This window comes from Paenibacillus sp. N119s (assembly GCF_059447605.1).
Window position 1 is genome coordinate 1 of the sequence record NZ_JCAJRU010000010.1, and the last position, 46,794, is coordinate 46,794.

General features: G+C 41.7%; 42 protein-coding genes and 1 pseudogene. 38 read left to right on the top strand and 5 right to left on the bottom strand.

The genetic code is table 11. The features are described 5' to 3' along the window. A pseudogene (locus AC5V8P_RS02610) lies at positions 1-202 on the top strand (condensation domain-containing protein); the annotation flags it as partial. A 370-nt stretch (positions 203-572) separates the two neighbouring features. Here AC5V8P_RS02610 and AC5V8P_RS02615 read toward each other — a convergent pair. Continuing rightward, a complete protein-coding gene (locus AC5V8P_RS02615; RefSeq protein WP_196771874.1) occupies positions 573-1,787 on the bottom strand; it encodes a helix-turn-helix domain-containing protein in 1,215 nt (404 codons plus the stop codon). 139 nt (positions 1,788-1,926) lie between these two features. Here AC5V8P_RS02615 and AC5V8P_RS02620 point away from each other — a divergent pair, with 139 nt between their 5' ends. From AC5V8P_RS02620 to AC5V8P_RS02720, 21 genes are all read left to right on the top strand, one after another. Further along, a complete protein-coding gene (locus AC5V8P_RS02620) occupies positions 1,927-2,631 on the top strand; it encodes a 3-oxoacyl-[acyl-carrier-protein] synthase III C-terminal domain-containing protein (protein WP_269203264.1) in 705 nt (234 codons plus the stop codon). A 37-nt stretch (positions 2,632-2,668) separates the two neighbouring features. Further along, positions 2,669-3,688 carry an alpha/beta hydrolase gene (locus tag AC5V8P_RS02625; RefSeq protein WP_064797184.1) on the top strand — a complete coding sequence of 340 codons (1,020 nt, stop codon included), beginning with the start codon at positions 2,669-2,671 and terminating at the stop codon, positions 3,686-3,688. Between the two features lie 13 nt (positions 3,689-3,701). Next, positions 3,702-5,588 (top strand): HAD-IIIC family phosphatase, encoded by a 1,887-nt coding sequence (locus AC5V8P_RS02630; RefSeq protein WP_064797183.1) that lies wholly within the window; start codon positions 3,702-3,704, stop codon positions 5,586-5,588. Next, complete coding sequence (locus AC5V8P_RS02635) at positions 5,581-5,835, top strand: acyl carrier protein (protein WP_063212019.1); 255 nt, start codon at positions 5,581-5,583, stop codon at positions 5,833-5,835. Before AC5V8P_RS02630 ends, AC5V8P_RS02635 begins: the two co-directional genes overlap by 8 nt. After that, entirely contained in the window at positions 5,836-7,185 is a 1,350-nt protein-coding gene (locus AC5V8P_RS02640) for an MATE family efflux transporter (protein WP_064797182.1), read from the top strand. A 32-nt stretch (positions 7,186-7,217) separates the two neighbouring features. Then, positions 7,218-8,465 carry an ATP-grasp domain-containing protein gene (locus tag AC5V8P_RS02645; RefSeq protein ID WP_064797181.1) on the top strand — a complete coding sequence of 416 codons (1,248 nt, stop codon included), beginning with the start codon at positions 7,218-7,220 and terminating at the stop codon, positions 8,463-8,465. Positions 8,466-8,525: 60 nt separating this feature from the next. Beyond that, positions 8,526-9,992 carry a chorismate-binding protein gene (locus AC5V8P_RS02650; RefSeq protein ID WP_064797180.1) on the top strand — a complete coding sequence of 489 codons (1,467 nt, stop codon included), beginning with the start codon at positions 8,526-8,528 and terminating at the stop codon, positions 9,990-9,992. Further along, a complete protein-coding gene (locus tag AC5V8P_RS02655) occupies positions 9,976-11,067 on the top strand; it encodes a hypothetical protein (RefSeq protein ID WP_064797179.1) in 1,092 nt (363 codons plus the stop codon). Before AC5V8P_RS02650 ends, AC5V8P_RS02655 begins: the two co-directional genes overlap by 17 nt. 3 nt (positions 11,068-11,070) lie before the next feature. Next, positions 11,071-12,453, top strand: a complete 1,383-nt coding sequence (locus tag AC5V8P_RS02660) for an aldehyde dehydrogenase family protein (protein ID WP_064797178.1) — start codon at positions 11,071-11,073, stop codon at positions 12,451-12,453. Positions 12,454-12,463: 10 nt separating this feature from the next. Continuing rightward, positions 12,464-13,159, top strand: a complete 696-nt coding sequence (locus AC5V8P_RS02665) for a cyclase family protein (protein WP_063212013.1) — start codon at positions 12,464-12,466, stop codon at positions 13,157-13,159. 9 nt (positions 13,160-13,168) lie between these two features. After that, positions 13,169-13,933 carry an SDR family NAD(P)-dependent oxidoreductase gene (locus tag AC5V8P_RS02670; protein ID WP_063212012.1) on the top strand — a complete coding sequence of 255 codons (765 nt, stop codon included), beginning with the start codon at positions 13,169-13,171 and terminating at the stop codon, positions 13,931-13,933. A 25-nt stretch (positions 13,934-13,958) separates the two neighbouring features. Beyond that, positions 13,959-14,705 (top strand): 3-oxoacyl-ACP reductase family protein, encoded by a 747-nt coding sequence (locus tag AC5V8P_RS02675; RefSeq protein WP_064797177.1) that lies wholly within the window; start codon positions 13,959-13,961, stop codon positions 14,703-14,705. Positions 14,706-14,928: 223 nt separating this feature from the next. Then, positions 14,929-16,641 (top strand): sensor histidine kinase, encoded by a 1,713-nt coding sequence (locus AC5V8P_RS02680; RefSeq protein WP_064797176.1) that lies wholly within the window; start codon positions 14,929-14,931, stop codon positions 16,639-16,641. Beyond that, positions 16,638-18,059: a response regulator transcription factor gene (locus tag AC5V8P_RS02685; RefSeq protein ID WP_064797175.1), complete on the top strand. Its 1,422-nt coding sequence runs from the start codon at positions 16,638-16,640 to the stop codon at positions 18,057-18,059. Before AC5V8P_RS02680 ends, AC5V8P_RS02685 begins: the two co-directional genes overlap by 4 nt. A gap of 269 nt (positions 18,060-18,328) precedes the next feature. Then, positions 18,329-20,065, top strand: a complete 1,737-nt coding sequence (locus tag AC5V8P_RS02690; RefSeq protein ID WP_064797174.1) for a type 2 periplasmic-binding domain-containing protein — start codon at positions 18,329-18,331, stop codon at positions 20,063-20,065. 63 nt (positions 20,066-20,128) lie between these two features. Beyond that, positions 20,129-21,043, top strand: a complete 915-nt coding sequence (locus AC5V8P_RS02695) for an ABC transporter permease (protein ID WP_064797173.1) — start codon at positions 20,129-20,131, stop codon at positions 21,041-21,043. Between the two features lie 13 nt (positions 21,044-21,056). Further along, positions 21,057-21,950 carry a carbohydrate ABC transporter permease gene (locus tag AC5V8P_RS02700; RefSeq protein WP_064797172.1) on the top strand — a complete coding sequence of 298 codons (894 nt, stop codon included), beginning with the start codon at positions 21,057-21,059 and terminating at the stop codon, positions 21,948-21,950. A 166-nt stretch (positions 21,951-22,116) separates the two neighbouring features. Beyond that, positions 22,117-22,776, top strand: a complete 660-nt coding sequence (locus AC5V8P_RS02705) for a histidine phosphatase family protein (RefSeq protein ID WP_231116884.1) — start codon at positions 22,117-22,119, stop codon at positions 22,774-22,776. 233 nt (positions 22,777-23,009) lie between these two features. Then, positions 23,010-23,993, top strand: a complete 984-nt coding sequence (locus AC5V8P_RS02710; RefSeq protein WP_064797171.1) for a LacI family DNA-binding transcriptional regulator — start codon at positions 23,010-23,012, stop codon at positions 23,991-23,993. Positions 23,994-24,190: 197 nt separating this feature from the next. Next, the gene (locus AC5V8P_RS02715; protein WP_063212004.1) at positions 24,191-25,426 is read left to right on the top strand and encodes an MFS transporter; all 1,236 of its coding nucleotides are present in this window, start codon (positions 24,191-24,193) and stop codon (positions 25,424-25,426) included. Positions 25,427-25,452: 26 nt separating this feature from the next. Then, positions 25,453-26,922, top strand: a complete 1,470-nt coding sequence (locus AC5V8P_RS02720) for a glycoside hydrolase family 32 protein (RefSeq protein WP_063212027.1) — start codon at positions 25,453-25,455, stop codon at positions 26,920-26,922. Positions 26,923-27,026: 104 nt separating this feature from the next. Here the strand turns inward: AC5V8P_RS02720 and AC5V8P_RS02725 are convergent, their stop codons facing one another. Further along, positions 27,027-29,873, bottom strand: coding sequence for an alpha-amylase family glycosyl hydrolase (locus tag AC5V8P_RS02725; RefSeq protein ID WP_064797170.1), 2,847 nt, complete (start codon positions 29,871-29,873; stop codon positions 27,027-27,029). Positions 29,874-30,572: 699 nt separating this feature from the next. On the opposite strand from AC5V8P_RS02725, the gene AC5V8P_RS02730 reads away from it, so the two are divergent. The 3 genes from AC5V8P_RS02730 (at position 30,573) to AC5V8P_RS02740 (ending at position 31,544) form a co-directional block, all read left to right on the top strand. Then, positions 30,573-30,962: an alpha-amylase family glycosyl hydrolase gene (locus AC5V8P_RS02730; protein WP_231116883.1), complete on the top strand. Its 390-nt coding sequence runs from the start codon at positions 30,573-30,575 to the stop codon at positions 30,960-30,962. Positions 30,963-30,998: 36 nt separating this feature from the next. Next, positions 30,999-31,322: an alpha-amylase family protein gene (locus AC5V8P_RS02735; RefSeq protein ID WP_231116882.1), complete on the top strand. Its 324-nt coding sequence runs from the start codon at positions 30,999-31,001 to the stop codon at positions 31,320-31,322. 78 nt (positions 31,323-31,400) lie between these two features. Next, complete coding sequence (locus AC5V8P_RS02740; protein WP_196771872.1) at positions 31,401-31,544, top strand: hypothetical protein; 144 nt, start codon at positions 31,401-31,403, stop codon at positions 31,542-31,544. 337 nt (positions 31,545-31,881) lie between these two features. On the opposite strand, the gene AC5V8P_RS02745 is transcribed toward AC5V8P_RS02740, so the two are convergent. After that, on the bottom strand, positions 31,882-32,895 hold the full coding sequence (locus AC5V8P_RS02745) for a LacI family DNA-binding transcriptional regulator (protein ID WP_081276828.1): 1,014 nt from the start codon (positions 32,893-32,895) through the stop codon (positions 31,882-31,884). A 305-nt stretch (positions 32,896-33,200) separates the two neighbouring features. Here AC5V8P_RS02745 and AC5V8P_RS02750 point away from each other — a divergent pair, with 305 nt between their 5' ends. Next, positions 33,201-34,589 (top strand): MFS transporter, encoded by a 1,389-nt coding sequence (locus AC5V8P_RS02750; protein WP_064797169.1) that lies wholly within the window; start codon positions 33,201-33,203, stop codon positions 34,587-34,589. A 135-nt stretch (positions 34,590-34,724) separates the two neighbouring features. Here AC5V8P_RS02750 and AC5V8P_RS02755 read toward each other — a convergent pair whose 3' ends face one another. Further along, a complete protein-coding gene (locus AC5V8P_RS02755; RefSeq protein ID WP_063212000.1) occupies positions 34,725-35,180 on the bottom strand; it encodes a hypothetical protein in 456 nt (151 codons plus the stop codon). A 180-nt stretch (positions 35,181-35,360) separates the two neighbouring features. Between AC5V8P_RS02755 and AC5V8P_RS02760 the strand changes: the two genes are divergently transcribed. Then, a complete protein-coding gene (locus tag AC5V8P_RS02760) occupies positions 35,361-35,522 on the top strand; it encodes a hypothetical protein (RefSeq protein ID WP_187360629.1) in 162 nt (53 codons plus the stop codon). A 118-nt stretch (positions 35,523-35,640) separates the two neighbouring features. On the opposite strand, the gene AC5V8P_RS02765 is transcribed toward AC5V8P_RS02760, so the two are convergent. After that, a complete protein-coding gene (locus AC5V8P_RS02765; protein WP_063211999.1) occupies positions 35,641-36,369 on the bottom strand; it encodes an SDR family oxidoreductase in 729 nt (242 codons plus the stop codon). Between the two features lie 191 nt (positions 36,370-36,560). Here AC5V8P_RS02765 and AC5V8P_RS02770 point away from each other — a divergent pair, with 191 nt between their 5' ends. From AC5V8P_RS02770 to AC5V8P_RS02820, 11 genes are all read left to right on the top strand, one after another. Further along, positions 36,561-36,905: a winged helix-turn-helix transcriptional regulator gene (locus AC5V8P_RS02770; protein WP_044785920.1), complete on the top strand. Its 345-nt coding sequence runs from the start codon at positions 36,561-36,563 to the stop codon at positions 36,903-36,905. 189 nt (positions 36,906-37,094) lie between these two features. Beyond that, entirely contained in the window at positions 37,095-37,676 is a 582-nt protein-coding gene (locus AC5V8P_RS02775) for a TetR/AcrR family transcriptional regulator (protein ID WP_063211998.1), read from the top strand. A gap of 119 nt (positions 37,677-37,795) precedes the next feature. Beyond that, entirely contained in the window at positions 37,796-38,209 is a 414-nt protein-coding gene (locus tag AC5V8P_RS02780; protein WP_162305694.1) for a nuclear transport factor 2 family protein, read from the top strand. A 36-nt stretch (positions 38,210-38,245) separates the two neighbouring features. Further along, a complete protein-coding gene (locus AC5V8P_RS02785; protein WP_064797167.1) occupies positions 38,246-39,127 on the top strand; it encodes an ergot alkaloid biosynthesis protein in 882 nt (293 codons plus the stop codon). A 487-nt stretch (positions 39,128-39,614) separates the two neighbouring features. Beyond that, the gene (locus AC5V8P_RS02790) at positions 39,615-40,352 is read left to right on the top strand and encodes an MBL fold metallo-hydrolase (protein WP_196771877.1); all 738 of its coding nucleotides are present in this window, start codon (positions 39,615-39,617) and stop codon (positions 40,350-40,352) included. 299 nt (positions 40,353-40,651) lie between these two features. Next, the gene (locus AC5V8P_RS02795) at positions 40,652-40,792 is read left to right on the top strand and encodes a hypothetical protein (protein WP_155762554.1); all 141 of its coding nucleotides are present in this window, start codon (positions 40,652-40,654) and stop codon (positions 40,790-40,792) included. Positions 40,793-40,886: 94 nt separating this feature from the next. Further along, complete coding sequence (locus AC5V8P_RS02800; RefSeq protein ID WP_063211994.1) at positions 40,887-41,651, top strand: DeoR/GlpR family DNA-binding transcription regulator; 765 nt, start codon at positions 40,887-40,889, stop codon at positions 41,649-41,651. 29 nt (positions 41,652-41,680) lie between these two features. Further along, a complete protein-coding gene (locus AC5V8P_RS02805) occupies positions 41,681-42,484 on the top strand; it encodes a Cof-type HAD-IIB family hydrolase (RefSeq protein ID WP_063212026.1) in 804 nt (267 codons plus the stop codon). Between the two features lie 634 nt (positions 42,485-43,118). Then, positions 43,119-43,814 (top strand): response regulator transcription factor, encoded by a 696-nt coding sequence (locus AC5V8P_RS02810; RefSeq protein WP_064797166.1) that lies wholly within the window; start codon positions 43,119-43,121, stop codon positions 43,812-43,814. A 1-nt stretch (position 43,815) separates the two neighbouring features. Next, positions 43,816-44,871 (top strand): HAMP domain-containing sensor histidine kinase, encoded by a 1,056-nt coding sequence (locus tag AC5V8P_RS02815; protein ID WP_063211992.1) that lies wholly within the window; start codon positions 43,816-43,818, stop codon positions 44,869-44,871. Positions 44,872-45,090: 219 nt separating this feature from the next. Beyond that, complete coding sequence (locus AC5V8P_RS02820; protein WP_064797165.1) at positions 45,091-46,251, top strand: alpha/beta hydrolase family protein; 1,161 nt, start codon at positions 45,091-45,093, stop codon at positions 46,249-46,251. The last annotated feature ends 543 nt before the right edge of the window (positions 46,252-46,794 follow it).

Here is a 46,794-nt window from a genome sequence, read left to right on the forward strand (position 1 = left end):
TGAAGACGGGCAGATCAAGGGTTCCTTTGAATATTGCACGAAGCTGTTTGGCGCCGATGCGATTGAACGATTAACCGGAGATTTGATAGCGATCCTGTCACAGGTTGGAGCCAATCCGGATTTGCTATTAAGCGATATTCAGGTGAACTCGGACGAGCAGCCAGAAGGCTTCTCGCCAGATTCCATCGACTTTATGTTCTAGACCAGTTTTCAGTTTTCTAAAAATGATTTCACTGTGCAGGCAAGGGCAACGGCTCGTCCGATGGCCCTTGCCTGCACAATATTTTCCTGACATAACAACGATTCGTTCTTATTTCGTCGCTCTCTCAAATTGCTTTGCTCGGCACAATAACTGTGATCGTATTCTCCTATACTTAGGAGATGAACCCCACAGCTCGAATAGCAACACTATATTGTCTGAGACAATCAAGAGATTGACGATATGCGTTTTGGTAAATACACACTTCAGTAGAGAGGTAGCGCATGCTCAATCTGATTTGGTCTGGACTATGTATAAATGAATAAACCTCAGGGACCTATCCATCTAAAAAAAGGAGCCCTGAGGTTTTTTATTATTGAGTAGGAAGGACTTGCCTGTAGTAATACGAAGCGGTCTCAAAATCTTTTTGGTGATAGTAAGCTTCAGCTATAAGGACATACAATTCGCTTATTTTTTTGTGAGCTTGCTTTTGTTGATATATGGTGCGAGCTAAGAAGAAGTGATCCAGAGCTTGCGCTAGATTTCCATTACAGGAGTTGATTCGTCCTATTAAAATATTGAGCTGGGCTTTTAAATCCAGATTCATATTTACATGCAAAAAATCATTACAGATTTTTTCTGCTTCTTTAATGTTTTGAATGTCAATATAGAGCTCAGCAAGCTCCAATTTGGAATTGATCAGTCCTTCTTCATCGGATAACAAGGAGTATGACTCAATAGATTTCTCGATATAGACTAAAGATTCATCATAATTCTTGATCTTTTTATACAGAATACCCAAATTTAAGAGTGAACCCGCTTTCAACTTCTTATTGTTGGTTTGTTCAAAAAACAGGAGGGATTGCTCGTACTGCAGCTTCGCTTCCTCCCAATTCCCCGTTTTTTTATAGCATACGCCCATGGTCATTGAAATTTCGCCAGCCTTATAAAATGCACTGTTTTGTAGATTAATCTGCTGAGCCTCCAATAAATGAGTTAGCGCAGAAGTAATCTCATCCAAATGGCAGTGAAAGATGCCAAGGTTGAGAAGAACATCAACATAAAGCAGTTTGTCGACTGTAAATTGCTTGGTCAGCAGCAAAGCATTGTTGAAGCTTTTTAAAGCCTCTGTTAGCTGATTGGTGCGATACAAAATTTGACCCTGCAAATTATATGATTTGGCTCTAATATCGTAATCAAAAGGAGGAGCATGCTGAATGACATCTTCAATATATTCATGGGCTTTTTCCATATCGTTAGATAACCAGTAATACCTTGCATACAGTAATTGTTGCTTGGCTTTTAGATCCGCTTCTTCCTCTGTGATTTCTATACTCTTTATTATGTTTAGAAACTCATTTAACAAATTGTTTTCAAGATACTGTTCCGCCCTTACTAATTGAGCAGGAATGGAGGGAGGAAGGGAAACGGTTTCCGGAACCTCTTCTTCTAACAGAAAAGTAATAGAGCAATTTAATCGCTCCGCAAGCTTGCTGATGATCTCAAAAGAGGGCATCGCATTTCCTTTCTCAATTTGACTAATGTAACCTCTGGTTACAACATCTCTGGCTAGATCCTCCTGACGCATTGAAGCTCTGAACCATGCGGGGATCACAGCGGAAGAACTTGATTTTATTATACTGGCCATTAGCGAAATTCCCGAGTATCTCTATTGGGACCCTGCCTGTGAGCTTCAACATCGTCTTGGTGCACATTCCTCGGAAGCCATTTTATTTAACCAAGCCTGTAGTGGCGGGCTCATGGCCTTTGACACAGCAGCTGGCAAGTTTGCTATTCACCCCGACTATCAATATGGCTTAGTGGTTACCTCCAATCGTAATAGCGAAGAATACCGCAATCGTGTCACATACAATTCTTGTTTTCACTCCGACGGTGCTTCCGCTGCTGTTGTCCAAAGAGAACATCCACATTGCCGCTGGGTCAGCACGAAAATATGGAGTGATGGTACATATGCTCCTCTTTTCCGGTATGATTGGGGCGGGAGTACAGAGCCATTTAATCCTGTTAATTTGCAGCACATTCATTCCTTTTCACCGCTGGCAAAAGTGCAGGATTTTTTTGACGCTGATCCTGTAAAATTGATGGAATTTATTGAATTGCTAAACAAGCGCATTCGTCTGGTTACAGAGCAGGCGTGCGAGCAAGAGGGAATTCAATTAACTGAAATCCGTCGAATCATTTATCTCCACGATAATGTTAAATCTATGCAGGAGATTGCTGAAATTTTTGAAGTAGATATAGACCGAACCAATGCTAAATTGGCGACCCAATATGGTCATATGGGAGTCACCGATCAACTTTTTGATTTTAAACAATATATAGAATCCGGCGAGCTGAACAGAAACGACTATGTGGCACTGATTGGGATTGGAAACGGAATGCACTGGGTTTGCAGCTTATTCCAGGTCTAATTTAGCTTGAAATAAAGTCTGTTTTTGGAGGAATATAGTGAAAGAAGATATGATACAAATTCATAGTCAAGATGGTGTGCTGGAAGGTCGATTGGCATGGCCTGCTTGTACTGAACAGGAAGTCCCGTGTGTCATTTTGTTACACCCTTGGGGAGCATGGGACATGGATGGAAGCCATCCTGCGGATATGAGTGTGGATGATCAGCCTGTTCGGATGTTTTTACAACTACGCGATGCCATCGCAGATAAGGGAATGTCCGTACTTCGATATAACAGCCGTTTTGTACCTGCGTCCAATGATTCAGCCGTGGATTATCAGCGCCGTACGTTTTCAGGACTAGTTGAAGATGCATGTGCAGCCGTTGATCTTGTAAGAAACACCGATGGAGTACAAGCTGAAGCCATATGGTTGCTTGGAATTTCTTTAGGTACTGAAGTAGCTATTGCAGCATCTGAGAAAGCCCCTATCTTAAAAGGGTTAGTCCTTATGTCTACCATCGGCGAAAATTATCTTTATCGACGTTACTATATGGATGTAGAGCGCAAGCTGCAATGGTTGTGGGAGCAACAACTAGTTGAAAAGGACGGTACGGTGAAAGTAGAGGCATTACGGGAACTCGATTTACCACGATGGGGATGGTGGGACCATCTGGAGGAAGAGTTACAGACCTTGGAATCTGCTTCATATGAACAGATCGCTTCTATTTTAAAATTACATTACGATAAAAATTTAGCAAGGGATTTGCAATTAGGGAATGAAGAAGCACCATCCCAATTTTGGCAGGAATGGATAAGCAATGAACCTGCCTATAAGCGTATTACACAATTTACTGGACCAATATGTATTATACAGGCAAGCGATGATAATGCGACTCCTATTCGGGAAGCGTATTTGCTCAAAAATGCACTGAAGGATCGTTCTAATGTGAGCTTCACTGTATTCGATCAATTAGGTCATATTTTTTCCCCACGCAGAGGTGACGCTCGAAGAACATATGGACCTATAGCTAGTGAGGTGCTGAGTTTTTTAACGCATTATCTTGAAGAAAATAACTGAGCAGGAGGAGACTATGGAAATCCATGAGCTTGCCAGGAAAATTCGTCGCTTGAGCCGGGCAGATGATACAAGCAATACCGATATTCTTCCAGCATTGCGACAATTAAAGACCTATGAAGAGCTTGATGTAGTAGGCCACGCTTTGGAAAAGGTGAGTCCTGCTATGATCGGGATTCAGCCCAGAAAGCTCAAAACTTTAAAAATTGCAATCGTCAGCAACTTTATAGCTCAACCTATCATATCCTCTCTACGTACTCTTCTACTCATACAGGAAATCTCACCCGAATTTTATCTCGCTGAATATAACCAGATTGCATTCGAATTATCCAATCCACACTCAAGATTAGCAAATTTTAAGCCTCAAATGATTCTCTGCCTGCTGGATGAGCAATTTTTGCTTCCACAGGATTGGGATACATTGAATTTTGACTATATTCGTTCACACGGTAGGGAACAGCTTGATATGCTATACAAAATGCTGGACCAATACAATACTTGGCAGCCCAGCACGTTTGTTTTAAATACAATTCCGATTAATTCAATTGATTTAAGTAGTATTATTTCCTTTAAGCATAAGGCTTTATGGGGACGTTTGTGGAGAGAGCTAAACGGCCGATTACTTGAATTCTCGGAGCTGCTTCCTTCGGCTTATGTGCTGGACCTTGAAATGCTATTAATGAACCACCCCGGATTATTAAGAGATGAGCGTATGCACTATTATGCCAGTATCGCTTGGCATAACGATGTGTTTTTACTCGTTGCTCAAGAAGTTGCCAGTTTGAGCCGTGCCTACCTGGGCCTCTCGAAAAAGTGTCTGGTGCTAGATTTGGATAACACATTATGGGGAGGTGTTATTGGAGACGATGGTCCTGCAAATATACAGCTTGGAAGCCTGTATCCTGGCAATTGCTTTGTAAACCTGCAACGGATTGCTAAAAGATTAAAGCAGCAGGGAGTTATTCTTGCAGTATGCAGCAAAAATGAATTTTCCATTGTGGAGGAGGCATTAGAGAAGCATCCTGAGATGTTACTTCGACAGACGGATTTTTCAATCATGCAGGTCAATTGGGAACCCAAAAACGAAAATATTCGCTACCTTGCCAATCAACTGAATATCGGTTTAGATTCTCTTGTCTTTATAGATGATAGCCCGTTTGAGCGGCAACTGGTCGCTTCAACGATACCTGAAGTAACAGTTATTGATATAGGTACGGAACCTGCCTTATATCTAAACAGCCTATTGGAGACAGGTTACTTTAATGTATTGCAGACAACGGAAACCGATCAAAATCGCACAGAAATGTATCGTACGCAGGTTGAAAGAAAAGCGTTTTCCAAATCCTTTTCTTCTCCGGAAGAATACTTAAAGCAGCTGGAGATTTGCGTAAATATATTTGAGGCTGATGAGTATTCTATGCCGCGTTTGATGCAGCTGAATCTGCGGACGAACCAGTTTAACATGACCAAAAATCAATATACCGAAGCCTACAATCTACAAAATCAAAAAGAAGGACTGGTAAGCTTGCTTGGTTTTACTTGCAAGGACCGTTTCGGACAGGAAGGAATTATTGGGGGAGTCTGGATTAACAAGCAGCCGAATCATTGGGTGATCCAGAATTTTATGATGAGCTGTCGTGTATTCTCACGTAAAATTGAATACGCGGTTCTTCAGTATATAGTAGATGAAGCCACGCGTTGCCGCATTCAATACATTGAAGCGGAGTATCGTCATACCTCTAAAAATCATATCGTATCTGATTTCTATACAAATGCTGGCTTCCATATGATCCGCCAAGAAGATGAACATACTCAGTACAGAATAAATTTGCCGATTTCAGGTTCGCTACAGCCAGCCTGGATACAAGTTCGCAGTGAGAAAGGAGAAATGCACAATGTCTGATTTTGATCGGCAACTTCAGGAACTGGTGACAGATGTATTAAATACGGATACGGAAGTTCAAGAAAATACTCGACTGGATACTCTTGAAAATTGGGATAGCTTCAATTCCCTCCGTCTCCTTGTTCAGATTGAACAAAACTTTCAGGTCCGAATTAAACTGGAGGATTTTCACAAGTCGCTTACAGTAAGAGAGTTAGGGAATATTATTTTATCGCAACAAAGCGGTAAGACAGTAGAGGTGGAGTAAGTGGAACTTTCTAAAAAACGGAAGAGCCTAGGTTTGCTGGCTTATCCCATTTACTTTGAGCTGTTAGCCGGGGTTATAGCGGGAATTATTGATATTTTTTGGGTCGCACAGTTGGGTAGTGCATCAGTCGCAGCCGTGACGGTCGCAACCAGTCTGGAAAATGTACTTCTTGCCATTATACTCATTGCCAGTGCAGGAACTACGGTTCTGATTTCACGCTACTTGGGAAATAAAGATCTATCCTCTATCAAAAGTGCAGTCAGAGATAGCTGGATTTTGTGGGCGGTAATAAGTCTGCTGGTTGGTGGATTGGGGTATGTATTCAGAGCTGAAATTGCGAGTCTCTTCACTAGCTCTGAAGAAAAAGACACGCTGATTTTAACTACAGCATTTTTGGCAATTTCATTTCCGGGAATCATCATTTTCTATGCGCAAAATATGGTGGATTCTATATTCAAAGGTTATAGCAATACAAAGTTTCCGATGCAAATGGCGTTATTGTCTAATTTGCTAATTCTCGTGCTGGATCCGCTTTTTATATACGGTTGGCTGGGATTTCCCCAATTAGGTGTACAAGGAGCAGCTTTAGCTACTGTGTTAGGGCGAACAATCACTTTGATGATTGCTTTATACACATTCTACCGATCCGGTATTATCAAGACATTAAAACAGGTCGAATATGGTGCAAAAACACGGAAAAATGTAAAAGATATTCTTAATATCGGTCTTCCCATGTCAGGTGACTTTATAGCTCGTATGGGGAGCAACATGATTCTCATCGGCTTGATTGGAACCTTTGGAGTCTATAGCATGGCGGCCTATGGAATCGGGACGAAAATCATTGTATTTATAACGATGTTTTTCTACGCGGTTCGACAAGCAGCGAGTATTCAAATCTCTTACCAATTGGGTGCAGGAGAAGGCAAAAGTTTTCATAAAATCGGTAAGAAGGTACTTTGGCTAGGCGGAACCGTTGGATTATTAGCCGGCATACTATTATTAGTATTGGCTCCATTTTTACTTCGAATCTTTACGAATAGTGAAGAAGTCATTCAGGAGGGGATGATCTATCTTTATTACATGAGTCTCTATTTGTTGCCTCTTTCGCTTGCAGTAAGTATCGGAGGTGTGTTTTTAGGCTCAGGTCAAAGTCGAACGATGTTTTATGTGACATTAATAGGGACTGCCGTTACTCTTTTAGGGGCATTCACACTCCCTTCTTTTAACAACCTGTATGTGCATGGTATTTGGATATCTCAAATTCTAGGAGTCGTGGTACAAGCAGTGGTGCTGTTGTTTTTATTCCAGAGAGGAAATGCATCTATTAAATCAATTGCTCTGGAAGGCTAACTATTCAATGAACTGAAATGGGAGTGAGAGAATTGAAGGATAGACAGGTCATTGTCGTGATTCATCGTTTTGGAGGTTTAATCTTTGGTAATTATATGAACTACAACACAGTTATTGATCATTCACAAAACGATGTCATCTACTTTGTGAATGAAAATGGATATAAAGATATTGCCGCTTATAAAGAACAAGCAGCTAAAATAGTTCGATTTGAACGTCTGGAGCAGCAAGATGAACTGGATCAAGCTATGTTTGAAGTGGTCAGTACCTATGGCCCAATTGATCACCTCATTAGCTTATCCGAATTTGATATGGACGTTGCCGCATTTTTAAGAACAAAGTACGCTATTCCGGGTGTAGATGAGCAACAGGTTCAGTTGTACCGGAATAAGGTTGAAATGAAGAAGAGATTGAAGGAACACTCTATACGTACCCCTTATTTTATTGATTTTACAACCTCCGATGAAGTCCTTGCTTTCGCTAAAAAAGTGAATTATCCGCTTATCCTAAAACCTAAAGTTTCAGCAGCCAGCATAGGGGTCAAATTAGTGCATACCGAAGCAGAGCTGGAAGAATTTCTAACCACCATTTCCTTGGCTGATTATGAGGCTGAAGAATTCATTGAGGGTACCATTTTTCATATCGACGGCATTGTGAATAAAGGGAAAATCGAGTTTATATCTGTGTCGCGCTATGTAGGTAGCTGCCTGGATTTTTCCAAAGGAAAGCCGTGTGGTTCCATTCTGATTACTAAAGATAAGAACCTTCGGCAGCGTATTGTTGATTTTACAGACTGTTCGTTAAAAGCCCTGGAATTAAGTGAGGGTTCCTTTCATATGGAGCTGATTCATAAACAAGAAAAAGAATTGGTGTTTTTGGAAATTGGCGCACGTTTTGGCGGGGCGGAAATTCCATTCTTTTTACTTGATCGCTTCGGTATCCATCTCGGTGAAGAAACGGTCAAAATCCTGTTGGGCACATTTACGGGAGTTCCTGAAGCGGATTTAAATATACATGGTGGTTTTCTACAAATACCTGAGCCACAGAATACTCCGCTAGAAGTCATCCATGTAACAAGCCTCAAGGAGCAAATTCCGGAAATCTTTTCAGAAGTTATTCCTAATGCTGGAGATATCATGGATGGAAGCGGTTCTTACTACCATATCAGCGGTCGATTTATGTTCGACGGACAAAGTGAAGACCAGGTAGAGCAGGCTATTCTTAAAAGCATTCAACTTTTCCACTTGGAGGGTAAACCTTTAGAAAAAATAAAGATATGAAAAACATCTCTTCCATTAAACGGTCACTATAAATATAAAATCTCAAGGAGGTAGTGGAAAATGGTTGTGGACATCAAAAAAATTTTTCCGATTCCTGGTGTAGAATATTTGACAGCCAAAAGAAATATCGTGATCGAGGATTTAAATGTGAATAACTCTTTATATTGGATGCAGGCGCTCTCGTCTTTGTATCCGGAGTTCGCAGAAGAATTTAAAACGGTCTTTATCTCTCAAACCGAGTCAGGAAAACCTCATATCATTTTAGGTTTGGGTAATTATGTATCTATCAAAGTCTCCGCAAGTAAAACGCTGTTAAAAACGAATATTTATATTCAAAATAAAATGCTCTCTGAAATCAATGAATATGTGAATGTAACGCATATGCCTTATAAGGATATTTTTAATAAACTTTCAGAAATGATGAAGACAGTTCAGATGCAAATCCCAGAAGAGTTTGCGGATATGTCATTTTTAGGTGGCTGGATGTGCGAAACCATTCATGATGAATTGCAGGAAGTTGCCGTGTTTACCCTCCCCAAAATCCTTATTCAAGGAACGGAAAATCAATTTGATGTCCTTAGCTGGTCTAATGACGTAATCTTGCCTACCTCAGAAACCATTAGCTATTTAGAGAAGGCAATTCAGGAAGAATACAAAGGGACGATTTCTTATATACCCGATCAAGATACCTATATGGATAACCTGAATCAGATTTTAGAACAGCTGGGTAACAAGGAATTTGCCAAGGTGGTAGTGACCAGAAAGGCAGTCATTCAATTAGAAGAAATGAAAAGTATAATCCCCTTATTCTCGAAAATCAATCAAAAAAATTATCAGGAATACAGTTACTTTTTTAAGTGGAATGATGAAAAAGAGTGGTTTGGTGTATCGCCTGAGGTGCTGCTTATTAAAAAGGGACAGAAGGCGATTAGTAAACCGCTTGCAGGTACACGCAAAATTGCATACTGGCACAAAACAGAGGAGGAAATTATAGCTGAATTGCTTCATGACAGTAAAGAGAATAAGGAGCATCAATATGCTGTCAGTCTCATGGTTAACGATCTGAAGGAATTGGCGGTCAACAAGGATGTAGTCATCAGTGAGGATAAACATATTCTCAAAACTCCGTATGCCTTCCATTTGAAAACTCATATGTATGCTTCCTTAAAAAAAGAAGTTTCTACATTTGATGTACTCGGCAGCATTTATCCGCCTGCTACGATATGGGGGGTTCCGCGTTTGGAAGTAGAGCCTGTGCTGTCCGAGGTGGAAGCATTCAAACGGGAGTTTTTTGCAGGCGGTTTTGGTTATTGCAGAGCCAATGACGATTCCAATTTTGCGCTAACGATACGAACTGCCTATCTGGAAAATGGAAAGTTACACGTTTTTGCCGGAGGCGGGATTGTTGAACATTCAAATCCTGAAAATGAATGGAAGGAAACAAGAACGAAAATGACTCCGTTTATCGGGAATATTGAAATTACGAATGAAACTAAAGGGGGAAGTTTGCATGTTGGACATCTATAAATATAATAAATCGGCTCCGCCTTCAATTCATGATGTTATCCAAGCGACCTTAAAGTGGCATTTTTCAGAAGAGACAGGCTCCCCCTTTTGGCTGGAAAAGCGCACCTCCTTGCCTTTCAACCCGCTGCATGACATTCAAACATTGCAGGATCTGGATGAGTTTCCCGACTATACGGAAGAGATGAAAAGGATTCCCGTGGAAAAATTGATTCCTAAAGGGATGCATACACTGGATTGGAGCTTTGAAGTGTTTGAAAGTGGGGGAACGACAGGCTCTCCTCAAAAGATCGTCGACATGCTTTCCAGAAAGAAAGCTCTTGAATGGGTATTTCAAGAACTGAATGATCAATCTGTATTCGAAAATTGCACAGGGCACTGGCTGCATGTAGGCCCTACGGGACCCCATATCGTAGGCCGTTCGATTGGACGGATGGCAACCTACCTTTCCAAGCTGTGCTACTATATTGATTTTGATCCGCGCTGGGTAAAAAAGTGCTCCAAAAATGGAGAATTCGATGTTGTTAAAGCCTACATACAACATCTTTTGGAACAGGTTTCTACGGTGCTGGAAACGCAAAATATAGAAGTTTTATTTGCAACTCCGGCGCTCCTGGAGGCGATGAGTAACAATGAAAAGCTGTCCTCCTTAATACAGAAGAAAATTAAAGTTATTATTTGGGCAGGCACCTCTATTGATGAAGGCACACTGGATGCGCTGGAAACTTTCATTTTTCCAGAAGCCCGCTTCATCGGGTTGTACGGAAATACGTTAATGGGGATCGCACCTCAGCGCCAAAAATTCAAAGACGATCCTAAAGCCTGCGTTTTTCAAACATTACATCCCTTTTCTATTGTTCAATTAGTGGATAAAGAGAATCACAGAGTATTAACACCATATAACACCTATGGACAAGTCAAGTTGACATTATTCTCTCCTGAGTTATTTATCCCTTCACGCCTCGAGCGGGATCAGGCCCTGCGCGTTGCTCCTGTAGGTAGTTATACATGGGATGGCGTAGCCGATGTGAGGCCGATGGAAAATGTGAAAGAGAAAATCTTCGAAGGGGTTTATTAACCTATGCATATTCCATTTATATGGTCTGGAGCGAGATACGAGTCGAAGCATAGAAGAGATTTAACATCTCTGCAAGGTTTATCTCTAGGTGAAATAGATGAGCTCCCGTCCATCCTCATATCAAGAGTCGCTCATGAGCTAAAAGCAACTCCGAAGCAAGCGTTGGCTGATATCCATAAAGCTTTCAAAAAAGCTGCCGATTTATTTGGTTCAGCTACGCTGGATGGAGAGAGTCCACAAGATTATGTACGTCATGTGCATTTGATATCAGGCGTTCCGCTGAAGGCGATAGAATCCTCGGTAAAAGAATTAAGTCATGCCTTGGCTACAGCAGAACAGTATATTACCGGAAGTGCTCCAAATTTGGCTCCTATATATACGGAAAATGCTCTACGGAAAAATAAAACAGCCTATTGGGTACCGAAAGGCCAAATTTTATCTGTTATCGCGCCTGGTAATAATCCAGCCGTGCACAAAGCCTGGATTGAAGCGCTGGCAGCAGGTTATAAAATTTTATTGCGGCCCAGCGCGAAGGACCCTTTTACACCTTACCGCCTGATCCGTTGCCTATTAGCTGCCGGGATATCTCCCTTTATGATTGCTCTAGTTCCTGGAGATCATTCTATTGTCCAAGCCATTGTAGACGCAGGCGATCTTGCACTCGTATTTGGAGATCGTAATACAGTCGAGCAATACAAAGGCAATCCAAAAGTGATTACCCGAGGACCGGGCTATTCAAAAGTATACTGGCACTTTGAAGCAAGCAATCACGACCTAATTGCACATGATCAAGCGAGGGATGTGATTGTTCGCTCCATCGTAGATGGTGGAGGAATGAAGTGTACCAATGCAAGCGGGGTTGTCGTAAATAAAGCTCATCTTCATGAGCTGGATGAAATCGCGCAGCAGCTAAACGGGTATGGCTCGAATGGTTTGCTAGATTATACAAGTGATCTTCCCGTATTTACGTCAGATAAAGCCTATGCGATTAGAGACTATGTTCATCAAATATTTCATTCCACCGACATCCTTTGGAAAAATGTGAAGGATGAAGAATGGATTATAGACTATGGAGACGGTACAGCCGCACTTTCTCCCTTATTGGTCCATATTAATCATCTACCCGATCATATTCGATATATGGAGCTGCCCTTTGCCTGTAGCTGGGTATACACACCTGAACCAGATGAGGTCCACCAAACTCTGAAATCCACCTTGGCACTAAGCCTGCTAACGGAGGATCAGGATTTGATCCATTGGGCTATTACCGAACCGACGATTAAAAAATTAGTAATCAATAATGCACCGACATGGACTACTCACGATATGGTTCCTCACGACGGCTTTATTACAGAACATCTTTTTATTTCAAAAGGTGTAATTTAGGAGGGGAAATATGAGTATTCAAACATCTAAAAAACTTGAGTTGATTGATTTATCTATTGCTTTTTCCAAAGGGATGCCTAAATATAGTGCGGACTGGTTTCCAGAGTTTACGTTTGATGAAGTAGCTCCGGAAACGATGACGGCCGCAGACTGGAAACGACGCTTTACCATTGTATCTTTGTTCGCACATAATGGCACTCATGTAGAGTCTTCCGACCATGTGTTTCGTGATGGAAAAACAATCGACCAGGTTCCTCTACAACACTTTGTCGGGTATCCCGTTTTGATTGACCTGACCGATATTCCAGATCAAACCGAAATTTCAGCAGATCTCCTCAAGCATAGAATGGCTCCTCTCGCTATAGAAGAAGGCGAAATTCTGTTATTCCATACAGGCTACGATGATAGAGAATGGGGAAAGGAAGGCTTTTGGGATCGCTCCCCTTGGCTCAGTGCAGAGGCTGCGGCTTATATTGCCTCCTTAAATCCTGTTTTCATAGGGCTGGATTTTCAAACTGAGAAACCCGCTGAGAAAAACTTTGTAGTGCATAAAAATATAGTTTCATGGGGCGCGGTTCTATGCGAGTATTTATTTAATTTAGATCAGCTCAACTCTGACACTTTATTCGTAGCCCTGCCTATCAAAATTTCCGATGTAGAAGCTTCACCGGTTCGAGCGATTGGCATCAAGGGATTAAGGGGCTAGATCATTACCATGGCGAAAAAAATATGCATAATTAGCGGTGCAGCCAGAGGGATCGGGAAAGCTACGCTCGATAAATATGTCGCAGAAGGATATACATGTATAGCAGTTGATAGGGATCTTAACGCTTTAGAGCAATTAAAAGCAGAGGTTTCCACAGAAAAAGCTGCTTCGATAACAACATGGTGTGTGGATCTTCTGCATGACCAAAAAGAGTTGAAGGATCAGCTTGCTGATTATGTACCCGACACAGAAACGCATCTGACCTTAGTCAATAATGTAGGCGGTTCTCAAGAGAAACGGACGCCTTTTCATGATATTTCATGGGAAAGCTTTAACTCATCTTTTGTTTTTAACTTAAAGCCTGTTCTTCAGCTGACACAAGCTTGCTTTCCCGTAATGAACAGAAATCAGAGTGGAAAAATTGTGAATATATCTTCAATATCTGCCCGTAAAACGCTAAAAAATGTAGGTGCGGATTATTCGGCGTCCAAAGCGGCTGTCATTGCTGTTTCCCGGCATTTGTCCAATGAATTTGCCGAGCATGGAATTCTGGTGAATACAGTATGCCCTGGAATTATCGGAACCGATCGCATCCTTCATAGATGGCAAAATCGTGAAGAGAAGATTAATCACGAGGTGCTGAGCGGTATACCATTACTTCGTTTGGGGACGCCGGAAGAGGTAGCCGAGGCTGTTTATTTTCTGGGTTCAGAAGCAAATCAATATATTACAGGAGCAGTTCTGGACGTGAACGGTGGAATGTATACGCCTTAAACCAAACCTGCTTGAAAGGGTGAACATGTTGCAAAATAACAGAGTGGCATTAGTTACAGGCAGCTCTAGAGGTATCGGTGAGGAAATCATTCAAAAGTTATCTGAGTCCGATATGGATGTAGTGATTACGTATCATAGTAATAAGCAGCAAGCAACTCATCTGTTGGATACCATCAAAAAAAACAATCGAAACGGGTTATTGGTACGGCTTGACCTGAGAGACGAGTCCAGCATTCTTCGGGCTTTTGAGGAGATTGAAAAGTATTATGGGAAACTGGACATTTTAGTTAACAATGCAGGGATTGGAGTTCCCCAACCCATTGAACAGCTGACGCTAGAAGAATGGAATCATACCTTAACGATTAACCTTACCGGAGCATTTTTGTGTACCAAATATGCTATTCCGCTGCTTAAAAAAAGCGAAGAAGGCAGAATTATTAATATTTCCTCTGTTGCGGCTTTAACAGGAGGAAGCTTCGGCCCTCATTACGGCGCTTCCAAGGCTGGATTGATTGGATTAACTAAATCCTCAGCCCGCGAGCTGGCAAAATACAATATTAGTGTGAATGTGATCGCGCCAGGCCCGATTGCTTCGGAAATGACAGATTCGTTAAATGACGCTGTGATGGAAGGGATAATTGGGAATACGCCGCTGGGTCGCTTGGGTAAAAAATCCGAGGTAGCGGAGCTTGTGCTCCAGCTGGCCAATCCGCAAATTGGTTATCTCACTGGACAAACCATTGTCATGGATGGCGGACGCTATATGCAATAATTGCATACATTTAGGGTGATCCAATGTGTAGGCATATGGCTCCTTTAAAAGTCGCTAATTTAGCGGCTTTTTTTATCGCTACAAGTTGTATCAAGTCGAAAATAGAACTTGCTTCGATTGCCGTAAATTCCATGTAAGCGTTTGACATATTGGAATATCAATCTATAATTATGAACAGAATTGGACACGCCGAGATGGGAGAGTCCTTAGGAGAATGGGTCGGATGACACTAAAAAAAAGAATCTTTCTATTGTTTTTTCTTAGCGCGTTTATTCCCTTTATCAGTATATTTGCAATTTCTTATTATACCATTGACTCTATTTTTGCGAATAAAATCAATGATGGAATTAGGAGCAATCTACAACAGGTAACTTCATCACTGGAAAATTCAATTACCAATCTGAATCACGTTACTCAGCAATTATCATATAGCGGTACTTTAGGCAAAAAACTGGATGAAGTCTTGAAACCTTCCTCCAATATAATTGAATTGATTGAGGCTAGAGATGAATTAAAGAATGAGTTAAATGTTGTAACGTTTACTAATCCGAATATAGGCTTGACCCTATATTATTTCCAGAAAGAAGGCGCTACACAGTTCGCAAACTTTCCCATCAAAGATCGTTTTGCCCCTGAGTCTTTGCCTGTACTTTTCAAATCTTATGGAATCGCGTACTATGGTCCCCATATCAGTATGAACCGATTTAATGATCAGCTCGTTTTATCTGCTATGCGAAAGGTGCAACTGCCTCAAAGGGACGATGTATATGTTTACGTAGAATCCGGCTTTCGCCTTACGCAGGATATACTGGGTTACAACCAATACCAAGGAGCTTTATCGCATTTGATCCTGAATGGTGAGGGGCAAATTGTTTACAGTGAAATTCCGGAAACGATGAAAGTGGGGGAGAATTTCTTCAGCTTATCAAAAAGTGCTGCAAAAGATGGAATATCCCGTGACTATCATTGGTTTAAGGAGGACTCCGCTCAGAATTGGAGCGTCATATCGGTAATTTCGCAGGCTAAGTATCAACAGGAGAAAAACCAGTGGTTGCTTCAAATAGTACTGGTCGCTTTATTTTTTCTTGGCTTTACTGTATTTCTTGCTTGGCTTCTGTGGAAGATGGTATACAAGCCACTCGGTCTGTTCCATTCGGAAATTAACGGAATGTCTCAGAATCCACAAGAGACAGGCAGCCAGACCCGCACTCATATTCCCGAGTTCGATTTTCTACTGGGCGAATTCTCAAATATGCAGCATCAAATCGGTGACCTGTTCAAGGAAGTACAGCAGAAAGAGAAGATCCGTGCAGATTTGGAAGTAGAAAAATTGTTGTATCAGATCAATCCTCACTTTCTGATGAATACGCTAGATACCGTACACTGGCTGGCCGTCATGAATGGACAAGGAGAGATTGACAAGTTGGTACAATCTTTAAACAAGCTGTTGTATTACAATTTGGGTAAATTAGGGCAAGTATCGACGATGGAAGAGGAAATTGATGCGCTAAGACAGTATCTAGTCCTGCAGCAAATTCGATATGATTTTGAATTTGACGTGCGTATTTCAGCGGATGACCATGTGCTTCAAATACCTGTGCCTCGTTTTATTCTGCAACCGTTGGTTGAAAATTCTCTCTATCATGGACTGAGTGACGAAGGTTTTATTCAAATTGAAGTTACACTCACCAAAACGCTGAATATTCTGATACAGGATAATGGAGCCGGCATGACCGAGGAAGCGATTCAAAGACTCTTGAACAATCGTATAGCAGAACATAAAAAAGTAGGGATGGGCATCGGACTCAATTATGTTCACCGCATGTTGAGGGCACAGTATGGAGATCAAGCACAACTGGTGATCGAAAGTGAATTGGGTACAGGGACAAGTATTCTGCTCATACTTCCTATCAAAGGAGAAGATGTTCGGGGATGATTAAAGTATTGATTGTGGATGACGACAAATTGGTACGAAAAGGTATAAGCTCTGCGATGCCGTGGAATGAGTTCAATATGGAAGTTGTAGGAGAAGCAAGTAACGGGTTGAAAGCATTGGATTTTCTAAAATTTCAACCAGTCGATCTGATGTTGACGGATCTCGCGATGCCGGTGATGTCAGGTATTGAACTGATGCGAGCTGTAAGGCAACTCTATCCAGAGCTTCATATTGTCGTATTAACACTGCATCAAGATTTCGATTATATCCAGGAAGCGCTCAGGCTGGGAGCCATTGACTATATAGCCAAGGTACAGCTTGAGAAGGAGCAATTCGAACATGTGCTGCATCGAATACATACCCGAATTGACGAGCTGGCGAATAGAAAACGAAAGCAGCCGCTGCTGAGCGAGACCAATGTCCATTATCGCCATGTGTATGCCCTTGTTTCACTGGATCGCAAGTTAGGACAGAACTGGCCGATTGAACCGACATCCAATGGAGAAGAGCTCCGATGGGAGATTGAACGGAACAGTTGGATGTGGGCGGCACCCATGGACGTAGAGGATCAGCTGTTCCATAGACTGAAGGAATCCCTGAACCAAGTCCACCAAAGCGCCTTGCTGATTATATCCGATGTACAAGAGCGAACGTGGTCGCAAATCCAAAACTGGATTATGAATTATACAGAAACTTCCTTATTCTATGCATACGACCCTGATGATCCTGTCATTGCCGTTTCGATGAATGTGGATGACTCACTTCCAATTGAACCGCAGGATGAAGATATGGATCGAATTAAGCAAAGTTGGTTTCTATCACCATGGCCCCATAATGACAGTTACTACAACCAACTGATTGAACAGTTCAAATCACTAAGACTGCATAAAAGCCAGCTGATAGGATTGCTATACTCGATCGTTATGGAATGGAATCACCTTTTTGCCCAGACTAAGCTGGGTAGAATCTCAATGAGCCATTCTTTTCTATCCTGGTACGAGGTAGAAGCTTGGATCAAGCAGACTTCTGTGGGCATTCGTAAGGCAGATGAACAGACTTCGTATTCACAGGAAATTGTAGACGCCGTCAAAAAATCGATCATAATCATGCAAAATGATTTGGACCAAGCCTTTACTGCTTCAAGTTTGTCCCGACAACTGAACATCAGCCGAAGCTATTTCAGTCAATGCTTCAAGGATCTGATGGGGAAGACCTTTAATGAGTACTCCCGTTTTATACGCATAGAGAAGTCTAAAGAGTATTTATTGAATACAAATAACACGATTTTCTGGATTGCGGAGCGAGTGGGTTATACGGATGAAAAATATTTCAGCCGAATTTTTCGCGAATTGACAGGCCTGCTGCCAAGCGAATATCGCCAGCTCGGCAGAGGAGATAAAAAGCGTACTCTTTTATAATTCAGTCAAGCCGACAGATTTCTGATAGGAGCTGCCGGTTTTTTGTTCTTCACTTTGATTAGTAAGTTTGGATAGACAGATGTATGTCGATAGGTAGGATAAATGATTACAAGCTAACTATGACCTCATGGTCTAAAATGAAACCGCATACATTTTTCTATCCAAACAGACGTTAAATCCCTATCTCGTTTTGTCTTCATCGAGTTTTATAATGAAAGCGTAACCAACAATGATAGAGAAATATTCACAACGAAGGGGAATCGAATGAGATGACAACTAATTGGTCCGTAAAAAGCAAATTGTTGACGAGACGTCTAGCCGTGCTGTCGTTATCTGCCCTGATGATTTCAACCCTTGCAGCCTGTGGGGCATCATCCAACCCTCCCACTGCGAAGGAAGCGGGCAAATATGAGGTAACACCCGGGGACCCATTCAGTGCCTATAAAGACGAAATAACCGTCACGATGGGTCGTGTGACTACAGCCAACCCGAAGCTGCCGGCTGGAGATTCGTATGAGAACAATGCGTATACTCGACTGGTCAAAAAAGCGTTTAACGCTCAAATTAAAGACCAATTTGAAGCGAACGGAGAAGATTACAGCCGTCAGGTTTCGCTCGCCATCGCCTCTGGAGAACTGCCTGACATGATGCGTGTCGATTCCAAAGATGAACTCAAAGAGCTGGTTGATAATGATCTGATTGAAGATATGACGGAAATTTACAAACAGTATGCCACAGATAATATCAAGAATATTTACGACTCTTATGAGGGCCGAGCGTTAGACAATGCGACGATAGATGGACGTTTAATGGCGCTTCCAGCTACTTCCCTAGATTCGGCACCAACCATGGTCTGGGTTCGTCAGGATTGGCTGGATCTACTGGGAATCCAGCTTGACGCAGACGGAGATGGTGCCATCAAGCTGGATGATGTGGAAAAAACGGCCGAGGAATTCTTGAAAAGAGATCCGGGTCAAACCGGGAAACCGGTAGGTATACCCTTTGTGAACACCCTGAATACAACTGACTATAATGGTTCTGCCTATACCATGCTTGGAGTTGCCTCAACAAAGGGTTCATTCCCTCAGTACTGGATGAAGGGTAAAGATGGCAGCATTGTTTATGGCTCAACAACAGAGGAAACCAAGCAGATGCTAGGCGTTATGGCAGATTGGTTCAAGAAAGGCATCATCGATCCGCAATTTGGAACACGCACATTTGATGATATTACTGCACTGTACACCAACGGCCAATGCGGTATTGCTTTTGGACCATGGCATATTCCCGACTGGGGTCTGGGTAACGTGAAGCAGAAGGATAAGAATGCGAAATTCACGGCTTACACTTTGGAGGATGCGGATGGAAAGGTAAACGTGGCACACGCCAATCCAGCTAATCAGTTTATCGTTGTAAGAAAAGGATACGAACACCCGGAACTCGCCGTTAAAATAGTGAACCTTTTCTACGATAAACTGGCAAATGATAAAAATGTGGGAACATCTATGCCAGAAGCTGCCAAGTATCAAGAGAACGGCGTAGACGGTTCTACCAGACCGTTTAATATTGAAGTCAACTCGGCGACCTCGTTACTGGATGACTACTCTGACATCGTTCGCGGGATTAAAGGAGAGATTAGTCTGGATCAGGTCCGGACAACAGAATCAAAGAACAATATTAAAAGTATCCAAACTTACTTGAGCAATATGGATACGGATAACGTAACAGCTTGGTCAAAATATCACTCGCGCATCAACGGAGTGGGACTGATTGACAAACTGACACGGGAAAACAAATTTGTATGGATGACACCTGCTTACTCTGGAACTACACCAAGCATGAAACAGACCTGGGCTAATCTGACCAAGATGGAGCAAGAATCTTTCATCAAAATCGTGACAGGTGCAGAACCCCTGAATTACTTCGATACATTCGTTAGCAATTGGAAGAAGCAAGGCGGTAATCAGGTAATTCAGGAAATTAAAGACGAGGTCGCATCCAAAAAATAAACAATCATGAACGGTTAGCAGGGCTGCGCATTCGCAGCCCTGCTTTAGGAAAGGGGTCCATCCATGAAACAGGGGAATGATAATGCAAAAAGCCGATTGGGCACGGGTGCCATGTATCATCTGATGATGCTTCCAGGTATTTTGTTTTTGCTTATATTCAGCTATGTTCCGATGGTCGGTGTCATCACGGCGTTTCAGGATTATATACCAGCCAAGGGGATGTTTGGCTCTAAATTTGTAGGACTGAAGCACTTTATTTATATGTTTAAGCTGCCGGACATCGCACAGGTTTTTAGTAATACGTTGGTGATTGCCATTGCCAAGATTCTATTGGGAACACTGATGGCTATCATTTTTTCCATTTTGTTAAATGAGATCCGCATTAGATTCGTAAAAAAAACCGTACAGACAATCGTTTATCTGCCACACTTTCTATCCTGGGTAGTTTTAGCGTCTGTGGTTGTTAACATGTTCAGTTTGGATGGAATTGTGAACCAAATTTTGGTTATTTTCGGTCTGGAGAATATTAATTTTCTCGGCAGCAACACCTGGTTCCAGCCGCTGATCATTGGAACAGACGTGTGGAAGGAGTTTGGTTACAGTTCCATCGTCTATTTGGCTGCAATTACTTCAATTGATCCGGGTCTGTATGAAGCAGCAGGAATGGATGGAGCCAGCTGGTGGAGAAAAGTATGGCATATTACGTTGCCAGGCATGCTACCTATTATCCTGCTCATGGGAGTGATGAGTCTAACCAATATTTTGAGCGCTGGCTTCGATCAAATTTATAATCTGTATAATCCAGTTGTCTATGAGTCGGGAGATATTCTGGATACTTATGTATATCGGATTGGACTCGTTGGGCGACAGTATAGCTTTGGTACGGCTGTTGGCCTGTTCAAGTCAGTGATCGGTATTGTTTTGCTATTGTCCGCCAACCAATTGGCCAAAAAATACACTGACCGTAAAATATTTTAAGGAGGCAACCCCTGTGTCATATTCTAAGAGCCAAAAAGGTCGAATTGGCGGGTTAGTCATCTATGCCATTGTCATATTGCTGGCATTGATCTGCCTTCTTCCATTATGGAATATCGTTGCGATTTCATTTAGCAGCAGCGAGGCCGTGTCAGCTAATGCTGTAGGTCTCATACCGGTCAATTTTACAACCGCAGCGTATACGAAAATTATCGATGATGCTCAGTTCTGGCGTTCCTTTGGCATATCTGTTCTACGTGTTGTACTCACACTTCTTCTCAACATGATTCTTATTGTTCTAATGGCCTACCCGCTCTCCAAGTCGAAAAGGGAATTTAGGGGCAGAAACATCTATATGAATATCATGATCTTTGCCATGCTGTTCAGCGGCGGGATGATCCCAAGTTATCTACTGATCAAAAACCTCGATATGCTCAATACAATTTGGTCGCTTGTTCTACCAGGAGCTGTCCCTATATTCAGTGTCATCCTTGTCATGAACTTCTTTTCTGCTGTACCTAAGGCCCTAGAAGAAGCAGCATTCATCGATGGAGCCAGTCCGCTGCAAGTCCTGTTCAAAGTGTATGTGCCTGTGTCCATTCCTGCGTTGGCGACGGTAGCACTATTCAGTATCGTGGGAACATGGAATGATTTCTTCAGTGGGCTGATCTATATGACCCAAGTCAGCAATTATCCGTTAATGACTTATATCCAATCCCTTAATGTGAATATTGCGGAGCTTCTTCAATCCGGCACCAACTCAGCACAACTCAGCAACTTGACTGAAATTTCAAACAAAAATCTAAATGCTGCCAAAATCGTAGTCGCCGTCATCCCGCTGCTGCTGATTTATCCGCTGCTTCAAAAATATTTTGTAACTGGAATTGTTGTAGGATCGGTAAAAGAGTAATTGTATGCTGTTATATCCACGGAGCTTTCAAGATAGTAATGTTGACTTCCTATACTCAAGGCAGTTCTTGATTTTTAGCATTATCGTATTTATTTGCCACCCCTCGAATAGGCTGTATAGACGCCAAAAGATCTGTAAAAGAGCCTAAACGTGGGGAAGTGACCTGATGCCATTATCCGGTGAAAATGCAGTAGAATCGGAAATGATTTCACCTACTGAAGACTTGATGGGTAAACACGATGTATTAAAACGAATTTTTCTTATTCAAGAGGCAGTATTATCCACCTTTTCGTTGGTAGATTCACTTCGGCAAGGCGGATATATTCTCTATGCCAGGCATGCAGAAGCAACACAGGGAATAGATCAACCATACCTTAACTTCCAGAATTGTTCTACCCAAAGGAATCTTTCCGAAAAAGGTAGAAGACAGGCTATAGCCTATGGCGAATTACTACGAAGCTTACGCATTCCCCTTGAACTTCCAATTATCGCTGGCCCTTTTTGCAGAACCCAGGAAACGGCTGCTTTAGCTTTCGGATGGGGAAATATTCAAGTAGATCCTTTTTGGTATCAAATTTATCGATTGAGCGGCGTTTTAAACCCGATAGAACAGGAATGGATATTAAGTTCCCTCAAATCAATCTTGGAAATCCAACCGTCCCCTGGGAGTAATAAGGTCATTATCGCTCATAGTTTCCCAAAGGGGATTGGTTTAGGCGAAATTCCAGACATGGGAACTATCGTTATAAAGCCTTATGGAGTAGGCAAAGGTTTTGAAGTGATCACACAAGTATCTTTAGAGGAGTTAAATACTAAGAACTTCTAGAGATAAAAATAGCAGATTAAGGGTAACGATTGGCAGGGCAGAAGTTGAGCAGGGAGTTAATTTCATTCCTTATGCTCGACTTTTTTATGCCTTGCCGCGAAATTCGTATGCGGGATCGACGATGTCATTGCAAATACAGCACCGAAGGTTGGAGACATGTTTTTTCACGTTTAACCATGTTAAAATAATAGAATAATTGGAGACATGGCATGGAGAGAAGGCGGGTTGAATCAATGAAACCAAAACTTAATGATGTTGCACAATTAGCTGGAGTTTCACCGACTACGGTTTCTCGCGTACTTAATAATCGGGGCTATATCAGTCAAGAAACGAAGGATCAAGTTCATAAAGCGATGCAGGAGCTAAATTATTTTCCTAATGATGTGGCTCGGTCATTATTTAGTAAACGAACAAATCTGATTGGATTAATCATTCCAACTACAAACAACCCATTTTTCGGAGAGCTGACTTTTCATATAGAGAATATTTGTGCGTCATTAGGCTATAAGCTGTTACTTTGTAACAGTTTGAATCAGTTGGATAAAGAAGAGTCCTATGTAGATATGCTTATGCGAAATCAAGTTGATGGTATTATCGTTGGTACTCACAACCGAGGTATCGTAAATTATGAACAGAAGAATATTGCCGTCATTGCGATCGATCGTTTCCTATCCGATTCAATCCCAGTTGTAGGATCGGATAATTATATGGGTGGAAAACTGGCGTCAAAGCTGCTTATTGGAAAGGGATGTAAGCATATCTTGCACATCAATGGCCCTGTTGAATTGGAAACACCAGCAAACTTAAGAAGAAAAGCATATGAAGATGTGATGGAACAATATGGTCGAGAGGCAATTACCTATGAAGTACATGATCCCTTTCACCAACAGAATCACGATGAACCGATTAAACGCTTACTTGATGAACATCCTGAAGTAGATGGATTGTTTGCGAGTAATGACATGGTGGCTGCGTCTTTTATTGCTGAAGCAAGAAGAAGAGGAAAACGGGTTCCTGAAGATATCCGCGTAATTGGATATGATGGAACAGAAACAACCCGTAATCTTCTTCCTGAATTAACAACAATTCAGCAACCAATACAGGAGATCGCGAGATCTTCCATAGAGTTACTTATTAAAGAAATTGAAGGCGGCTTCAGTGATGTCCCGCGAGAAACCTATCTACCCGTGAAACTTATTGAAGCTAGTACAGCTTAATACCATTTCCCTAGTTTTCTGCATATGTATAAGGTGGAGCTATCCTTATTGGAGTAATTGAAATCAAAGAGGAGAGCTCTTTTCTTTCGAAAATGTGTCAAGCGGTTGACACATGAAAGCGGTTGACATATAATCAGTCTGTAAATACGAAAGTGCTTTCATTTACATTAAATGTTCAACTAAGAGGAGCGTTCGATATGAGAAAGTCAAAGAGCATGTACTGGAAACTAAGTGCCTATTTCTTCTTTTTTTTCTTTACTTGGTCAGCAAGTTATTCATTGTTTTCCATCTGGCTAGGTCAAGAAATCAGTCTGAATGGTGCTGAAACAGGTGTTATCTTTACTGTAAACGCTATCTTTGCTCTATGTATGCAACCGCTTTACGGCTATATATCTGATAAAATCGGCTTAAAGAAGCATATTTTATTTCTAATCAGCTCTTTACTTTTATTTGTTGGTCCTTTCTATATCTTTATCTATGGGCCGTTACTTCAATACAATGTGTTTCTCGGCGCCATTGTAGGCGGGTTATACTTGGGTATTGCTTTTTTAGCGGGGATCGGAGCTATCGAATCTTATGTAGAGAAAATCAGCCGAAAATATGACTTTGAATACGGGAAATCTCGCATGTGGGGCTCGCTAGGTTGGGCAGCAGCAACATTTTTCGCTGGTCAGCTCTTCAATATCAACCCTAACATTAACTTCTGGATTGCATCAGTATCTGCTGTCATTCTGTTTATCATTATGATGACAATTAAAGTTGAAATGACAGAATCTGAGCTGGAGCGAGCAGAATCTGTTAACTTTAAGCAAATCGGCTATTTGTTTGCAAATAAGCATTTGTGGTTCTTCATTTTATATGTTCTTGGTGTTACCTGTATTTACAATGTGTATGATCAGCAGTTTCCAAATTACTTTTCATCGACGTTCTCCACGGTTGCTTTAGGCAATCAAGTTTACGGTTATTTAAATTCTCTACAAGTATTCCTGGAAGCAGGCATGATGTTCTTAGCGCCTTTCATTGTCAACAAAATTGGAGCGAAAAAGGGTCTGATATTGGCAGGCTTCTTGATGGCGTTCCGGATCATGGGTTCAGGCTTAGTTATAGGACCTTACGGTATCTCAGCTATGAAATTGATTCATGCATTGGAACTGCCAATCATGCTGATCTCCGTATTTAAGTACTTGGCTGCTAATTTCGATACGCGGCTGTCCTCGATTTTGTATCTGGTGGGATACCAGTTTACGAGTCAGGTAGGAGCTTCGATCTTCTCGCCAATCGCCGGTATGTCTTATGACATTAGAGGCTTTGCAAATACGTACGTAATTATGGGTGTTTTCGTATTTGTCTTTGCAACCATCTCAATCTTTACCTTAAAGAAAGAACCGAAAAAGCTAGATCCCAAGCCTAACAAGCATATTAAAACAGCATAGGAGGAAGACAAATGAACAGCACATATATTAACAATACGAAGCAAGCTGAGGAAGCATTAAAACAGGCAGAAGCGAAAATGAACAAGCGGTACCGATTAGGTTATCACATTATGGCACCAGCAAACTGGATTAACGACCCCAATGGATTAATTCAATTTAAAGGTGAATATCACGCCTTCTATCAGCATCATCCTTATGATGAGAATTGGGGTCCAATGCATTGGGGTCACGTGAAGAGTAAAGACCTTGTCCATTGGGAGCATTGTCCGATTGCATTAGCACCAGGAGATGCGTGTGATCTTGATGGCTGCTTTTCAGGAAGCGCAGTAGATAATAACGGGGAACTGACACTGATCTATACTGGCCATCATTATATTGATCAACCCAATAATATCTTTTTCCAAAATCAAAATGTGGCAGTAAGCACAGATGGCATTCATTTTACAAAATTAGGGCAGAATCCCGTAATCGCTGAACCTCCGACAGATAGCTCCCAGCATTTCCGTGATCCGAAGGTATGGAAGCATGAGGATACATGGTACATGATCCTAGGTAACAGCACGAAAGAAGATCTGCCACGTGTTATTTTATATACATCTCCTGATCTTAGAACTTGGACCTATCATGGTGTGCTTTTGCAGGGAGATAAGAATATGGGCTTCATGTGGGAGTGCCCTGATTTCTTTGAACTGAACGGTAAGCATATATTCATGTTCTCCCCACAAGGTATCGATGCACAAGGAGATAAGTACAATAACTTGTTCCAGACGGGATACTATGTTGGCGAATATAATTATGATAGTAATGAATATCAGCATGGAGAGTTCATCGAGTTGGATAACGGTCATGACTTCTATGCGGTTCAAACTTTTCTAGATGATCAAGGTCGCCGCATTGCGATTGGTTGGATGGATATGTGGGAATCGGATATGCCGACAAAAGCAGACGGCTGGTCCGGAGCGCTGACGATCCCACGTGTAATTACGTTGGGCGCCAATAATAAATTGCTGATGAATCCAGTAGAGGAAATGAAGTTGCTTCGTCAAAGCGAACATGTTTTGTGCCAATCTAGCACTATTTGTGGTAGTTACTTGGCAGAAGTTGAAGCGGATCTGCTTGAAGTGAAGGTCGTGTTCGACCTGACAAAGTCAAGTGCAGACCTGGTAGGCTTGAAGCTTTGCGGAACAGGTAAAGAGGAGACAGTTATTACTTATTCTATCCTGGGTCAGAAACTTATGCTTGATTGCTCTAAATCAGGCAAGAAAACGGATGGAGTACGTCAAACAACCTTAAATGCAGAGGGACAGTTGACGTTGCATGTATATCTGGATCGCTCATCTATTGAAATATTTGCGAATGAAGGGGAAGCTACGATGACCAGTCGTATCTATCTAAGTGAAAAACTGCTAGGCATAGAACTCGTATCGGAGGGCGGAGAGGCTATAATAAATGAATTGACATACTGGAAATTGAAAGATATCTGGCAAACTGAATAACTCGATGAAAAAGGTTGCTTTCTGAGTTGTTGAATGACTTAGAAAGCAACCTTTTCACGATGCAGTACCGAACTAAAGTTGCTTCAGTTAGCTAATTCTACAGTTTACTTCAGATAGGTTCCCGTTTCTCCAATTCCGCCTCTGCCATTCAATACATACACCCTTGCATTTCCTTTACCGGAGCATGTCAGGGTAATCTTGCCATCGGTAACAGTTTTGGAATCACCAGTCACTGCATCCACATAGGTTCCGTTGGGAATGCCGGTAAACGTGGCGTTGCCCGAAATCGTGACCAATGCAAAGCTGTCAATGCCTTTGTCGCTGTCGGTATATCTTCTCTTAAACGCCAGATCGCCCGACACATTCTCTGTGGAATACTGGCCTTTTTGCAAGGCGGGAACAGCTCTTCTGATTAAATTAAGCTGTCTGATATGTTTCGCCAGAGGATGGTTGAGCGATTCCGCAAGTGTTCCGGTAGCATGGGTGTATTTGCCGTAATCTTGTACCGTAAGATTGCCTTCTATGTGATCGCCGTAATAAGCCCGTCCCGTTTTGCTTAGTGGTGCGTTTGGACCCGGATCAATGACAGCCCCTTTTTGAAATTCGATTTCGGAACCATAGAAAATAGCGGGTATTCCGCGGAAGGTGAACATCAGATCGAGATTTTCAGCCCAAGTATCTTGTGTACCCGCGAATCTTTGGTTTTCTGGAGCCTGGTCAGGCGCATAGTCATGTGAGTCGACATAGGTTACATTCCACGTAGCATCATTATAGTATTGGTCGCCACTTCTCATATTGAATGCTTCATGAGCGCTCTTGAATGCCCAATGCATTGGGAAATCAATCACATCCATACCCGATTTCATCGAATAGTCAGGCTTATGATAGGTATTTCCGTTTAAGAAAGCATTGTTTGAGGTTGGCTGTCCTGCTGTAGTAGAGTTGTCCGCCCACTCTTTTTCAACTGACGCTTTATTGGAAGCGTAGTCATTTTTCCCATCGCCCGGATACGATTTCGAGCTTTTCCAAGTATAGAATGGCGTCGAAATTGCTGGAATGCCACTGTTCCAGACATCTCTGTACCGGGTGGCTACTTCTCCAAAAATATAGAAATCCGAGCCGCCTCTTGTCTTCCAAGCAGGAATATAGTATTTATTGAAAATATACCGGCTCACATGCTTGACCGTATCGACACGGAAAGCGTCCACACCCATGTCAATATAGTGATTGTAGGTATCAATTAAATATTTGTTAACTACAGGGTTCTCCGTGTTCAAATCCACGCAATCTCCCGCTATCTGTCCGGTTTGAACTGTATAGGATTCCCAGGAAAGACTTTTCTCCGTATGGTAAATGTTATTATTCGTTCCCTCGTTCTTCATTAAATCGAGCCTTGCCTGATATTGCTGATCAGGCGTCAAAGTATCATAGTTTGACGGCAGCTTATCTGTAGTTTTCACCAAGTTGTTAGCAGTATCCGGTTTAGCCGGATCTTTCTTAAACATGGGGTACAAATTCTCTTCACCAAAATTACCAGTATGATTGACGACGATGTCCTGAATAACCTTCAGCCCTTTGGCATGGGCCGCATTGATCAAATCCTGATAAGAAGCTCCTGCCGACTCATATCTAGGGTCTACTTTGGAAAAGTTTATTGCATGGTAACCATGGTAATCATAACCGCTGGCATTCTGCACAACAGGTGTAATCCAGATGGCGCTGAACCCGAGGGCTTTGATATAGTCGAGCTTTTGAATCAGCCCCTTGAAGTCTCCTCTCCAAGCCGGATCCGAATCGGGATTACGCGCCTTGGCATCATCCCATGCATGTACATTGTTGCTTGGGTCACCATCATAGAACCGGGAAGTGATTACGAAGTAAATAGTGTCTTCCCGAAAATCGCCCTTATCTCCAATATTATAAACAAAGCTTTGTTTGGTTTGATTTCCAGCACCGTCTATAACGAGAAATTTTAATGTCGTGGTTTTAGAGATAAGGATGGACGGTCCGGTCAATCCGACCAGAGCATTGCCAAGGACATAAACTTTTGAACTTATGGTTGGTTCCGTACCATCTTCCGTATAGTATGCCTTGGTCGTTGCCGTCTTGTTATCTTTGATCGTGAAGGATACAGTCACTGAGGAATCGGAATGCTCAGCAGGCAAATTCGCTGTGATTGTGGGAGCTTGCAGATCTGTATTCAGGTCAATCACATAATCGAAAGAGGATGCATTTCCAGTTTGGCCGATTGAATTGACAGCGATGGCCTTGATAGTCAAAGAAGAAGCAACTTTAATTGGAGAGGTATACATGGTCGAGGATGTCGTAGGTGTCGAACCGTCTAGCGTATAGTAAATCTTATCGTCACGGTTGGTACTGGACAGCGTCACCGTTTGGGACGAATCGTATGTTTTGGGTACAGGAGAGGCAGAAATCGCTGGAATTTTAGGCATTTCCGGGTTGGTATCATACCATGTGTTATCTGTGTAATACCAGCCGTCTTTCACACTGCGAGACAAGTCGGCCGTCTGTTTACCGCTGCCGTCATTAAAAATGAGACTTGAGCCCATAGCCCCGGCGATAGTGTAACTGTACCAGTCGTTTCCATCCGACTTCATCAGAATTCCCGGCCACGCCCCGCTTATTGGAACAGTTGCCGGATTCAGATTCCAGTAATGGATTCGAATCGCAGAATTCCAGCTTGAGGGCTTCTTAAAGTGAACCGTTAACCCAGTTTGAGTGGAATTAAGTATTGTGGTAGGTGTATATGTTGCGGTAACGGTAGAAGTGATCGAAGGGGTGGTCGATGGAAGATCAGTCGCTGTAGAATTCGTGTAGGTGGCTGTATAATTGTTGTTACTCGAAGCTACACCGGGTAAACCGAAGAAGTTGAAGCAAAGCGATACAATAATCAACCAAGAAATAAAACTCCCCGTTTTTTTTCTTAGCAAGTTAACAACCTCCTGATAATTTTAGTAGGATAGATAATGCAATCGGTTGCATTAAAAAGTAAAAAAAAGAAAGGCATTTATTTTGATAGAATGGATTCATTGATCGCCTCCTCCGTTTTTATTTGGAAAACAATCATTGTACACGCTTACAAAATAAACGATGAGAACAGCGTGTTCAGACAGACTCTATACTAATGATTTTTCCTTTTATGATTATATCAACCATACTTTTACTGGTCAATGCTTTGCTAGGGAGATATATTTCAAACCTAAGATAGCCTGTTCATCAATGAAGCCAATGTCCGAAAAGCTTATAAATTTATCTTGAATATAAATGTTGACAAGTTGTTAAATAAATGAAGTCATCTTATTGAGTGCAATCGAATGCAAACGATTGCCCCATATGAAAGCGAATACATATTGTTTTACTCTCTTTTGTTTACTCCTAATCTCTTAAGAGAGGTTGGTTGTAAAATAAAATTAAAAAAGGAGTGTTTAGCATGAGGAGGAAGACAAGCCCCGTTTTGAGATGTACCTGGAGTATTGTTCTCTTTGTCGTATTGTTGTTACAAACGATTGGGTTTACTCCCGAAGCACAGGCGAATGCTGATGTTCAGCAGTTAGGCGATTCAGACTCGAAGCTAACAGCTGCCACAAACTACGAACTTCCGGAAAGGACGAAGGATGGTCTTATTTTTCATGCGTGGAACTGGTCTTTTGCTAACTTCACCAATCCAAACCAACAAGGAAGGGGTGACAGAAGGCAGCAAGTGGTGGATTTTGTACCAACCTATCAACTTCAATATCGGCAACTCTCAATTGGGAAGCAGGGAGGATTTCAGACAGCTTTGCCAGGAAGCGCATAAATACGGTATAAGTGTTATCGTTGATGTTGTCGCTAATCATACGGGGAATGCGGGCGGTGGAAATCAGCAGTATCAGCCGGCGCATAATGTTGATCTGGTGATCAAGAATAACCGCTATTTCTGGCATGAGGCCAGAGGCGTGGAAAACTGGAATGACCGTTGGCAAGTCACGCAGTGGGGAATTGGTCTGTCCGACCTCAACACGTCTAATCAGGAATTGTAAGATATCATTATCGGCTTCCTGAATGACGCCATTTCCTTGGGCGCCGACGGCTTCAGATTTGACGCCGCTAAGCATATTGAGCTGCCTAACGATCCCGGGGGCTACAACTTCTGGCCCCGGGTACTAGGCTCGTTGAACAATAAAGACAAACTGTTTAATTACGGGGAAGTGCTTCAAGGCGGAGCTGACAACTTTGCTGGCTATGCCAATTACCTCAGTTTGAGCGCCTCCAGCTATGGGGGTAGTGTCAGATTTGCAATTGGATATTGTCTCAGGATGTCGGCAGCCATGAACGCTCGTTTAACAGATCGAATTAAAATCGCTCCAGGCTTCTGGACTAGCCTGAGAGAAATCGGATAGAACCCATTGACGTTGCGCGCCAATTGAATCTTCCGATAACCATAATTAACGGACCGGCCGTACCGCCCGCTCAATATTATGCCATTTGGCAAGCTTATTACGAACAATCCGGACGTCGCTGCGGGAATCATCAAGCTTGCGACAGCGTACGAGACGGTACAGTATCCGTCAGCCGTCTTGGCGACCTTTCACGCTCGCGACTTCCGTGACGTGCTTAACTGAATGGCGCGCTATAAGCAAATGTGTCCTCCCGTCTATTAGTTATTGAACTAACTGGAACCGTTAGTTCAATAACACAGCAGCAGTCTATATGACTTTATTTTCTCGTTCGTGGCTGTCGCCGTATGAAATGTTGGGGGCAGTCTAAAACTTAATTTTCTTTGGACATGATCCATACCTTATACGCCGCCTTCATCGAGGTCACCGGATATTCGGCAAAACTCCCAACAGCTGAGTTCTTTTGGAAAAAACTTTACAAGATAGCGTTTCCATTATTGACGTTGGATTCGCTTAAAAAACCATCCCAGCAGGTCCAGCAACCACGTAGGAGCATCAAAGGTTAGGATACTCCATGTTTTGTAATGCTGTCCCGAATTTCTAACTGATGCGATATGGACCAGTGGACAGCTGCTAATTCTTCTCCTCTAATAAGCTTAATGAGATTGCGGGCGGCGACCATGCCAAGTTCAGATGCTGAATATCGGACAGTTGATAATTTAGGCCGGATTATTGTAGCCATATCAATATCATCAAATCCCAAGAAGGAGACCTGTTCAGGTATTTTCACCCCATTCTCGGCCAGAAAGTTCATAGCACCTATGGCAATTCGGTCCGTTGCGCAGAACACCGCACTAGGCAATGGACCTGAATGATAAAGCTTTCTCATAGAGGTTATGCCGTCTTCAACGGAATAACCGCTTTCCAATACACGTTCGGGACGTACTGGCAGGTGAGCGGCCTTTAATGCCTGTTCATAGCCCAAAAAACGCTGATTGCCCACTGAAATATCCCCCGCTGGCCCCTGCAGCATCGCGATATCCTGATGCCCCTGCTGAATTAAATAAGTTACCGCTTCAAAAGCAGCCGTTATGTTGTCAACATGCACGGAAGGAATGGATTGGTCTCGAAAATCGCGTCCGATAAGGATACAGGGAATTCCCGCCGCTTCAATGAGCGCGAATAGCGTATCCCGGATTTCGCTTACCGATATAATAATTCCGCTCGCCTGCATTTCACGGAACATATTGTAATAGTGTATTTCAGAGTCCTCGTCCCCCCCTGACAAGGCGATTATGACATCGAAGCCGTATAGATGCGCTACTTGATTGATGCCTTCAACCATGTCATCAAAGACGTTGTTTTTAATCGCGGGCAGAAGTACTCCAATCAGAGATGTATTATTCTTTACCAGTGTCCGTGCTATGGCATTTGGACGGAATTGAGTGGCTTCAAGGACATCCTGAACCCGTTTGCGTATTTCGCTGTTCACCGTCTGGCTGTTATTGATTACTCTGGAAACCGTTGAAATGGAGACGTTGGCCATTCGAGCCACATCTTTTATAGTCATTTTCATTGTACACACCGACTTTCAAGCAAGTATTTATTTAGAAATAAGTTCTCAAAGTGAATTGAATTTATTATATCAGTTTATTGAGTTTAACAAAGATTCCAGAGCAAAGAAAGCGCTTGACCTTGGTTTATTAGGGGAGTATAATCAACTTCGGAAAACGTTTTCTAGTATTTTTTGGACAAAAATAATTGTTTTTACCAATAATAAGCTGGATTAAAGGTATTTCAGCTTCTTTTTTTAATTATTTAGAAAACGTTTTCCTTATGGCCTTGGGTTGTAAAGAATAACAAGGGAAAAGGAGCATGAGCATGAGAAGTTCGAGCGATATGGTTGTAATGGGAAATGAGGCTTCAGTGCAAACCGGTACAAATATTACGCTGAAAGAAAAAATGGGCTATGGATTCGGTGATTTTGCCAGCCAGTTACTGTTTGCCGCCGCAATGACATTTCTGTCCTACTTTTACACAGATGTAATCGGGATCAGCGCCGGGGTCATTGGTACTTTAATGCTAGTTGCACGCGTACTGGATGCGTTTATTGATGTTGCGATTGGGGCTTTGATCGATAAAACGAAGAGCAGACACGGGAAGGCCCGTCCTTGGTTACTATGGATGTCCGGGCCATTTGCGTTGTCTGGAATTCTCTTGTTCACGGTTCCAAGTGGAAATATGACAATCACTATTTTATACATTTACGTTACCTATCTGCTGATGAACTTTATCTATTCCAGTATTAATGTCCCTTATGGTGTGCTTAATTCCATGATAACGCAGGATTCATACCAGCGTTCTTTGCTCAATATTTTTCGTATGAGTCTGGCGAATATTGGTGCCTTGCTAATTAATTATTTCACCCTCCCGTTAGTGAAGTCGTTCGGCGGCGGTCAAAAAGGGTGGATTTTCACCTTTATTATATTTGGATTGCTCGGAACTTTCTTATTTCTCGTCACCTTCTTTAGTACCAAGGAAAGGGTCACTCCATCTGTTGTACAAAAGCCAATTCCGTTTGGACGCGCTTTTGGAGCGCTGATGCGTAATAAATATTGGAAATTGATTCTTGGGTTTGCTGTGGTCTATTTTATAAATAACGCACTGGGCACAGGTATGAATATTTACTACGCACGTTATGTGTTAAAAGACGCCAATCTGATTGGAGTGCTCGGCATATCCTTACTGCTTCCTTCCCTGTTTGGTTATATGCTATTGCCCCCCGTCGTTAAGCGGATCGGTAAACGGAATTCTTCTATTATAGGAAGTATCCTCTTGATTGTGGGATCGGTTGTCATTGCCGTCAGTCCCACAAGTCTTATGGCGGTCTGTCTGGGGCTCGTTATTAAAGCGCTTGGTCATGCGGCTATTCTCGGAACCTTCTTTGCCATGTTGGCAGATACCATTGAGTATGGCGAATGGAAGACAGGAATGCGTACCGAAGGACTGGTGTATAGTGCGGGTAGTTTCGGCACAAAAGCGGGAGGCGGTTTGGGAGCAGCAGTCATCGGCTGGGGACTGGCATTGGGAGGATATGCTGGTGGACAAGCAACAATCAGTGCCACTGCGCTAGCGTCTATTCATTTCATGTTTATCTACGTTCCAATTATCTTGGCTGTTCTGCAAATTTTGTTTCTGGCATTTTACAACCTAGATAAATTATTTCCGGGTATTGTCAAAGAACTTGAATACTTAAAAAACGCTGAATAATTACTTGGTAAATGAGGTAGCCCTTGAATGAACTCATCCTATTGTTGAAATACTAGCAGTAGGGCAGTTCAAGAGGGCTGCTTTTTTTCATTGAAGTAATCTTCAGTGGTAGCGGCGGTAGCTGACGGCCTTTTTCTATATAGTCACAGACAAATCTGTCAGTTCAAAATACCATTCTAGGAAAGAGTTAAAGCTTTTCCATTGCGAATTCAATTTACCAGCAAAAAAATCCTCCATCTGCTGGCCCAATCCTAAGCCTATCACTTCGTCTGTGTTCTTATTATAAAAAAAGCCGAACTCCCCTTCAAAGTTATCCAACGGAATGTATTCTTCAGGCAGGTTTAAACCGACATGAGTTCTCTCCATGCCTAACATATAATCCGAAGAATTGATCATAAACCAACAAATCTGGTAGATTTCACGTCGTCTATTAATGAAAGTCGGCCCATCCTCTGCATGCAAATAAAACGCAGCAAAATCTGAACCCAAATCGATGCCTAACTTTACTAATGCGTGTTCATACTCCTCTGTAATGTCTTCAAACCACCAGTTTTTGCTTTTGCAATAATTGATCACTTTTTCCGATAGCATTTTGACTACTCCTCCGATATAAAATAAACTATCTAAAATTATCTCCCTCAGTATATCATATCCCTTTCCATATCGTTCTTCGTGCCTTGCCAAATCAGCAATGAAAGCTTGCAAGCATCAAGAGATAGGGCTAACGCCGATTACGAGTTTATATATTCGGCACCCAGCTATGTTGGATAAGTGGAAACTGAGGTCATCGTTTCAGTGCCTGCTGTGGAATACTGGACTTTCGATGAATATGATGCATGGATGAACGCGGAGAAGAAGAACCTGAAGTCCATGACTGGTTCGTCATGGACTCCTTCCACTGGTTGGTTTATGTGGACAGAGGACAAGGCTTGACCCTATGCCGACAATGGATATGAACATGGGTTGAGTACACAGAGAATCTATTCCGCTACTCTGGACAATCTTGGGATGAAGCAACAGGTCTTCAGTATCGCTAACCATTCCTTCTGTTTTACCAAGGCACAACTCCATGATCGTCAAAAAAGCCACCAGTTGGACCGTCACTATTTATTGTGGCAAGCTTCACTACAATGGAGGCTGCTTGTTCGACCGAACGATAGCCACTATTACCATTTAAATCGGTAGCTGTAAATCCAGGGCAAACTGAGTTGATTTTAACAGGAGAATCGCTTAATTCTTTAGCAAAGAAAACGGTTAAAGCATTTACAGCCGTTTTGGAACTATTGTAGGCGAGCGAATTCACATTATAAAATTCCGACGTTGGGTCTGAATTCAAGGTTAAGGAACCTAATCCGCTGGATAGATTAACGATTCTTCCGGAAGAAGAGTTTCGGAGCAATGGAAGCATTGCTTTAGTAGTAGAAAATACGCCGAAAACGTTTGTCTCATAAGTACTCTTCAGAACGGACAGTTCCAATTCACTCGGAGGTATGTCGCCTTCTAAAAACACGCCTGCATTATTAATCAAGATATCAAGCAATCCGTATTCTTCCTTGATCCATTCCACTGCGGAGAGAACAGAGCTTGTGTTTGTGACATCAAGAACCACTGTTTTAGCTTTAATTTTCTCCGTTTCCAATAATGTTACGGCCTCATGCCCTTTTTTTTCGCTTCTTGCTCCTATTAAAATCTCATACCCCATGTTTCCCAATTGTCTTGCTGTCTCAAAACCAATACCTTTGTTTCCACCTGTAATTAATACGATCTTGGACTTATACATAAAATTACCTCCCTAATCTATTTTCTAAAACCTGTACTTACAAAAATGTATTAAATTCTTATCTTTTTCATGACTATTTCTCATCTAATCACAATATGAACTCCTTTCATTTTTGATATAATTAATATAGTGAAAATGATTGATACTTGTAAGTACGCACATTTTTGTAACTTAATGAAAGGAGTGGCGATATGGGATATGGATTAAAAGGATATGGCGATTGCAGTGAAGAGGTTATAAGAGCCTGCCCTGTTGAAATGGCTTTACATATGATAGGAGGAAAATGGAAGGGAATCATTATCGACATTTTATCCGAAAAATCGGTCAGATTTAATGAACTTAGACGATTAATACCAGGGATTTCACAACGAATGCTGACTTTACAGCTCAGGGAACTCGAGGCGGATGGAATTGTGAAGAGGGTGGTAGATGACACTGTGCCACCCAAAGTAGAATACTTCCTAACTGAACAAGGAAATAAATTGTCGAGTATTATCGATTCTATAAGAGTATGGGGAAAAGAGTTTCTCTCCTAAGTCTGCGATCGGGAAGTCTTAGTGGATAGCCGTATGCTTACTCTCTGCTTATAGATATGACGAACAAAGAAAAATCTCTTTGAAGCTGCTGACTTATATCCATTTCGATATATGAGGACGAATTAATATGTAGGTTTTCTTGACTATTTAGTCTTGAAAAAATATAATGAGGATGAAAGGAGGATGAAGTTGGGAAGAAACAAAGAATTTGATACGACAGAAGTACTTCATAAAGCTATGGAAGTATTCGGACATTACGGCTATGAAGGAGCCTCACTGCCTCAACTACTGAAGGGACTCGGCATTGCCCGGCAAAGCTTATACGACACGTATGGTACGAAGAGAGACTTGTTTGTCCTTGCTCTGAAGCATTACGTTAATGAGAAGAGTAACGCAGTCATGAAGTATTTAGCAACCTCTGAATCTGCAAAGCAGGGGATAGCTTATGTATTTCATGAAGCAGCAAAGGTATTAAAGGATAAGAACCGGCAAAAGGAATGTTTTATTATTTTTTCAGCTATTGATCAGATGCCTCATGACATGGAGATCAAAGCTTTTTTATTAAAAGATTTAGATACACTGGAAGAAGCCTTTTTTGAAACTCTGGTTCGAGGTCAGGAGAATGGAGAAATCTCGAGTGACCGAGACCTTCGAGCTTTGGCACGTTACTTGAATTTTGCAAGATACTCCTTGACCCAATTGGCCAAAATGACGAGTGACCCCAAGGTTATGGATGATTACGTCGCGGTAAGTTTATCTGTATTGGATTAATAATGGAGCTTTATCATGGCTTCATTATTATTTTTCGAATTTCCAGACCAAACAGTCCGATTTTGATATTTTTTTTGTTTATTTTGGACTGAATGATCTATTAAAAAGGAGAGATGGATATGACAAGTGGAAATTTTCCTGAAGCCCAGGCAACCGAAATTCTAAAGGTGTTTCAAAGCAGTTTAGTAAAACAGGATCTTGAAAGATGGTTAACGCTATTTCGAGAAGATGCCGTCGTTGAGTTTCCTTATGCTCCAGAGGGTTATACTCAAAGACTGGTCGGTATTGAAGAAATTCGTAATTACATTATTGAGCTGTTCAAGCAAATGAATATCCTCTCTTTCTCATCTCCAGACCTGTTTGTATCTAAAGATAAATTGGTTGCTGAGTATACATGCGATGCTGTAATGACAGGAACAGAAAAAACGTATCGGCAGCGGTATATTTCCATGTTTCACTTAAAGGATGGGAAGATAACACTTTTTAAGGATTATTGGAATCCAACGGTCTTACTTGAAGTCGCACAAGGCTAGATTTTTAAACTTACAATTAAAAGGAGATAAAACAAAATGATGAATCAACAAAAGATACTTATTACAGGCGGAACAGGAAAGACAGGGATAAGAATTGCAGAAAGGCTGAATCAGCAGGGATATTCCTACACCATTACCATGAGGAATAAAGAAGCCATTACAACCCCTCAAAATCAAGTCTATTTCAACTGGTACGATAGTTCGACTTTTCTCCCTGTCCTGTATAATATTGAACGAGTTTATTTGGTTGCACCCGTGGGCGACCCAGAACCCATTAAAGTAATGAAACCATTTATTGAAAAGGCGTTAAAACAGGGAGTACGGCGGTTTGTACTTCTCAGCAGTGCATCCATTCCAGAGGAAGGTCCGGTATTTGGCCCTGTCCATCAATTACTGAAGAAATTGGTTCCAGAATGGACCGTGCTCAGGCCTTCTTATTTTATGCAAAATTTCACCGAAGGTCAGCATGCAGCAACCATCTCACAACAAAATTTGATTTTTAGCGCAGCAGGGCAAGGTAAAGTTGGCTTTGTAGCAGCTGAAGACATCGCTGAAGTCGCTTTAAGAGCACTTACTGATGAGGATGCACATAATACGGAGCATATGATTACGGGGCCGGATTCTCTTTCATATGATGATGTTAGTCTAATTATTAGTGAAGTAACGGGAAGAAAGGTTATACACAAATCAATATCAGATGATGAATTGACCCACAGCTGGTTAGCAGCAGGGATAAGCAAGGATTATGCAGAAATCATGACCAGACTCGACCGTAAAATTCGCGAGGAAGGGGCGGAAAATCTAAGTACGGATACTGTAATGAGGGTGACTGGGAAGGCATCTGTCTCTTTCCAACAATTTGCACAGAAACACGCAGATATCTGGATGCAGGAATCGATCAGTACTATAACATTTTAGCCAAACTCTAACAGTGTACATTACACAGCGGTAACGCTATCTGTGTTGGCTTAAAGTTTGAAGAGGAGTAAGATTCTCATTATATTACGGTTGATACTCAAGCATATTAGCTGCTGGCGAATTTGGCGTTCTTCAGATTTTTTTTACTCATTATTTCACAACTTTGTGTCAAAAAGAGGTAAGCTTTGTGTCACTGTACAATAAGTTTGTCCAAAATTTATCCGAGGAGAGTGAAGATTTTCAGGACGACCTACTGCAAAAGATTAGTGTACTCCTCCTTGACGGATAAGCAAATGGAGTTAGTTATTAGATCGCGATGGGTAAAAGAAAAAGAAGAAGCAGCCCCGACAGAGATACTCTGTGGGGGCTGCTTGATGACAACTGACGATACTTCATTAAGCTAACGGGCGGAATAGTTCAATGCGATAAATAAGTGTATAATTTAGAAGACGTGGAGAATCTAATTGGGAGGCTTGTATGATTAAAGATCATTGGTTTAAGTGAATACGGGCATTGGGAGAAAGTACATTCATTTTTATTATTGGGGAATCAACAAGGGGTGTTAATTGATACAGGTCTTGGGATTGATAATATCAAGAGAATAACAGACCAGTTGACATCCTTACCTCTAAAAGTTATTACGACACATGTCCACACTGACCACATCGGAAACCATGGCGAATTTGAACGGATCTTTGTCCATAAAGGAGATGAAGACTGGCTAATTAATGGGATTCAAGGCTTAACAATAGAACAAATCAGGAAGGATATTAGAAGAGATATAACTTTGCCTACACCAGAAACATTTGATCCGGATACATACCAGCCTTTTAAAGGAAAGCCGACAGGATTATTGAAGGATGGTGATATATTCGATCTAGGGGACAGAAGATTAATTATATATCACACTCCAGGACATACTCCTGGCCATATTTCAGTTTTCGATGAAACAAGAGGGTATTTATTTACTGGCGACCTGCTTTATGATGAAACGCCAATATATGCTTTTTATCCTTCAACGAACCCTGTCGATTTAGTAAATTCATTAGAAAGGATTGCAAGAATACCCAACGTCAAAATGGTATATGGTTCTCATAATACATTAGGACTTAATCCAATAATTTTAGATGAAGTAAAAATTGCAGTTAAATTTCTGAGGGAAAATGATCTCGCCAAATTTGGAACTGGGATTCATAAATTTAATGGATTTAGCGTTCAGTTCTAATAATCTTGTCCAACTAACTGGGAACGTTAATTCAATAAAATAGCGACAGTCTAGGACTTTATTTCGTATTATTAGGTCAACCAGAGATTTCTGGTTGGCCTTTTTTCTTAGGCGTCATATGATGGCGGTAGCCGAGAGAACGTGGACTTTATTGGGGTGGCCCCGTCGTGAAAACAGTTCTCTCACTGCCCCCAATGACCATGTTTGAGCTGGTTGAGACAGGGATCTCGTATCACAATTGAAGCTATGAAAAGAACCATCGTGGAAGTGGCGGCAGCTTTAATATTAGGGAGTATGTTATGGAGCTGGTTGTAGGATTAGATGTGGCTAAAGGAGCCAGCGCCGTTCAGGCTTTTCTAGGTAGGAATGAATCATACGGAATATTGGAGAGTATTAGCACGTGGACCGGGGAAGCTTATCATGTGAAATACTCAACATAAGCGATTTGCTTATTTTTTTGAAAAACACTTAAAAATACTTAACAAAAAGCGTTAAATTGCTTATGATGAATATAGGGAAAGGGGGAGGGGTTATATCCACCAAGAGGAAAGACTTTTAAAAATTTTGGAGTATCTCCAAAGCCGTAACCAATTATCAAACTCGGAAATTTGCGACTTATTGAACATCTCGAGAGATACGGCAAGAAGGGATATTATCAGGCTTGTTCATGAAGGGGGGGTTATCAGAACCCATGGAGGTATTGCCTTACCCTTATTAAAAGAAGAAATAAGAGCCTACAAGGAACGTGTAACCTCAGCAACAAAGCAAAAGATGCTTATTGCAAAAGCAGCTTCTGCGCACATCGCTGACGGAGATGTTTGCTTCATGGATGTGTCGACTACCATTCAACTGCTCTGCGGGCAACTGGACAAGAAACTGACGGTTTACACACACTCGTTGGATAATGCAGAAGCTTTATCAGCAAAAAGTGAAATTAACATAAATTTGCTCGGGGGCAAATTTAATCATGAAAACCGTTTTTTTTATGACTACGACACGGCTATGCAGTTGAACGATGTTTTTTTTGACAAAGCTTTTTTAGGAGCTGCCGCCATTATGGAAGACGGAGTGTATTTTGCAAACCGTGATGATGCTTTAGTTAAAAAGCTGGTATCGGGGCGTGCCAGAGAAGTATTTTTACTTGCCGATTTCAAAAAATTTAATTTAACAAGCCCGTTTAAAGGTCTGAATTTTTCCGAAATTGATATTCTAATTACAAATCAGGATGCCCCGAAGCATTCATTGCTGATGTTGCAGGATAGCGGAGTAGAAGTTATCAAGGTGCTTGAGGAAGAATAGTGATAAAAAATCGCAAGGGGGCATGGGCCATGATACAAGCAATCTTTAGCGATATTGACGGGACGTTGTTAAATTCAAAACATCAAATTACATTCGACACCAAAAATACAATCCAAGAAGTTGTGGGAAGAAATATCCCTTTTGTACTTGTTTCAGCGAGAATGCCAAGCAGCATTTTTCCTCTTCAGCAAGAGCTCAATATTCACGCTCCCGTCATTTGTTATAGCGGTGCTCTAATATTGGGCTTTGATAGGGAAATCCTCCATAGCATCTGCTTATCAAAAAAGAGCATTAAACAAATATACGATATTGTAACGGATCATTATCCTTCTATTAGTTTTAACCTATATGGCTATGACCAGTGGATCGTTGATAACACTCAAAATCCATGGGTAATTCAGGAAGCGAGGATTATTAATGCCTCTCCCATACAGAGGGTGCTCCCCTCATATTTAGAAGAAGATCATGATACTCACAAAATTTTATGCATGGGACCTCCCGAAGACATTGAGCGGCTTGTACAACAAATCAAAAAAGAAGTTACGGGTATCAGTGTTTATAAATCCAAGGGAACCTATCTGGAAATTATGGATGAGATGGTGTCCAAATCGTATGCCATTCAGGAACTCGAGGGGATATTTAATATTACTTATCGTGAATCGATGACCATTGGAGACAACTATAATGACATGGATATGATTTTGTACGCAGGCCTTGGGATTGCAATGGGGAATGCACCGGAGGAAGTTAAGAAAATTGCCGACTGGGTCACATCGAGCAATGATGAAGACGGATTGAAAATAGGCTTGGAAAAATACATTTTGTCCGTTTGAAATGATCCAGTGACACTGGATATGCAAACACCAGAAGACGGTAGGCATTGGAAATAGAAAGGAGAGGGGGACACGTAACCTGAGGATACTGAGTTTGTATCTCCTCGGTTTGAGAGACGAGAACGGTAGAAAAAGAAAAGCAGAGTGAGGCGACAAGAAGAGATCAACGTGTTCCGACTGTTGATCTGTTCTTGTGTTGAGCCCAATCAGCACGACAGATTACAACAAAGCTGAGGAAAGATAGATTGGGAGTTTAGTCGTCTAGATTTGTAGTGAAGAGCTTATTTGCCTGTAGTTTTTGCAGAGGAGCAGAAGAGGTTAACAATATGGATGCAAAATGGAAAAGGAATTACTATTCCTATATCTATGTTGAATTTCTATTTATATATGAGATCTTAAAAGGTGTAAGAAGAGTAATTAAAATCATAGTGGCAGGCCTTCAAGCTGGAATAAGTGCATAGCTCGACCGCTATTAAAGAGTATGCCAGCTTGTTAAAGCCAGCATTGTCCAGAGCGTTGCTTAAGTTTCTTTTCCAGCTTATCCGGAACTGAAGAGACGTTTTTCAATGCGAGAAGTCCATACGGCTCTTGTCTTATAAATACAGTCCATTTAAAGCGACTCGGAGGTACAAATATGCTAAAAACGATATTAGTTGTTGACGACGATGAAGAAATCGTAAAACTCATCACAAAGAGTTTAAGGTATGAGCAATTTGCAATACTTCCGGCATATTCGGGTAGAGAAGCCTTATCTGTATTGGAAGAAAATAACATTGATTTCATCGTTCTTGATATAGTGATGCCTGATATGGATGGACTTGATGTCTGCAGAAGTATCCGAAATTCTTATAATGTTCCAATTTTGTTTTTAAGTGCGCGTGATAAGGACATTGATAAAATCGTCGGGCTTGAAATAGGAGCAGACGACTACATGACCAAACCTTTCAGTATTCAGGAGCTTGCCTCCAGGATAAAGGCTCACTTCAGAAAAGTGGATAGGCTTTTTAAAGAATGGGATGAACTTAGTCCCAGTAACGAAAAGACGAATTCTGCGCTCATTTTGAACGATAAGACGTTTGAAGCATTCCTGAATAGCAGGAAGCTCGACTTATCAACAAAGGAATTTCAGATTCTGTCTATCCTCATGCGCCACCCCAATAATGTATTGACTCGTGAGCAGATATATGAAAACGTCTGGGGAGACGAATACGGAGAAATAAATACCGTAACGGTTCATATAAAAAATATCCGTAAGAAACTTGGTCCTGAATATGACTTTATTAAAACAATATGGGGCGTAGGATATAAATACACGGAAAGAGAGCAATAGTATGAAACTGAAAATAAAGCTTCCTCTTTTGTTCCTGCTGATGTTTATAATGTTCATGTTTTCGGTTGGAATATACCTGAAGTTTGTCTTTGCAGTATACTCTCCTATACGCAGTTCATTGCTGGACTCGCGATATATAGCATTGCTCCTGCCCATATTTGCAATTGCCTGTTTCATATTTATTATTCTGATTATCTATATTCATTTTTGCATAGAGAAACCCATTCAGCTTCTGAATACCAGGCTTGAAGAAGTAAATATTGTACATCCACTGCCTCCGCTAGCTCTGAGAAGTAATGACGAGATCGGAGAACTTTATAAACACTTTAATAAGATGGAGCATCGGCTTCAACTCGCGCACAAAGAGCAGACCGATATGATCGCGGCAATTGCCCACGACTTGAAAACACCCTTGACATCTATTAATGGCTTTACTGAACTGCTGGCTACGCACAAGGATTTACCAGAAACTGAAAAGCAGGAATATTATGATTTAATTCAAAAGAAGTCAGGATTTATGGTCGAACTCATCAATGATTTCTCCAGCTTCACCAAAGAAAAATTGGAGTTGGAATCTATGATAGCTAAACCTGTAAAAGCATCAAAATTATTTGAAAATATTGCACTTGAATATGAGTATGAGTTGGCGGGACTTGACAACGAGCTTACTTGCCACCATTCATTCACGGAAAATATATGGCTGATGGTCAACGAACCGATGATACGTCGGGTTTTCGGCAACCTCTTTAGCAATGCTGTAAGATATGGAGGGAAAAATAAGCTGAAAGTGTATATGACCGGATACCCGCTAGGACAGTATGCCTATTTTCAAATCGAGGATAATGGAATTGGAGTCCCGGATAAGGATATATCTTCTCTGTTCCTCAAATTTTTCACTGTGGATAAATCTCGGCAAATCCAAAAGGGCGGGCTGGGGCTGGGGCTTGCAAGCTGTAAATCCATTATTGAACATCATAGGGGCGAAATTGGCGCCTACCCTTCTGGATATGGCGGTTTGGGGATAAGATTCAGCCTTCCCTTGGCCGCACAACACTGATTTTATTGTTGCGCATTTTCTTTTACAACAGGAGTTAAAGGCTGCTGCCAGCTGTGAACACCCAGGCAGCAGCCATTTTTATTTTTTCAGTGTTTTATAATTTTTTATATTCTCTTTACAAACATTTATTTTTCTTTTAAAGAAGCTTTATCTTTGTGTTGTAAAAATTACTTGTAGTAAAAACTGCAATAACTAGAACTGGAAAAGGAGGATGTTACAATGTCAATTGAGTTCAGCCGTTGGCCCAATCACTACATGATGTCATACCAAGTCACCAAAGCTTTAGGTATGGCAAGCCTCGGTGCTACGGATGTCACCGAGATCTACGAGGCCTGCAAAAAAATCGAGCCCGATGACAAAGATACGTGGCACAGGGAATGGCTCATAACGGCTCAGGCATTGGAAAGACACGGCAAGGAGGCAGAAACAGGTGGAAACTGGTATACAGCACGAAACTGCTACATTCGTGCTTGCAATTACTACAGAATTGCGGAATATGCGGTGATGGATGATGACACCGAGAAAATCCGTCTATTTAAAAAAGTAAGTGAACTCTTCGAAGCTGCCGGAAAGTACTTCGATGTCCAACCAGAGAAGATCCAAGTCGATTACGAAGATGTCAAGCTGGATGGTTACTTCTTCTCCCCTTCCTGGATAAAAGGTCCGAAGCCGACCCTTTTTGCTCTCAACGGTGGCGACGAGTGGTCAATTGAAAACTATTTCTGGTTAGGTCCCGCTTTTATTTCGTGTGGATATAACTTTCTGGTCTATGACCAGCCTGGTACCGGCCTCTCGCTGTACGAAAAGGGAAAAGGAAGACGAGCGGACAGTGAGGCTTTCCATTCTCGAGCAATCGACTTTCTTCTAACGCGGCCGGAAGTCGACCCTGATAAGATTATCGTGCACGGTGAGAGTTTTGCTGCTTACGACTCTTTGCGATTCGCTTCGTTCGATCACAGGATTGCTGCCGTTATCTCCGACGGCGGTACGCACGCCTTTGATTGGGATGCAATGCTTAAATGGATGCCACCGAGTTTGGCCGCGCATGGCATGAGAATTCTGGGGGCAAAAAGCTTGGAGGACTTTGCGGGTAATCCGCGTTTTGCCTATGATCTTGAAGGCGTGCTCCACCAGATAGAATGTCCGCTTCTTGTAATGCACGGAGCGGAAGAGATACTGGTTCAGCCCAATCCGCTGACACAAGCATTGAAAAATTATGAGCAAGCGGGTTCGAAAAACAAGACGTTCTTCCCGATAGAGGATAGACGACTTGGCGGATTAGAACATTGTCAGGTAGACAACATCAACGTGCTGCATGAGGTAGCGCTGAATTGGCTCTGCTCAATAGGGCTCGGGCCAGCCGCACCTCGCCCTAAGTGATTGCCAGAGGCACCCAGCGCTATCATGAAAAAGCAAAATTCGATATATTGAAAGATTTAGATTTCTGATTGAGCTTATTCAGGAGTGTCCTACTTGGAATCCTGAATAAGCTCTCTCTTTATTGAGGAGTTGAAGACTGTGAGTATTTTCGGTTTTGAATCAAGAGCCTTCGGATCTTTAGGCGGGCAGCATATTTTGGTAACGTGCATCAACTTGTAGCCCCGGAAGTGGAGCCGGCTCACAATAAACTAATCGATAAGGAGTTTGGCCGTTAAGTTTAAAGCCGACATCGCGCCCTTTATTTGAGGGCGAATGTCGGTTTCTGCTATAATTAACCGTCGTTTCATGCAATCGAGGCACATATGTCCGCGTTCAGAAGAAAACGACTTCAAAATAGATAAGTGTACTAGGGACATAACGACGGCGTATTTTATAATCAGTCGGTGAGTTCTACTATCAAAATTCTGTAACTTGACTTTTAAAACTACAAATATAATAACTGAATATTACATATGTAATACATGTGGAAATGAGAAGAGAGGA

Bases quoted from the DNA above. Each gene is read 5' to 3' on its own strand.
- AC5V8P_RS02615 (WP_196771874.1), bottom strand. From the start codon at position 1,787: ATGCGTCAGGAGGATCTAGCCAGAGATGTTGTAACCAGAGGTTACATT.
- AC5V8P_RS02630 (WP_064797183.1), top strand. From the start codon at position 3,702: ATGGAAATCCATGAGCTTGCCAGGAAAATTCGTCGCTTGAGCCGGGCA.
- AC5V8P_RS02635 (WP_063212019.1), top strand. From the start codon at position 5,581: ATGTCTGATTTTGATCGGCAACTTCAGGAACTGGTGACAGATGTATTA.
- AC5V8P_RS02650 (WP_064797180.1), top strand. From the start codon at position 8,526: ATGGTTGTGGACATCAAAAAAATTTTTCCGATTCCTGGTGTAGAATAT.
- AC5V8P_RS02655 (WP_064797179.1), top strand. From the start codon at position 9,976: ATGTTGGACATCTATAAATATAATAAATCGGCTCCGCCTTCAATTCAT.
- AC5V8P_RS02660 (WP_064797178.1), top strand. From the start codon at position 11,071: ATGCATATTCCATTTATATGGTCTGGAGCGAGATACGAGTCGAAGCAT.
- AC5V8P_RS02665 (WP_063212013.1), top strand. From the start codon at position 12,464: ATGAGTATTCAAACATCTAAAAAACTTGAGTTGATTGATTTATCTATT.
- AC5V8P_RS02670 (WP_063212012.1), top strand. From the start codon at position 13,169: ATGGCGAAAAAAATATGCATAATTAGCGGTGCAGCCAGAGGGATCGGG.
- AC5V8P_RS02675 (WP_064797177.1), top strand. From the start codon at position 13,959: ATGTTGCAAAATAACAGAGTGGCATTAGTTACAGGCAGCTCTAGAGGT.
- AC5V8P_RS02680 (WP_064797176.1), top strand. From the start codon at position 14,929: ATGACACTAAAAAAAAGAATCTTTCTATTGTTTTTTCTTAGCGCGTTT.
- AC5V8P_RS02685 (WP_064797175.1), top strand. From the start codon at position 16,638: ATGATTAAAGTATTGATTGTGGATGACGACAAATTGGTACGAAAAGGT.
- AC5V8P_RS02690 (WP_064797174.1), top strand. From the start codon at position 18,329: ATGACAACTAATTGGTCCGTAAAAAGCAAATTGTTGACGAGACGTCTA.
- AC5V8P_RS02695 (WP_064797173.1), top strand. From the start codon at position 20,129: ATGAAACAGGGGAATGATAATGCAAAAAGCCGATTGGGCACGGGTGCC.
- AC5V8P_RS02705 (WP_231116884.1), top strand. From the start codon at position 22,117: ATGCCATTATCCGGTGAAAATGCAGTAGAATCGGAAATGATTTCACCT.
- AC5V8P_RS02710 (WP_064797171.1), top strand. From the start codon at position 23,010: ATGAAACCAAAACTTAATGATGTTGCACAATTAGCTGGAGTTTCACCG.
- AC5V8P_RS02715 (WP_063212004.1), top strand. From the start codon at position 24,191: ATGAGAAAGTCAAAGAGCATGTACTGGAAACTAAGTGCCTATTTCTTC.
- AC5V8P_RS02730 (WP_231116883.1), top strand. From the start codon at position 30,573: ATGCGTGGAACTGGTCTTTTGCTAACTTCACCAATCCAAACCAACAAG.
- AC5V8P_RS02740 (WP_196771872.1), top strand. From the start codon at position 31,401: ATGCCATTTGGCAAGCTTATTACGAACAATCCGGACGTCGCTGCGGGA.
- AC5V8P_RS02745 (WP_081276828.1), bottom strand. From the start codon at position 32,895: ATGAAAATGACTATAAAAGATGTGGCTCGAATGGCCAACGTCTCCATT.
- AC5V8P_RS02750 (WP_064797169.1), top strand. From the start codon at position 33,201: ATGAGAAGTTCGAGCGATATGGTTGTAATGGGAAATGAGGCTTCAGTG.
- AC5V8P_RS02755 (WP_063212000.1), bottom strand. From the start codon at position 35,180: ATGCTATCGGAAAAAGTGATCAATTATTGCAAAAGCAAAAACTGGTGG.
- AC5V8P_RS02765 (WP_063211999.1), bottom strand. From the start codon at position 36,369: ATGTATAAGTCCAAGATCGTATTAATTACAGGTGGAAACAAAGGTATT.
- AC5V8P_RS02770 (WP_044785920.1), top strand. From the start codon at position 36,561: ATGGGATATGGATTAAAAGGATATGGCGATTGCAGTGAAGAGGTTATA.
- AC5V8P_RS02780 (WP_162305694.1), top strand. From the start codon at position 37,796: ATGACAAGTGGAAATTTTCCTGAAGCCCAGGCAACCGAAATTCTAAAG.
- AC5V8P_RS02785 (WP_064797167.1), top strand. From the start codon at position 38,246: ATGATGAATCAACAAAAGATACTTATTACAGGCGGAACAGGAAAGACA.
- AC5V8P_RS02795 (WP_155762554.1), top strand. From the start codon at position 40,652: ATGGAGCTGGTTGTAGGATTAGATGTGGCTAAAGGAGCCAGCGCCGTT.
- AC5V8P_RS02805 (WP_063212026.1), top strand. From the start codon at position 41,681: ATGATACAAGCAATCTTTAGCGATATTGACGGGACGTTGTTAAATTCA.
- AC5V8P_RS02810 (WP_064797166.1), top strand. From the start codon at position 43,119: ATGCTAAAAACGATATTAGTTGTTGACGACGATGAAGAAATCGTAAAA.
- AC5V8P_RS02815 (WP_063211992.1), top strand. From the start codon at position 43,816: ATGAAACTGAAAATAAAGCTTCCTCTTTTGTTCCTGCTGATGTTTATA.
- AC5V8P_RS02820 (WP_064797165.1), top strand. From the start codon at position 45,091: ATGTCAATTGAGTTCAGCCGTTGGCCCAATCACTACATGATGTCATAC.